Here is a 44,552-nt window from a genome sequence, read left to right as displayed (position 1 = left end):
TTAGCTAGTTGGTAGGGTAAAGGCCTACCAAGGCGACGATCTGTAGCGGGTCTGAGAGGATGATCCGCCACACTGGGACTGAGACACGGCCCAGACTCCTACGGGAGGCAGCAGTGGGGAATATTGGACAATGGGGGGAACCCTGATCCAGCCATGCCGCGTGTGTGAAGAAGGCCTTTTGGTTGTAAAGCACTTTAAGCGAGGAGGAGGCGCTCTAGGATAATACCCTAGATGCGTGGACGTTACTCGCAGAATAAGCACCGGCTAACTCTGTGCCAGCAGCCGCGGTAATACAGAGGGTGCGAGCGTTAATCGGATTTACTGGGCGTAAAGCGCGCGTAGGTGGCTAATTAAGTCAAATGTGAAATCCCCGAGCTTAACTTGGGAATTGCATTCGATACTGGTTAGCTAGAGTATGGGAGAGGATGGTAGAATTCCAGGTGTAGCGGTGAAATGCGTAGAGATCTGGAGGAATACCGATGGCGAAGGCAGCCATCTGGCCTAATACTGACACTGAGGTGCGAAAGCATGGGGAGCAAACAGGATTAGATACCCTGGTAGTCCATGCCGTAAACGATGTCTACTAGCCGTTGGGGCCTTTGAGGCTTTAGTGGCGCAGCTAACGCGATAAGTAGACCGCCTGGGGAGTACGGTCGCAAGACTAAAACTCAAATGAATTGACGGGGGCCCGCACAAGCGGTGGAGCATGTGGTTTAATTCGATGCAACGCGAAGAACCTTACCTGGCCTTGACATACAGAGAACTTTCCAGAGATGGATTGGTGCCTTCGGGAACTCTGATACAGGTGCTGCATGGCTGTCGTCAGCTCGTGTCGTGAGATGTTGGGTTAAGTCCCGCAACGAGCGCAACCCTTTTCCTTACTTGCCAGCATTTCGGATGGGAACTTTAAGGATACTGCCAGTGACAAACTGGAGGAAGGCGGGGACGACGTCAAGTCATCATGGCCCTTACGGCCAGGGCTACACACGTGCTACAATGGTCGGTACAAAGGGTTGCTACACAGCGATGTGATGCTAATCTCAAAAAGCCGATCGTAGTCCGGATTGGAGTCTGCAACTCGACTCCATGAAGTCGGAATCGCTAGTAATCGCGGATCAGAATGCCGCGGTGAATACGTTCCCGGGCCTTGTACACACCGCCCGTCACACCATGGGAGTTTGTTGCACCAGAAGTAGGTAGTCTAACCTTAGGGAGGACGCTTACCACGGTGTGGCCGATGACTGGGGTGAAGTCGTAACAAGGTAGCCGTAGGGGAACCTGCGGCTGGATCACCTCCTTAACGAAAGATTGACGATTAGTAAGAATCCACAACAAGTTGTTCTTCATGACGATGTATCTGAGGGTCTGTAGCTCAGTTGGTTAGAGCACACGCTTGATAAGCGTGGGGTCACAAGTTCAAGTCTTGTCAGACCCACCACTAACGACAAGCAAGCAATTGCAGAGCGAATAGAAATCAGAACATTGACTTAAATGATAAGCTGGGGACTTAGCTTAGTTGGTAGAGCGCCTGCTTTGCACGCAGGAGGTCAGGAGTTCGACTCTCCTAGTCTCCACCATAGATTATAGAGCTTAGTAAGTTTATGCTTATTAATCTCTGTGATTTATCACAGTTGACTGCAGTCCGACGAGGATGCAGTGAATCATTAACAGATTGGCAAAATTGAGTCTGAAATAAATTGTTCACTCAATCAATATACGTTAACGCGTTGTTATGACGGGTTGATGAACGTAGATTGAATTGAGAACTAGCAAATTAACTGAATCAAGCGTTTTGGTATATGAATTTAGATTGAAGCTGTACGGTGCTTAAGTGCACGTGACTTCGAACTGTAGATTAAATAGATAATTGATTATTTATTTAATTGTCTTAATCCTACTTGTAGGGATTAACGACTGTTTGGGGTTGTATAGTCAAGTAATTAAGTGCATGTGGTGGATGCCTTGGCAGTCAGAGGCGAAGAAAGACGTGATAGCCTGCGAAAAGCTCCGGGGAGGCGGCAAATATCCTTTGATCCGGAGATGTCTGAATGGGGAAACCCACTTACCATAAGGTAGGTATTGCAACATGAATACATAGTGTTGCAAGGCGAACGAGGGGAAGTGAAACATCTCAGTACCCTTAGGAAAAGAAATCAATTGAGATTCCCTCAGTAGCGGCGAGCGAAAGGGGAACAGCCCATTAAGTTATGTGTGTTTTAGTGGAATGCTCTGGGAAGTGCAACCATAGTGGGTGATAGTCCTGTACACGAAAGGGCACACATAATGATGACGAGTAGGGCGAGGCACGTGAAACCTTGTCTGAATATGGGGGGACCATCCTCCAAGGCTAAATACTCCTGACTGACCGATAGTGAACCAGTACCGTGAGGGAAAGGCGAAAAGAACCCCTGTGAGGGGAGTGAAATAGATCCTGAAACCGCATGCATACAAGCAGTGGGAGCATCTTTGTGATGTGACTGCGTACCTTTTGTATAATGGGTCAGCGACTTACATTCAGTAGCAAGGTTAACCGCATAGGGGAGCCGTAGGGAAACCGAGTCTTAATAGGGCGTATAGTTGCTGGGTGTAGACCCGAAACCAGGCGATCTATCCATGAGCAGGTTGAAGGTTGGGTAACACTAACTGGAGGACCGAACCCACTGTCGTTGAAAAGCCAGGGGATGACTTGTGGATAGGGGTGAAAGGCTAATCAAGCCTGGTGATAGCTGGTTCTCCCCGAAAGCTATTTAGGTAGCGCCTCGGACGAATACCATTGGGGGTAGAGCACTGTTTCGGCTAGGGGGTCATCCCGACTTACCAAACCGATGCAAACTCCGAATACCGATGAGTACTATCCGGGAGACAGACTGCGGGTGCTAACGTCCGTAGTCAAGAGGAAAACAATCCAGACCGCCAGCTAAGGCCCCAAAATCATAGTTAAGTGGGAAACGATGTGGGAAGGCATAGACAGCTAGGAGGTTGGCTTAGAAGCAGCCACCCTTTAAAGAAAGCGTAATAGCTCACTAGTCGAGTCGGCCTGCGCGGAAGATGTAACGGGGCTAAAACTATGTGCCGAAGCTGCGGATTTGACATAAGTCAAGTGGTAGGGGAGCGTTCTGTAAGCCGATGAAGGTGGATTGAGAAGTCTGCTGGAGGTATCAGAAGTGCGAATGCTGACGTGAGTAACGACAAAACGGGTGAAAAACCCGTTCGCTGAAAGACCAAGGGTTCCAGTCCAACGTTAATCGGGGCTGGGTGAGTCGACCCCTAAGGCGAGGCCGAGAGGCGTAGTCGATGGGAAATTGGTTAATATTCCAATACTTCAGTGTAATGCGATGAGAGGACGGAGAAGGTTAAGTCAGCCTGGCGTTGGTTGTCCAGGTGGAAGGCTGTAGGCATGCATCTTAGGCAAATCCGGGGTGCTCTATGCTGAGAGCTGATAGCAAGCTAGTTTACTAGCGAAGTGGCTGATACCATGCTTCCAGGAAAAGTCTCTAAGCTTCAGTTACACTGGAATCGTACCCGAAACCGACACAGGTGGTCAGGTCGAGTAGACCAAAGCGCTTGAGAGAACTCTGCTGAAGGAACTAGGCAAAATGGTACCGTAACTTCGGGAGAAGGTACGCTGTTGACGGTGATGGGACTTGCTCCCTGAGCGGTTGACAGCCGCAGAAACCAGGCCGCTGCAACTGTTTATTAAAAACATAGCACTCTGCAAACACGAAAGTGGACGTATAGGGTGTGATGCCTGCCCGGTGCTGGAAGGTTAATTGATGGGGTTAGCGTAAGCGAAGCTCTTGATCGAAGCCCCAGTAAACGGCGGCCGTAACTATAACGGTCCTAAGGTAGCGAAATTCCTTGTCGGGTAAGTTCCGACCTGCACGAATGGCATAATGATGGCGGCGCTGTCTCCAGCAGAGGCTCAGTGAAATCGAAATCGCTGTGAAGATGCAGTGTACCCGCGGCTAGACGGAAAGACCCCGTGAACCTTTACTGCAGCTTGACATTGAACTTTGACCTTACTTGTGTAGGATAGGTGGGAGGCTTTGAAGTTGGAACGCCAGTTCCAATGGAGCCGTCCTTGAAATACCACCCTGGTAATGTTGAGGTTCTAACTCTGTCCCGTGATCCGGGACGAGGACCATGTCTGGTGGGTAGTTTGACTGGGGCGGTCTCCTCCTAAAGAGTAACGGAGGAGTACGAAGGTGCGCTCAGCGTGGTCGGAAATCACGCGTAGAGTATAAAGGCAAAAGCGCGCTTAACTGCGAGACCCACAAGTCGAGCAGGTACGAAAGTAGGTCTTAGTGATCCGGTGGTTCTGTATGGAAGGGCCATCGCTCAACGGATAAAAGGTACTCTGGGGATAACAGGCTGATACCGCCCAAGAGTTCATATCGACGGCGGTGTTTGGCACCTCGATGTCGGCTCATCTCATCCTGGGGCTGAAGCAGGTCCCAAGGGTATGGCTGTTCGCCATTTAAAGAGGTACGCGAGCTGGGTTTAGAACGTCGTGAGACAGTTCGGTCCCTATCTACCGTGGGCGCTGGAAATTTGAGAGGATCTGCTCCTAGTACGAGAGGACCAGAGTGGACGAACCTCTGGTGTACCGGTTGTGACGCCAGTCGCATCGCCGGGTAGCTATGTTCGGAAAGGATAACCGCTGAAAGCATCTAAGCGGGAAGCCTACCTCAAGATAAGATTTCCCTAGGAATTTATTCCTCTAAAGAGCCGTTCGAGACTAGGACGTTGATAGGTTGGGTGTGGAAGCATAGCGATATGTGAAGCTGACCAATACTAATTGCTCGTGAGGCTTGACTATACAACACCCAAACAGTTGTTGTATCAAGCTGAATTCTAAACTAATCCTTGATTTAGTTAATGCGACACAATAAAATTTAGACCCAATAGCCAATCCGTTAATAACTCATTTGGAACAAAGTAAGGCATTACATGCAAAAGCATCAAGCTTAAGCAAAGTAACTAAGACCCGAACAAGTCCATAACAGTTGTGCTGGCGACAATAGCAAGAGTGAACCACCTGATCCCTTCCCGAACTCAGAAGTGAAACCTCTTAGCGCTGATGGTAGTGTGGGGTTACCCATGTGAGAGTAAGTCATCGCCAGCTCATTAATTCAAAATCCCCCTAGCTTAAACAGCAGGGGGATTTTTTTATGGGCATAATTTCTAGTTTCTACATCTACGACTTAGATAGTGCTTTTTAGGTTTTATGACACAATTTTTACATTTATTTGCAAATTTGTGTGGTAGAAGTTGTCATTTAAGCCTGTCTTAAAAATTGCAATGATAAAGCTTTTATTTCACTGTTTTGTAATATAAAAATTTTAAAAAATAGAATAAGTTTCCACTAATTGTAAGATTTATAACTAAATTTTCTGCTCTGAAATTGAGCTTTATTGCTAAATCAAATCTGATTTTTAAGAAAAATTTATCATTTAGACTTTTTATCCATAGACAAAAAATGAATAATCATTCATTTTATAGACAAAAGTGAATGATTGTTCATTTTTTCATATTAAGAATAAAATCTCACAATTGGAGGTGAGGATTAATGACAGCAACAACAATGAATGTGAATGCTGTAGTGGACAAGGCGAAGTTCAAACCTTTTCATTTAAACGTCGTACTCTGGTGTTTATTTGTAGTCATCTTTGACGGTTATGACCTGGCGATTAATGGCGTAGCCCTACCACTACTGATGCAAGAATGGAATATGACTGCTGTGCAAGCAGGCATGTTGGCCAGTACTGCCCTGGCCGGAATGATGTTCGGTGCCATGTTTTTTGGCATGCTGGCCGATAAGATTGGCCGTAAAAATGTCATTTTAATTTGTGTGACCTTATTTAGCGGTTTTACCTTCTGGGGCGGTTTCGCATCTAACCCGACTGAATTCGGAATTTTGCGCTTTATTGCAGGTTTAGGAATTGGCGGAGTATTACCGAATCTAGTGGCCTTAACCTCTGAATATGCACCACAAAAACTGCGCAGTACCTTGGTGACGACTATGTTTAGTGGTTATGCGGTCGGCGGTATTATGGCTGCATTACTGGGTGCCTGGTTAACTCCAAGTTTTGGCTGGGAAGTGATGTTTTATATCGCGGGTATTCCACTGTTACTGTTACCGATCTTGTGGAAGTTTTTACCTGAATCATTGACCTTTTTAGTGAAAAAACAGCAGGATGAAAAAGCGCGCCAGATTATCCAGAAAATCACGCCAGAAGAAAAAGTCAGTGCGCAGACCCAGCTGGTCTTAAATGAAGTACAGGTGCCGGATGCCTCTATTGCAGCCTTATTTAAGCAAAACCGTGGCATGAGTACCTTATTGTTCTGGTGCTGCTTCTTTATGTGTTTATTGATGGTCTATGCACTGGGCAGCTGGTTACCAAAACTAATGATGGCCGCTGGTTACTCGCTGGGTAGCAGCCTGATGTTCCTGATGTCGATGAATATTGGCGCAGTAATTGGCACCATTGGCGGCGGGATTCTGGCAGACCGTTTCCATTTAAAACCGGTGATTATTGGCATGTTCCTGATGGGGGCTGTGGCGTTGGTTGGATTAGGCTTTAACTCGCCACAACCGGTGATTTACCTACTGGTGGCGCTGGCTGGAGCTTCCGCAATTGGTAGTAGTATTCTGCTATACAGCTTTGTGGCGCAGTATTATCCACTAGCGGTGCGTTCAACCGGAATTGGTTGTGCCTCTGCGGTCGGTCGTGTGGGTGCAATTGTCGGCCCGATTATTATCGGGGTGCTATTGGGTATGGAATTACCGCATAAACTGAATTTCTTGGCGGTGGCAATTCCAGCGGTGATTGGTGCAATTGCAGTCGCCCTGATTCGTATCCAGAAAGCCTCTGAGCCGGTTACTGAAACGCCACCGGTGGTGTCTAAGGCCAGTCGCTCTTATAGCTAAACTGATGTAATTCATCTAAACCAACAAAAAGCCTCAGTAGAGGCTTTTTGTTTAAAGGGAAAAAGATGATTTGCCTGGCTTAGAAATGTGCTTCCAGCCCAAGATAAGGACCTTTAAAATCCAGCTGGAGATTACGCTCATCACCTTCGTTCAGTTCCACATCTAAAATGCGGTAACCGGCCTTTAGCCCGACATCGACCAGTAAATTATCAATAAAATTATATTTCAGTTCTGCCTGTGCATCGCTAATGACAGTATCATCAAACTTGGCATAGCTGGCTTCGGCTTTGGCACTTAAACCGGTAGAAGGCAGTTTCACCCCGGCTTCGGCATACAGCATTGGCAAGGTTTCACTGACCTGTTCCACTTCGGTTAAATTCTGCTGCACGGTACCGTCCAGCACCTTGGCACCCACACCAATATCGGCACTGACAATATTGTCCAGAATTTCGTAATAGACAATGAAGTCGGAATAATCGAGGTCGATCCGCTCCATCTTTTCATTCAGAACTTCACGTTCTGATTCTGCCTCAAGTGTGCTGTGCTTGATTTTGACATTCGGCAATAACGGTACTGGATGTTCAACCGCCAAGGCAAAAGACAAACTGGAGTCATCTTTCATCTCGGGCTGGCCCAAGGCACTCGATAAGTCACTGTCATAATGCCAGTAATCGACGCTACCTTTAACACCAATAATATCGGCCTGCGCGGCGCTAAAACAGCCAAGACCGAGGATGAAACACAATGCTGGACGTGTACGCATAAAAATCCCTGTAGAGCTTGTATATTCTCAGAATAAATTTATTGTGGAGGATGGAACCGGGAAACATCTCGGCGCATCATATCGGGAATTGGTATAAATTGTATTGACGCATCATGCAAAAAATAGAGGACCTGCACATGGCTACGCACACTGATCATCCGCACGATTATCCTTTATATCTGGCTGGACAGCCGCATGTGACCGGCCAGTGGCTAGAGGTCGAACATAAGTATCTGCAGCGCTGTTATGCACGTGTGGCGCTGGCCGATGCAGAGACGCTGGAGCAGGCGATTCAGGCCGCAGTCCAGGCGGAAGCGGCGATGGCGGCATTAAAACCGTTTCAGAAACAGAAAATCCTGCTGCATTGTGTGCAGCGTTTTCAGGAATGCCGGGCCGAGCTCACCGAACTGCTGATTATTGAAGGCGGTAAACCGAAAAGGGCTGCCGCTGCTGAAGTAGAGCGCTTAATCAATACCTTTCAACTGGCTGCGGATGCAGTCACCCAGATGGATCAGGGCCGGATGATGCCATTGGCAGTAACTGCCGCGGCTTGCAGTTATCAGGGCATCAGTAAACAGGTACCGATTGGCGCGGTATCGCTGATCAGTCCATTTAATTTTCCTCTGAATTTAACTGCCCATAAAATTGCACCCGCGATTGCTGCCGGCTGTCCCTTTGTTTTAAAACCGGCCAGTCTAACCCCGATTTCTGCCTTAAAAATTGCCGAAATTCTGGCGGAAACCGATTTGCCGGCTGGGGCCTTTTCGGTATTGCCCTGTCCGCGTGAGCAGGCCGATGTGCTGGTCACCGATGACCGCTTTAAACTGCTGAGCTTTACCGGTTCCGATGTGGTGGGCTGGGACATGAAAGCGCGTGCCGGACGTAAAAAGGTCACGCTGGAGCTGGGCGGCAATGCTGCCGTGATGATTGAGGCCGATACCGAGGTCAATGATGCGCTGGTTGACCGGTTAATTGGCGGTGCCTATAACCATGCCGGACAGGTGTGTATTAGTGTGCAGCGTATTCTGGTGCATCGCGCGATTTACACACAGCTTAAAGATAAACTGGTCAGCCGTTTGCAGTCATTACGGGCAGCTGATCCGCGTCTGGACAGCGCTTTGGTTGGGCCGATGATTAAAGAGAACGAAGCCGTGCGCCTGAAAAAATGGCTGGATCAGGCCGTAGCAGAAGGCGCGACGGTACTGGTGGGCGGTGAACAGCAGGGGGTGATGTTCGAGCCGACATTGCTGGAGCAGGTTTCGCCTCAGTCAGAAATTTACCAGAATGAGGCTTTTGGTCCGGTGGCTATTCTGGAGCCGTATGAACAGTTTGAGCAGGGCATTGAACGGATTAACCAGAGCCGCTTTGGTTTGCAGGCCGGGGTCTATACCCAGAATCTGCAGCAGATGCTATATGCCTGGGACCAGCTGCATGTTGGCGGGGTGATTATTAACGATATTCCATCATTCCGGGTCGATAACATGCCGTATGGCGGAGTCAAGGATTCAGGTCTGGGCCGCGAGGGAATTCAATCGGCAATTCGTGATATGCAGGAAGAACGTTTACTGGTGATCCATCAACCGGGTTGACGGCTTGGGGTGCATCAACAGCAAGCTTGATGCATCCTCATCTATAGATCATGCAATCTAGTTAAATACAGCATCTGAAGAAAGCGCTGCGGGTAGGCGATAGGCATTTTATATCATCGGGTATAAATGACCGTTTAAAGGATGGCAATTGAGTTTTCAGTTTTACTTCATAATATATTCCAAAAAGTTTGGTAATTCATAACCAAAATTGCACAATAAATAAGCTGATTAATTGAACGGTTGAATCAGGATAGATTATAAAAACCCAAGATTTAGAGCAGAAATTACAGAATAATTTTTTAAAAGTGAGTATTGTTGAACCATATAAAAGGGAGTCTTCACGATGCACTTTAAGCAAGTTTTCGTCATCCACTCCCTGTTTGTCATTTAGAAACCAGTACCCAAAAGGTCAAGGCTAAATCAAACACTCAAGATTAATATTGCATGGTGCTTTTTTGCTTGCGAGAAAACCACATAAAAAGCAGTGAAAAAAGCATCTAGGTTTAGGTGTTTTATGTCAGGAAATCGTGAAAACTGGTCCGCGCGATCAGGCTTTATTATTGCAGCGATTGGTTCAGCTGTAGGCTTGGGGAATATTTGGCGTTTTCCCTATGTGGCTTACGAAAATGGTGGTGGTGCCTTCCTGGTGCCGTATCTGGTGGCAATTTTTGCTGCTGGTTTGCCGTTATTATATTTAGATTACGCGGTCGGACATAAGTTCCGTAAAGCGCCGCCACTGGCGTATAAAAAGCTCATGAACAGCGAGTCCTTGGGCTGGTGGCAGGTGATGGTGACTTTGGTCATCGGGATTTACTATGCCAGCGTTCTGTCCTGGGCCGGTAGTTATATGTACTACGCGATTGGCCAGAAATGGGGGGCAGATACCCAGGCCTTCTTCTTTAATTCCTATTTGCAAAATGGCGAAGGGCTGGCCTTGGGCTTTGTACCGACCTTATTTTTCGGTCTGGTGATTGTCTGGGCGGTGGTGATGTTCATTCTTTACGGTGGCGTACGTCGTGGTGTGGAACTGGCCAATAAAATCTTTATGCCGTTACTGGTGGTACTGTTCACAATTCTGGTGATTCAGGCGATCCGTTTACCGGGCGCAACCGCAGGTTTAAATGCCTTCTTTACCCCGAACTGGGAAGCGATGGGCAACTATAAAGTCTGGCTGGCCGCATTTGGTCATATCTTCTTCTCGCTGTCTGTGGGCTTCGGGATCATGCTGACCTATGCCTCGTATTTAAAGCGTAAAACCAATATGACCGGCTCCGGTGCGGTGGTTGCGCTGGCCAACTCGTCTTTTGAAATTCTGGCTGGTATCGGGGTATTTGCCGCTTTGGGCTTTATGGCCTTCAGCTCAGGCTCAACCGTGGAAGAAGTGGTATCTGGCGGTATTGGTCTGGCCTTTATTGCCTTCCCGAAAATTATTTCCAGCATGGGCGCAGGCGGCGACTTATTTGGCTTCCTGTTCTTCGCCTCATTGACCGTTGCCGGGATTACCTCGATGGTCAGTATTCTGGAAGTGCCGATTTCAGCTTTCCAGGACAAGTTAGGCTGGTCACGTAAAAAATCGGTCAGCATTATTGCCGGTGGTTCTGCCATTGTTTCGACCCTGATTTTCTCGACCCATAGTGCGATTACCTTTGTCGACATCATTGACTACTTTGCCAATAATATTGGTATTGTTGGCGGTGGTTTACTGTCGATTATTCTGGTGTCGTGGTTCCGTCGTCCGTTATTGTCGCAGTTACAGGCGCATATCAACCAGTACTCTAGTATTAAACTGGGTGCCGGCTGGAACTTCCTGTTAACCGTGATTACTCCATTATCATTACTGGTGGCTTTAGGCCTAACCATCAAGTCGATTGTTGCAGAAGGTTATGGCGGTTATCCAGCTGAAATCTTATGGCTGGTGGGTGGCGGTACGCTGGCCCTGTTTATTGTGGGTGCCATTGTACTAAGCTGTCTGAAAGACAAAGTACCGGAAGAGGAGAACTAAGATGAATACTGAAGCGATTATCATGATGATCATCTCGACTGTCCTGCTCTGGGGCGGTTTAATCCTGGCCATGATTCATCTGAGCAAACATCCAGATGAACCAGAGGATTAAGTCTGTGATACATGCATGTGCAGACTAAGCCGCTGTAGAATAAAAAAGGAACCACCTGAGGGTTCCTTTTTTTATCGTCTAGATTTTTTCGATCCGGCAATAATAGAAGCCATCGCCGCGTCCGGCTTCCGGTAACAGCTGGCGGCCATACTGCTGTTCGACACCATAGTCTGTGGCAATTTTAATTTCTTTAGCATCGGCATGATGGGTAAAGAACTGCTGCATTTGCTGTTCATTTTCTGCTTTTAAAATGGAACAGGTGATATACAGCAAGGTGCCACCAACTTTTAGCTGGGTCCACATCTGTTCCAAAATCTGCTGCTGCAGCTCGACGGTTTGCTGGATGTCAGCGGATTGACGTAACAGGCGAATATCCGGATGACGACGCATCACCCCAATGGCAGAGCAGGGTGCATCCAGCACAATACAATCGACCGGTTCAGTTGCGGTCCAGCGCGTAGCATCTGCCGCCAGAATTTCGACCTGCTGTGTATCGGTCAGTTGCAGGCGCTCCAGATTTTCCCTGACCCGTAACAGCCGTTTCGGGTCCTGATCCAGTGCCACCAGAGTGGCCGGACTAAATTTTTCCAGAATATGTGCGGTTTTTCCGCCCGGGGCTGCACAGGCATCAATCACCACTTTGCCATTTAAATCTGGCAGTAACTGCGCACAAAGCTGGGCATGTTCATCCTGTACCGAGAACCAGCCGGCATCAAAGCCCGGCAGCTCCGGAATCTGCACCGCCTGCTCCAGAATAATTGCCACATCGGAACGTTCACCTGGACGAGCCTGAATACCGGCGCCCAGCAGTTTATTCAGATAGGCTTCACGGCTGATCTTGCGCTGGTTGACCCTTAAGGTCAGTGGCGCTGTCTGTTTCAGGTCCTGGGTCAGCTGCTCCAGCTGTTCCGGCCAGTCTTTTTTCAGACGTTTAAACAGCCAGCTAGGTAAACCATGCGCCGCTTGCAGGGCCTGCTCAAAGACCGATGTTTCACGTGAAACACGTCGCAGGATGGCATTGACCACACCACTGAGTGCCTGAAAGCCTAACTGCTTGGTGGCAGTCACGGTTTCTGAAATGGCTGCATGGTCGGCAATACGGGTACATAAAATCTGATATAGCCCGACATAGAGACAGGTTTCGACGGTTTCATTGTTCAGCGGTTTGACCAGCAAAGGCAGGGTAATGCTTTTCAGGCCATACCATTGACGTAAGGTGCCCAAGACCAGTTCATGATACAGCGCCCGGTCACGCTCGGCGACCTTGGTCAGATGCAGCGGTAAAATACTGGCCAGAGATTGGCCCTGCTGGACGGCCAATAAAGTACGAATGACTTGGGCGCGTAAGTTCAGATGTGACTGACCGGATGGATGTTGATTCATGCCAGCACCTGCCCAATACTTAATTTCTGGGTTTGTGCAATCTGGACCGGATTCAGCGCTTTACCACCCGGCCATTGCAGGCTGGTCAGACAGATGGCTTTGCCATCGCCACAGGCCACATGCACGCCCTGTTTATCTAGTGCCAGAATGGTCCCCGCCGACTGGCCATTGACCGCTTCATTCGACAGCACAGATCCCCAGACCCGTAAATTACTTTGCTCATCCAGCGGAATAAACGCCACCGGCCATGGGTTAAAGGCGCGAATATTGCGGTCAATTGTCACAGCATCCTGAGACCAGTCAATTTTCGCTTCGGCTTTAGACAGCTTGTGGGCATATACCGTTAAAGCTTCATCCTGTACTTCGCGTTGTTCCAGATACTGTTGTAAAGTCTGCTCCGAAGCCAGTACCGCCACAATCGCCTCCGCACCCTGAATGGCCAGTTTGTCATGCAGGCTGGCAGAGGTATCTTCAGCTGTAATCGGGCACAGGGTTTTATACATCATATCGCCGGTATCCAGCCCGGCCGCCATCTTCATAATGGTCACGCCGGTTTCAGCATCACCGGTGGCAATGGCGCGTTGAATGGGCGCCGCTCCTCGCCAGCGTGGCAGCAGCGAACCATGAATATTCAGGCAGCCATATTTGGGTGTATCCAGCACCACTTGCGGCAAAATCAGGCCATAGGCTGCCACCACCATTACATCGGCATTCAGGGCTTTCAGTTCTGCCTGCGCAGCCAGACCTTCTTCTGTGGATGATTTAAAATGTAGTGGTTGATACACCGGAAGATCATGCGCCAGCGCCAGTTGTTTCACGGCAGAGGCCGTGAGTTTTTGTCCGCGGCCTGCTTTGCGGTCAGGTTGAGTATAGACCGCCACAATTTCATGCTCGGTTTTTAATAAGGCATCGAGCGCTACAGCTGCAAATTCTGGTGTTCCCGCAAAGATAATTTTCACACATGAGATTCCATATAAACTTGCCCCACATTATATGCGAAAAGCCTTTTTAAGCCTAAATTGTCATGTAAATAGAGGTTGCATCTTCATGAGGTCGGCTGGGTACTGTTCTTTGCAAACAAAATTTTATTTAAAAAATTAATATCAATAAATTTTGTTTATATAAAAGGTAAAAATTATTCATGAAAATGCCGGAGCTAATGCTTTATGATCAAATCATATCGGCTCCGTAGGCGAGTCTCCCCAGTTTTCATCAGTTGAAAGATCGCAGAATAAAAGGTTCAAAAGACCCGATCACCCAGCACGCTGACAGATTGAGCTGTAGTATGATGTGACGAAATTTCAACTGATAACCTGAAGATCAGTACATTTTAGCCAGAGATGGGGATTCACCCTCTCAAGCACAACTCGTTGGAAATACACATGCCTGACTATCGTTCAAAAACATCGACACACGGAAGAAATATGGCGGGCGCACGTGGCTTATGGCGTGCGACCGGGATGAAAGATGAAGATTTTGGCAAGCCGATTATTGCGGTGGTCAACTCTTTTACCCAGTTTGTACCGGGTCACGTGCATTTAAAAGACCTGGGTCAGCTGGTGGCACGTCAAATTGAAGCGTCAGGTGGTGTAGCCAAAGAATTCAATACCATTGCGGTCGATGATGGTATCGCCATGGGTCATGACGGTATGCTGTATTCCTTGCCATCACGTGACCTGATTGCCGACTCGGTGGAATATATGGTCAGCGCACACTGTGCTGATGCCATGGTGTGTATTTCAAACTGTGACAAAATCACCCCGGGCATGTTAATGGCCGCCATGCGTCTGAATATTCCGGTGGTGTTCGTGTCCGGCGGTCCAATGGAAGCGGGTAAAGTCAAAATCCGTGGTAATGAAAAAGCCATCGACCTGATTGATGCCATGATTGTCGCCGCAGATGACAACTTCACCGATGAAGAAGTGGCGGAATATGAACGTTCAGCCTGTCCAACCTGTGGTTCATGTTCAGGCATGTTCACTGCCAACTCAATGAACTGCTTGACCGAAGCGCTCGGTTTATCTCTTCCAGGTAACGGTTCTACACTGGCGACGCACGCCAACCGTAAAAAACTGTTCGAACGTGCCGGTTCTTTAATTGTGGAACTGGCCAAACGTCACTATGAACAGGACGACTACAGCGTTCTGCCACGTTCAATTGCCACCAAAGCCTCGTATGAAAATGCCATGACGCTGGACATTGCCATGGGCGGTTCAACCAATACCGTATTGCACCTGCTGGCTGCGGCTAATGAAGCCGGTGTTGATTTCACCATGGATGACATCGACCGTTTATCGCGTAAAGTGCCGGTCCTGTGTAAAGTGGCTCCAGCGAAAAATGATGTACATATGGAAGATGTTCACCGTGCCGGCGGGATCATGGCTATACTAGGCGAGCTGGATCGTGCCGGTTTGCTGGATACTTCTGTACCGACCGTACATGAAGCAACTTTAAAAGATGCCTTAGATAAATGGGACATCATCCGTACTGAAAACGAAGAGGTGTACACTTTCTTCAAATCGGCGCCAGGTGGCGTTCCGACCCAGACTGCATTCTCACAAGACCGTTATTATTCACGCCTTGATGGCGACCGTGAAAATGGTGTGATCCGTAATGCTGAACATGCCTTCTCTAAAGATGGTGGTCTGGCCGTGCTGTACGGCAACATCGCGCTGGATGGCTGTATCGTAAAAACTGCGGGTGTAGATGAATCCATCCTGAAATTTAATGGTACAGCTCGCGTATTTGAAAGCCAGGATGCCGCGGTGGAGGCAATTCTGGGCGGTAAAATCAGCGCCGGTGATGTGGTGGTGATTCGTTATGAAGGTCCACGTGGTGGTCCGGGCATGCAGGAAATGCTGTACCCAACCAGCTACCTGAAATCCAAAGGTCTGGGTAAAGACTGTGCCTTGCTGACCGATGGCCGTTTCTCGGGCGGTTCATCTGGCTTGTCGATTGGTCACGTCTCTCCGGAAGCGGCAGAAGGTGGCGCGATTGGTCTGGTCGAAGATGGCGACCGTATTGAAATTGATATTCCAAACCGTAGCATTCACTTGGCGGTTGATGATGCAACCATGGCAGCGCGCCGTGAAGCACAGGAAGCCAAAGGCTGGCAGCCGGCTGAGGAACGTCCACGCAAGATTTCTAAAGCGCTGAAAGCCTATGCCATGCATACCACCAGTGCGGCCAAAGGTGCGGTACGTGAAATCTAAGCGCTAAGTTTTTAGAGCTACAAAAGCACTCCTGATGGGGTGCTTTTTTATGTGAGAAGCTAAGTTTGAAAGGGATCGCTTCAGCACAACACGGTCTTAAAAAGAAGGATTTGATAATGGTTGATTAGCTTTGGTTCGACCGACCTTGCGAAATATATTGCTCATTGGGCAAAAGGAGGTAAAACCATTCAATATGAATTGTAGTCCTGCCTTGGACCGTTGCAGATGACTTGGGTATAGATCAAATGTTCGAGAAACCGCTGAAAGCTATATTGTGCGGATTTAATTCTATACAATAATCGTAGAATAAATTGCCAAACACTGTGACTTCAATACAGTGATCGCCAAGGAAGAAACCAATGAGTAAAGATAATATCCGCGAACATTCTGCCCCGGTCTATGAGGGCATTGAAAATGCACCGGCACGTTCCATGATGCGCGCCACCGGCTTTCAGGATGAGGATTTTACGCGTCCTTTTATCGGGATTGCCTCAACCTGGGCCAATGTTACGCCGTGTAATATGCATATTGATGGGCTGGCGCGTGAAGCCGAAGCCGGGGTCAATGCTGCTGGTGGTAAGGGGATTATCTTTAACACCATCACCATTTCTGACGGGATTTCAAATGGCACCGAGGGCATGAAATATTCGCTGCTAACCCGCGAAATTATTGCCGATTCGATTGAAGCCGTGGTCGGCTGTCAGGCCTATGATGGGGTGATTGCCATTGGCGGCTGCGATAAAAACATGCCAGGCTGTATTATGGGGCTGGCGCGCCTCAACCGTCCGGGGCTGTTTGTCTATGGCGGCACCATCAAGCCGGGCGCAGGCCATACCGACATGATTTCGGTATTTGAGGCCGTGGGGCAGCATGCCAAAGGCGAAATTAACGAAATTCAGGTCAAACAGATTGAAGAAGTGGCTTTGCCGGGACCGGGTTCCTGTGGTGGCATGTACACCGCTAACTCGATGGCCTCGGCGATTGAAGCCTTGGGTATGAGTTTACCGGGTTCATCGGCGCAGGAAGCGGTGTCTGAAGACAAAAAAATTGACTGTCAGCGTGCCGGTGAAGCGGTAATGAACCTGCTGCGTCTGGACATTAAACCGCGCGACATTATGACCAAAGCCGCGTTTGAAAATTCCATTAAAGTGCTGATTGCCCTGGGTGGTTCCACCAATGGCGTGCTGCATTTACTGGCGATGGCGCATACGGCCGGGGTCGAGCTGAGCCTGGATGATTTTGTCCGCATTGGTCAGGATATTCCGGTGGTGGCCGATGTACGTCCATCCGGTCAATACCTGATGTCTGAACTGATTGCGATTGGCGGGATTCAGCCGCTGATGAAACGGATGCTGGATGCCGGTATGCTCGATGGGTCCTGCCTGACCGTGACCGGTAAAACACTGGCCGAAAATCTGGCGGATGTTGAAGACTATCCGGAAGGCCAGCAGATTATCCTGCCATTTGATGCACCGGTGAAAAAAGATTCGCATCTGGTGATTTTAAAAGGCAACCTGTCGCCAACCGGTGCGGTGGCAAAAATTACCGGTAAAGAAGGGCTGTATTTTGAAGGCCCGGCACGGGTGTTTGAAGGTGAAATTGGCGCCATGCGCGGTATTCTTGACGGTCAGGTGCAGCCGGGCGAAGTGGTGGTAATTCGCGGTGTTGGTCCAAAAGGCGGACCGGGCATGCCTGAAATGCTAAAACCAACCTCAGCCATTATTGGCAAAGGCCTGGGCGATGCTGTGGCCCTGATTACCGATGGCCGTTTCTCCGGCGGCAGTCATGGCTTTGTGATTGGCCATGTGACCCCGGAAGCCTATGAAGGTGGGCCAATTGGTTTGGTGAAAAATGGCGATAAAATCTCCATCAATGCCGAAACCCGTGAAATGACCTGGCATGTGTCTGAACAGGAAATTGCCGCGCGTCAGGCGGACTGGGTCAAGCCAAAACCAAATTATACTCATGGTGCCCTGGCCAAATTTGCCCGACTGACCTCAGGGGCAGAGACTGGCGCTGTGACCGATTTAAATTTGGATGTGTAATTGATCATTTAAGATCAAATTGTTATAAACCGGTGTAGTATCTTTTATTCCGCCGTTTAATCCTTTAGAGGCTCAGCTCATGTCACTGTTACGCCGTTGGTTTGATCCAATCCGATCGAGTTGGTTTTATCAAAAACCGTCTCGTCAAGCGGTGTTACCGATTGAGCAGGGCCTCAGTATTCATCTGCGTTTAGATGATGTGTATAGCTATCTGGCGGTGCAGGAACTGCCACAGCTTGAAGAAATCCTCTCCGATGCTTTAAAGCCGTTAAAGGTGATTATTTCCAGTGGCAGTGCAGAGCCGCCGAACCAGATGTCGGCGCTGGAATGGCAGAACTATTGCCTGAATGATGCACAGATTCTGTCCAAGCAGCACCGTTTCAGTTTTCATGACACCCCGGAACAGCCAACCCCGGAAGCCTTGGCGCAAGCTGAGACTATCTTGCGGCATACGCCTTTGCGCGGTCAGGATTTTCTGTATTTGCTGGAAGATGTATTCCATATGCTTTGGCAAAAGCAGTATGGCAAATTACGCACCTTATATGCCATGGCCAGCCGCCATCATCAGGAACAGCATTTTCCGGAACGGATTTTTAATCAGGACGCCATTCTTGCCAGCTATTTCGAGTTTGGCGGCCGTCAGTATCATGCGGTAGATGATTTGTTGCGCCTGACCCGGCGCCTAAAACAGCAGAAGCTGCTGACCGGTAATCCGATTTTCCTGATTAATCATATTGAATGGCGTGAGCATTTAATTAATGATGCCGAAGCCTTAAATGAAATTCAGCGTATGGACCCCGAGCTGGATTTATATATTGCGCTGGAAGATCCGATTTCCTGGCTGCTGCTGGCCTATATTCAGGAAGAGCTGGCCAATTATTATAATATTCATTTGAATGTCTATCCGCTCAGTTATCAGGGCCGTGACCTGTTTGACTGGAGTCTGGCCACCCGTTTATCCAAACGCACCGAAGTCGCGTTTACCCCGTTTTGCCGGCCGACCCAGGATGCCACCTATCAGATGGCGCGACTGTTTTATAGCGTGCCGGAAGAACAGCGTATGCAGGCCATTCACCGAATTTTGCAGGCGGTGTGGACCCAGGGCAAAGACCTGTCTTTTAAAGCCCATTTCGAGCAGTTACGCCGTGAGCTGAACATTGTTGAACTGAGCAGCGCCGATATTGAACAGTATCTAAAAGACAATGACATGCTCTGTGAAATGAAGTCTCAGCCGAATTTACCGGTGCTGGAGCTGCGGATTGACGGGCAAAGTTATGTGTTTAATAGCCTTTATCGCGTCTGGATGATTGAAAGTATTTTCAGTAATGTGTTAGAAGAAAAGTACAAAAGTGAAAACGAAGCTGAAAATGACATCTTACAACATGAAAAAAGAGAAAGTTGAGTCGCTGGAACAGGCTCGCGCACAGATTGATGTGATTGATAGTGCTTTGGTGGAGCTGATTGCAGCGCGTCAATACTATGTTGATCAGACCACCCGTTTTAAAAAATCAGAAACCGATATGCAGACCCCGGAACGCCAGACCCAGATTCTGGAGCGTTTGCGTAGCCAAGCCACCACTCTAGGGCTCGATGCCCAGCTGATTGAACAGCTGTACCAGACCATGTTCCAGCATTTTATTCAGCGTGAACTGAAACAGTTTAGACCTTAAAACCGATAACAATTAAAAACGCGCTGGCGCTCTGTTTTTCATCATAGCAGGCCGGGATGATCTTCCTGATTCCGGCGGCGCGGATTATTTTTGCTCGTCTTTAGTCGTCAGCCAGAACCATAAAAATCCGCACTCGGCAGGTGAGATGAATCTGAGCTGCTCTTTCGCTTCAAGAGCAGGGTTGGTTGAAAAACAAACGAATTATCTAGCTTTAATTTAAAAAAAAACCGATGGCGGCGTTCTGCGCAAAGCTAGAGCCCGGCAGGCTTTGCGCGCGTCTATAGTTTTTTGGTAAACTAAATTTATTGATTTTATTACATATTTTAACACGATAGATTTGACTTAATTGAAAATGTATATATATTGTATATACATCTTTTTGTTAAAGCGTCTTTATTTTGGAGTGAAGCAATGAGCGAGCAAATCAAAAAAATAAAGACAGGCAAAAAAGATGGACAACTTTTAATTCGTATTAATAGTGCTGAACGCGATGAATTTATTCATCTGTGTGAAGAACTGGATACTAGTGCTGCTCGTGAATTAAGAAAATTTATTCGTAGCTTTGTGAAACAGCACAAGCGCGAATAGCCTTACTAGGGAGTAATACCATGGCGAAGCAAGTTAAATCGTTAAAGCAAAAAATCAAAGCACGTTTGAAAAAGATTTCAAAACATCAGGGCAAATTGAAACAGCTGCAAAAAGCCCTGAAAAAGCAAAAATAATTTAATTTTGCCTTGAAACCTGACTGCTAGCGTTTAGGTTTTAGATAAAAAAACCGAAGCCGGTACTGATCATACCGGCTTCGGTTTTTTTGTATATTAGTCAGGGCAGTTATACTTTTTCTGATTTTTCGCCCAGGCTAAAGAACAGGTTCAATAACAGTGCGGCAAAGGTCGCTGTCCCAATACCCCCCAGGTTAAAGCTGCCGAATTGCAGGGCAAAGTCACCGGTACCTAAAATAATGGTCACTGCCGCCACCATCAGGTTTTTGTTTTTCGAGAAGTCGACTTTGTTTTCAATCCAGATTTTTGCTCCGGCAATGGTAATCAGACCAAACACCACAATTGAAGCACCGGTTAAAATCGCGCTTGGAATGGTATGAATAATGGCACCAAACTTAGGCGATAAACCAAGGAAAATGGCAAACACACCGGCAACTGCAAAAATAATGGTCGAGTAGACACGTGTTACCGCCATCACGCCAATATTTTCACCATAGGTGGTCATGCCCGGCGCACCGACACCACCGGCTAAAGTCGTGGCTACACCATCGGCAACAAAGGCTTTACCAATATGCGGGTCCAGGTTTTCACCGGTCATGGCACTCACCGCTTTAATATGACCGAGGTTTTCTGCCACCAGAATCAGCGCTACCGGGGCAATGATCAGCATGGCATTGACTTCAAATTCCGGACCATGGAAGGTTGGCAGGCCAAACCATGCTGCCTGCTGGATTGGGGCAAAGTTAATTGGCGTGCCATAACCCATGACATTACTGACAATAAAGTAAACCAGATAGGCCAGCAGCAGACCCACCAGGAGCAACAGGCGCTGTAACAGTCCTTTGGTAAATACCGCAATTGAACCCATACACAGCACTGTAACCAGCGCCATCCACATATTAAATGGATTACCGGCTACACCTTTGACGGTGACTGGGGCCAGGTTCAGACCAATGATCATCACCACTGCACCAGTGACCACAGGTGGCATTAATTTTTCAATCCAGCGCGTACCGGTGGCCATGACCAGAAAGCCGAGCAGGGCATATAAAATACCGCAGGCAATAATCCCGCCGGCTGCCACCGCAATATTCGGGTTGGGTCCACCCGTGCCGGATGCAGCATAACCGGTCGCAGCAATCACCACCCCAATAAAGGCAAAGCTGGAACCTAAATAACTTGGAACGCGACCACCGGTCATAATAAAGAACAGGATGGTACAGATCCCGGACATCAGAATGGCCAGGTTCGGGTCAAAGCCCATCAGGAAAGGCGCAAGTACCGTCGCACCAAACATGGCAAACGCGTGCTGAACCCCCAGAACCACAGTTTGCGCAGGTGGAAGATACTCATTGGTACCTACAGGACGTGCATCGATATTGCCTTGATACGGGCGCCATTTGGGAAACCAATTGGACATATTTTGAGCACTCTAAAGACAAATTGTGCCAATCATACTCCTGTTTTTTAAAAGATTTAATCGGAGATACAAAATTTTTGTTCAAATTAATTCTATGACTTTGCTTTGTTTTTTACCGCAGGGTAAAAATTTTTTAATATAAAAATAGTATGAAATCAGTAGATTAATTCATCGACTTTGGCTGGACGGAATGTATAAATAATAATTATTTTATTCATAAAAAAAGAAATGACAGCTTTATGACTGCTTAAAAATACAGCACATGCAGAACATGTGCTGTATGTTTTTGCCAATTTGACTTAGCCGGTGTTGCGTAATCCGGCAGCAATACCGGCAATGGTGACCATTAAGGCATGATCTACCGGACTATGCTCGGCCTGCTGGCTGTTGAGATACTGGCGACGACGTTTCATCAATTCGGCCTGCAGCAGATGCAGCGGCAGTAAATACGGTTTACGTACTTTCATCGACTGATCCAGTACATCATTGCTGCTGAGTAGCTGTGACTCACCTTTTAGCGCCAGCAAGGTCTGGACCGCATCTTTCAGGCGTTGACGCAGCTCGGCGCCCAAGGCTTTCAGTTCTTCATCTTCAGTCAGATGTGCCTCATAGTAGAGTGCAATATGCCCATCGGCCTTGGACAGAACCATCTCCAGCATATCCACCAAGGTCTGGAAATAGGGCCATTCGCGCAGCATTTCTTCCAGCAGTGCCTGCTGGTCCTGGGCAATCACCTGGTTAATGGCCGCACCGGTGCCCAGCCAGGCCGGTAGCATCAGACGGATCTGGGTCCAGGCAAACACCCAGGGAATGGCACGTAGCGATTCAATGCCGCCGCTGACTTTACGCTTGGCCGGACGTGAACCAAGCGGCAGCATTTGCAGCTCCAGTTCCGGGGTCACGGTACGCAGATATTTCACAAAATGCGGATTTTCCCGTACAGTCTGGCGATAGACCTGCACCGACAGGTCAGTCATGCTGTGCATTAACTGGCGCCATTCCTGTTTGGGTACCGGCGGTGGCAGCAAGGTCGCTTCCAGCGTCGCGGCGGTATAGATTTCCAGATTCTGTAAGGCAATTTCTTCCAGACCAAACTTGAAGCGGATCATTTCGCCCTGTTCGGTGACGCGAATCGCCCCAGAAATTGAACCTGGTGGTTGTGAGAACAGGGCTTGCTGGGTCGGTGCGCCGCCACGGCTGATAGAACCGCCACGGCCATGGAACAGGGTTAGCTGAACCCCGTGCTGCTGCGCCACAGCAGTCAGTTCTTCCTGGGCACGATACTGGGCCCAGTTGGCCGACATAAAGCCGGCATCTTTGGCCGAGTCGGAATAGCCAATCATCACCTCATGTTTGCCCTGAATATGCTGCTTGTACCAGTGCATACTAAACAGGGTGTGCATGGTGTCGGCTGCGCCGTCCAGATCTTTCAGGGTTTCAAACAGCGGCACCACGCGTAGCGGCGTTTGAATACCGGCTTCTTTTTGCAGCAATAACACCGCTAGCACATCACTTGGATATTCGGCCATGGAAATAATATAGGCACCCAGTGATTCCGATGGCTGTTCGGCCAGAGTCCGCATGGTGGCAAATACTTCCTGCACATCCGGATGTTCAATCAGGCTCTGTTTTGGTTCCTGTAGGTATTTAGGCAACAGCGGACGTTTGCTTTGCAGTTCCTGTAGCAGGAAATTCTGCCGCGCCTGTTCGGTCCAGGTTTCAAAATTGCCCAGACCAAGATATTCGGTAATTGCCGAAATGGCCTGACGATGGCGACCAGATTCCTGACGGATGTCCAGCTTGAGCAGTTCAATCCCGAAACAGTTGACCCGGCGGATGAAATCCAGCAGCTTGCCATTGGCAATTTCCGGCATGTTGCAGGCCATTAACGAGCGGTGACACAGCAATAGCGGAGTCAGCAGTTCCTGTTTGCTTTTGATCACCTGGCTGTCATCGGCATCAAGTCCTTGCAGCTTTTGCGCCAGCCAGTCACGGGTGGCGGTCAAACGCTGGCGCGTCTCACGTAAATATTCACGATACGGTTCAGGATGCGGCGTACCAATGGCAGCCAGCAGCTCCGGACTGCATTGCTGGATCGACAGTTCCCAGCGCAAATCTTCAATATCGCGCAGGTACAAATCGGCGGCTTTCCAGCGCGAGAGCCACAGCACTTCCTGGGTCACCTGATGGGTCACATTCGGGTTGCCATCGCGGTCACCGCCCATCCAGGAGGCAAAGCGCAGCGGTGCAATTTCCAGCGGCAGCTGCTGGCCACACTGGGCCTGCACCATACTGTCCAGTTCCCGGATAAATTTAGGCACAGCATTCCACAGCGTCTGTTCAATGGTGGTAAAGCCCCATTTGGCTTCATCAATCGGCGTTGGACGATGCTGACGAATTTCATCGGTCTGCCAGGCCGAGCTGATCAGCTGTTTCAGCTCTTCCAGTACCGCTTGACGTTCACGCGGGGTCAGTTTCTGCTGGTCAAAAGCCGACAGGCAGGCATTGATGCCATCATATTTCTGAATGAGGGTGCGGCGGCTGACTTCGGTCGGATGTGCGGTTAAGACCAGTTCAATATTCAGTTCACAAATTTGCTGGAACAAGGTCTCGGCAGAAATATCGTGCTGCTGGAATTTTTGAAACAGATGATCGAGTGGATTCGGGGAGGGCGCGCTATCATCAAATTCGCTCTGGCGGCGGCTACGCACCACATGATATTGCTCGGCAATATTGGCAAAATTTAAAAAGTGGGTAAAGGCACGGGTCAGTGGCAGAATTTCTTCATCTTCCAGACTGGACAGTAGTTGTTCGAGTTGTTTTTCTGCTTCAATCTGGCCATCACGGGCGCCTTTGGCCAGCGCACGAATTTGTTCGACCTGATTAAACAAATCTTGTCCGGCGTGCTGTTTCAGGGTATCGCCCAGTAAATTTCCCAGCAGACGCACATCTTCGCGTAATGGAGCAGCAATTTGTTGAATCATTTTTTTCCCTCTCCAGAGTTCCTGTTTTGACTATACCCGGAATTCGTGACAATCCAAGCCAGGATAAGGCGAAAGTTGGATAATTTTTATCCGGAAGCGCTGCAAAAAAGCCGGTTTTGTTCAAGGCTTAGGCAGCCGGTCACTCGGAGATGACCTGCAGGAACAGCTGGATACTGGACTGGATCAGCTGCTGCTGTTCCTCGGCGGTCGGAATCGGGCGGATGCCGAGCAAAATTTCATGATGGCGCTGACCGAGCAACAACGACAGCATCAACTGGATTAACTGTTCTAGCGGTCTGTTGGGGATGAAATCTAACGCAATGGCCTGCTGGAAAAAATGCTGCCAGACCTGGTTCAGCTTTTGATGCGAGGCCTGATAAAACTGCTGTAACAGCGGACTTTGCTGTGAGGCCAAATCGAGCAGCAGATATTCCAGCTTGATGGCTTCCGGTAAATAGACAATTTCCAGAGACAGCGCACATAGCTGCGCCAGCGCCTGCTGGAAATTGCTGTCGGCACATAGTTGCGGCGGACGCGCCATGATCAGGGCTTCACAGGTATCTTCAATGGCACAGGTGAACAAGGTGGCCTTGTCCTGAAAATGGTTATAGACCGTCAGTTTGGTCACGCCGGCATCGCGGGCAATTTCATTCATGCTCGAACCATGATAGCCCTGCTTTAAAAACAAGGATTTAGCCGATTCCAGAATGCGCTGGCGTTTTTCGAGATCTTTGGGACGTCCGACGTTCATTTGCTGAAAATATCCTAAATAAAATAAAAACAGTCATTGTATTTTGCTGTTTCTTGCAATTAATGTACTGATCGGTATATTAATTAAAAATTGATCATTTTTAATATATTGCTATTTTGCCTGAAAAACATCTGACAAATAAGAGTCAACCGCATGAGCACGATTAACACGGTAGTTCTCAGCCTGATCCTGGTGTGTAGCACCCTGGTCGGTTGCAGCAAGGACAGCGCCAGCACTGAACAGAATATTCCCTATGTGATGGTGGCCCAGCCCACCTCCAGTCATCAGGCACAAAAAAGCTATGCCGGAGAGGTGCAGGCGCGTCAGCAGACCGCGTTGGCCTTTCGGGTGGGCGGTCAGGTGGTGGAACGCTATGTTGATGTGGGCGATCAGGTCAAGGTCGGGCAGGTGCTGGCACGTTTAGATGTTAAAGATGCCCAGTTACAGCTGAATGCAGCGCGCGCCCAGCTCGACAGTGCCCAGTCGGCCGCCAAAATTGCCCAAGATGAATTGCAACGTTTTCAGCAGCTGTTGCCAATGAATGCGGTTAGCCGCTCGCAATACGATGCCATCGATAATCAGTACAAATCTGCTGTGGCAGCACTGAAACAGGCGCAGTCCAATTATGCGGTGGCGCAGAACCAGACCGTCTATAACCGGCTGGTGGCCAATAAAAACGGGGTGATTACCGCACGCAATATTGAAGTGGGGCAGGTGGTGGCAGCCGGTCAGGCGGCGTATCAGCTGGCAATTTCCGGTGAACGTGAAGTGGTGATTGGCGTGCCGGAGCAGGCCATGAGCCAGATTAAAGTCGGTCAGCCGGCCACAGTCACCTTGTGGTCACAGCCGGATCAGCGCTTTGAAGCCTATGTGCGGGAGATTTCACCGGCGGCCGATCAGTCACGTACTTTTAGTGTCAAGGTGGCGCTACGTGCTGCCAATCCGGCGATTCAGCTGGGACAAAGTGCGCGGGTGTTTTTAAATGGCAATGCACAGCAGCAGTTGACCGTGCCACTGTCCAGCATCTCGGCCAATGGCCAGCAGGCCTATGTCCTGGTGGTAGGCGCCAATCATCAGCTACGTAAAGTAGATGTGCAGCTGGGCGCCTATGGCCGTGACAGCGTACCGGTGCTGAGTGGTCTAAAGCCAACGGACTATGTGGTGGTGGGTGGGGTGCATCTGCTGCGCGACCAGCAAAAAATTCATCCGATTGACCGGGAAAACCGTGCCGTCAAGATTCAGGCAGGGGGTTAAGCATGAGCGCACCGCTAAACTTTAACCTGTCGGAATGGGCCTTAAAAAACAAGGGCCTGATTCTGTATTTCATGTTGCTGCTCGGCATTATCGGCATGTATTCCTATTCCAAGCTGTCGCAGAGTGAAGACCCGCCGTTTACCTTTAAGGTAATGGTGGTGCAGACCTATTGGCCTGGTGCCACCGCCAAGGAAGTCTCCTTGCAGGTCACCGACCGGATTGAAAAAGAGCTGATGACTACCGGGCAGTACGAGCGGATTCTGGCTTATTCGCGTCCGGGGGAATCAATGGTGACCTTTATTGCCAAAGATTCGCTGCGTTCCGGGCAAATTCCGGATATCTGGTATACGGTACGCAAGAAAATCAATGATATCCGGCATGAACTGCCCCAAGGCGTGCAGGGGCCGTTTTTTAACGATGAATTTGGCGATACCTTCGGCAATATTTATGTGCTGACCGGCGAAGATTTTGACTATGCCACCTTAAAAGAATATGCCGACCGCCTGCAGCTACAATTGCAACGGGTCAAGGATGTCAGCAAGGTCGAACTGATTGGCCTGCAAGACCAGAAAATCTGGATTGAACTGTCCAATACCAAAGCGGCCCAGCTCGGTATTCCAGTTACCGCCATCCAGCAGGCGTTGCAGCAGCAGAACAGCATGGCCAGTGCCGGTTTTTTTGAAACCGAAACCGACCGGATTCAGGTCCGGGTTAGCGGCCAGCTGAACAGTGTTGAAGCCTTGCAGCAGATGCCGCTACTGGTCAATGGCACCACCATTCAGCTGGGTGATGTCGCGGAGATTTACCGTGGTTTTAGCGATCCGGCCCAGCCACGAATGCGTTTTATGGGCGAAAACGGGATTGGCATTGCCGTGTCTATGCGTAAAGGCGGTGACATTCTGGCGCTGGGTGAAAATCTGGCCAGCGAATTCCAGCGCCTACAGCAGACCTTGCCACTGGGCATGCAGCTGCAAAAAGTCTCGGATCAGCCGGTGGCGGTCAAGCACAGTGTTAATGAATTTATGAAGGTACTGGCCGAGGCGGTGATTATTGTGCTGTTGGTCAGCTTTTTCTCGCTCGGGTTTCGTACCGGTCTGGTGGTGGCTTTTTCGATTCCGCTGGTGCTGGCAATGACCTTTGCCGGCATGAACCTGTTTGATGTCGGCCTGCACAAGATTTCCCTCGGTGCCCTGATTCTGGCGCTGGGCCTGCTGGTGGATGATGCCATTATTGCGGTAGAAATGATGGCCATTAAAATGGAGCAGGGCTATAGCCGGCTTCAGGCGGCTGGTTTTACCTGGAAAACCACGGCTTTTCCAATGCTGACCGGCACCCTGATTACCGCGGCCGGCTTTTTACCGATTGCCACGGCCGCGTCCAGTACCGGCGAATACACCCGCTCCATCTTCCAGGTGGTGACGATTGCCTTGGTGGTGTCCTGGTTTGCCGCGGTGCTGTTTGTGCCGTATCTGGGTGATAAACTGCTGCCCGATTTTAATCAGCAGCCACAACAGGCCAGCTGGTATCAGCGGCTTTGGGCACGCTTACGCAAGCAGCCCGCTCCAGCGCCTGTGGTACATCATGCCGGTGAGCAGCATGATCCGTATCAGACCCGTTTTTATCAGGGCTTTCGCCGCTGGGTCGATACTTGTGTGACCTATCGCAAAACCGTGATTGCCGCTACGGTAGGCATCTTTGTACTGTCGATTTTGATGTTCAAGCTGGTACCGCAGCAGTTTTTCCCACCCTCAAACCGGGCCGAAATTCTGGTCGATCTGAAACTTGAAGAAGGCGCTTCGTTAACAGCCACTGAAGCCGCAGTACAAAAGGTCGAGCAGTTCCTGGCCAAGCAGGAGGGGATTGATAACTATGTGGCCTATGTCGGCACTGGCTCGCCGCGTTTTTATTTGCCGCTCGATCAGCAGTTACCGCAAACCAGTTTTGCCCAGTTTGTGGTGCTGGCTTCATCGCTAGAAGACCGGGATGAAATTCGCCGTTCGCTGGATGAGCAGATTCGTAAATTATTGCCGGAAGCGCGTACCCGGGTGTCGCTGCTGGAAAATGGTCCGCCGGTTGGCTATCCACTCCAGTTCAGGGTCTCCGGTGAAGATCTGGCTCAGGTACGGCAATGGGCGCAGCAGGTCGCAGCTCAGGTCGATGACAATCCAAACACCACCAATGTGCATCTGGACTGGGGTGAGCCAAGCAAGGTGATTCATCTACAGATTGATCAGGACCGGGCGCGACAAATGGGCGTCAGCAGTGTTGATCTGGCTAATTTCCTCAACAGTTCCATTCTCGGCAGCGCAATTGACCAGTACCGGGAAAAACGTGAACTGATTGAAATCCGCCTGCGCGGTGATGCAGCCGAGCGGGTCGATGTTGGTTCGCTCAGCAGCCTGGCAGTGCCAACCGCACAGGGCAGCAGTGTACCGCTGGCCCAGATTGCCCAGATTGAATACCGTTTTGAAGAAGGCCTGATCTGGCACCGTAACCGTTTACCGACCATTACCGTACGGGCTGACATCAGCAGCGGTTTACAACCGGCCACGGTGGTGGGGGAGCTAAGCGAACCCTTACAGCAGATTCGCAGCCAGTTGCCAAATGGCTATCTGTTAGAAGTCGGCGGGACGGTAGAAGAATCGGCGCGTGGGCAAAGCTCAGTCAATGCCGGTATGCCGCTGTTTTTGGCGGTGGTGTTTACCCTGTTGATGCTGCAGCTAAAAAGTATGTCACGGGCCTGTATCGTGTTTTTAACCGCGCCGCTTGGCATTATTGGAGTGGTGCTGTTCCTGCTACTGTTCAATAAACCTTTTGGTTTTGTGGCCATGCTCGGCACCATTGCGCTGTCGGGGATGATCATGCGTAACTCGCTGATTCTGATTGACCAGATCGAGCAAGATATTCAGGCTGGTGAAGCGCCATGGGATGCGATTATCAATGCCACGGTGCGCCGCTGCCGTCCAATTGTGCTGACTGCACTGGCCGCCGTGCTGGCCATGATTCCGCTGTCGCGCAGTATTTTCTTTGGCCCGATGGCGGTGGCCATCATGGGTGGATTGATTATTGCGACCCTGCTCACTTTATTCTTTTTGCCGGCCCTGTATGCGCAGTGGTTTAAAGTGAAAAAAAATCAGAATATGGCCTGATTTTGTGTCAATATAAGGTGCGAAAGCTTGAAAATTTCAATATAGTAGCACCTTCATTTTTACAATTTTCAATAGGTAAATTTACTGCATATTATAAAACCAAACATGCAGTAAATGGGGTTGAAGCACACATGCAGCAAGATAGCTTAGCCAAGTTACGTCGTTCGATTGCTCTTTCTTACGTCTTCATGTTTTTCGCCCTGTTTACCTTAATTAGCGCCATTTTTGCCTACTGGCTGGCCCGTAAAGTGGTGATGGTCGATCAGACCGAAGTCTGGTTACAGGCCCAGGCACTCTGGGTCATGCGCAATGTCATGATCTACTCCATTTTGGCGGTATTTGCTGCCCTGTGGTTTATTCCGTTATTTTTCTATGCCTGGAATGATGCCACCTGGGTCACTGCGACCACCATTGCCGGTGTGGTGTTTAGCGCCATTGCCTTCTTATATTTACTCAATGCCTGGATCAAAGGCTTAAGTAAATTCATGAAAAACAAGGCGGTGTTTTAAGCAGCCTAAATTTTTTTCGCTGCCTGCCCTTGTAAATCTGGGATAAACCCCAATTTCAGACCTCAGTTGAGTCTTAAATAAAATTCCGTGAGGAGCATCGCCAGACATGGCTAAACGTGATTATTATGAGGTTTTGGGTGTTGCTAAAACCGCTAGTGATGATGAAATTAAAAAAGCCTACCGTAAGTTGGCGATGAAATATCATCCGGACCGTAACCCAGATAACCCGGAAGCTGAAGAAAAATTTAAAGAAGCTTCAGAAGCCTATGAGGTGCTGTCGGACAGCGAAAAACGCAGCATGTACGACCGTATGGGCCATCAGGCCTTTGAAGGCGGCATGGGCGGTGGCGGCTTCGGCGGCGGCTTTAGTGCTGAAGATATCTTTAGCCAGTTCGGCGATATTTTTGGGGGTGCCTTTGGGGGCGGTGGCCGTCAGCAACGTGCGCGCCGTGGTTCGGACCTGCGCTATGTGATGGAACTGACCCTGGAAGAAGCGGTTAAAGGGGTGAAAAAAACCATCAGCTTTACCGCACCTGCACCGTGTGATGCCTGTGATGGTAAAGGTTCACAAAATCCAAATGATGTCGAAACCTGTAAAACCTGTCATGGTGCCGGTCAGGTGCGCATGCAGCAAGGTTTCTTCTCGGTGCAGCAGACCTGTAGCACCTGTCGTGGCCAGGGCAAAATCATCAAGAACCCATGTAACAAATGTCATGGTTCAGGTGTGTCTGACCGTCAGCAGACTCTGGAAGTTACCATTCCAGCCGGTGTCGACACTGGCGACCGGGTACGTTTAACCGGTAAAGGTGAAGCGATCCGTGATGGCCAGGCCGGTGACCTGTACGTAGAAGTGGTGGTGCGCGAGCATGAAATCTTCCAGCGTGATGGTGCCGATCTGTATATGGATGTGCCGGTTTCAATTGCTGATGCTGCCCTCGGTAAAGAAATTGAAATTCCGACGCTGGATGGCCGGGTGAGCCTGAAAATTCCGGAAGGCACCCAAACCGGTAAACTGTTCCGTCTGCGCGGTAAAGGCGTAAAACCGGTACGTACCAGCATGGTCGGCGATCTGCTGTGCCGTATTGTGGTAGAAACCCCGGTGAACCTGACTTCGCGTCAGCGTGAATTACTGAAAGAACTGCAAGCGACGCTGGATGGCGATAACAACAATTCGTCACCAAAGAAAAAATCATTCTTTGACCGCCTGTTTGACTAATTCAGTTTAACTAAGCCAGTTTAAACAGCGCGCTCAAACACAAAGGGAGGTGAACATCATCTCCCTTTTTTATGGCGAATAAAAATTAAACCCCTTCCACCGGGTCAATTTCTGCCACCAGCGCATCGTCCTGAGATACAGCCATCTCGGTGCTCTGTTCGCTTTGTTCTTCTTCAATTGCATCAATTAACGCCACTTGTGCTGCTTCTTCTGCCGATACTGCTGGCTGTAAAGTGGTGGTAATGCGGACCTGAGACAGGCTTTCCAAGGTATCACCCGGTTGTAATGGTGGTTCTGCCCAAGCCGAGCTCATCAGTAGCCCCATACACACTGCCATCCCCAGTTGTTTCGAATGCATGCTTGATCTCCTTATAATCTCTATTCTATTCATTCGTGACGGCTAGTCTGCTGTAGCAATTTTGCACTTTTGTGAAAAAACGCGAGAAATCAGAACTTTCTTTTCAATTTCTATTTTTAAATTACCGGGTTTACAAGTTACGGTTGAGCCATTTTAGTTTTTTTTGGCTTTTTTAGACTGCCGGCTTAGTCTGGGCAGGGAGTTTTGATATAGTAAGGACAATTTCGAATCAACATCAGGAATATGTTATGTCAGCAACTCCACGCATTGGTGTACTAGGTGCCGGTGGCCGTATGGGACGCATCCTTATTCAAGCCGTTGAGCAGGCCGGTTATCAACTTGCAGCTGCGGTGGAACGTCCGGAAAGTAGCTTAATCGGTGCAGATGCAGGCGAGCTTGCGGGCATTGGTAGCCTGGGTGTAAAAGTGGTCGGCAGTCTGGAAGAGGTGGTAAAGCAGTGTGACGTGGTCATCGACTTTACTGCACCGGCAGCTACTGTAAACCATCTGAAAATCTGTCGTGAAGCAGGCGTGGCAATTGTGATTGGCACCACCGGCATGAATGATGAACAAAAAGCCTATCTGGATGAATCGGCAACACAAACTCCGGTGGTGTATGCAGCCAACTATTCAGTGGGTGTGAATGTTTCAATTAAGCTTTTAGAACTTGCTTCTAAAGTATTTGGCGATACGGTAGATATTGAAGTGATTGAAGCGCACCATCGTCATAAAGTCGATGCGCCATCAGGTACTGCTTTAATGATGGGTGAAGCAATTGCAGAAACCCTGGGCCGTGACCTGAAAAAAGATGCGGTCTATCATCGTGAAGGACATACCGGTCCGCGTGAGCGTCAAAGCATTGGTTTCCAGACCATTCGTGGCGGCGATATTGTCGGTGAACACACCGCCATGTTTATTGGTGAAGGCGAGCGCGTAGAAATTACCCACAAAGCCACCAACCGGATGAACTTTGCTGCCGGTGCCGTGCGTGCTGCTGCCTGGGTCGTCGGTCGTGATGCGCGTAAATATGACATGAAAGATGTCTTGGGTTTTAACGATATTCAAGTTTAAAACCGCTGTAAAATCCGTTATAACAACACTAAAACTAAAATAAGATGAACAATGGAATGAAAAAATGGATTGTATTGGCCGGTGCGCTCGCCATGGCGGCGAGTGTACCCGCCCAGAATTTGCAGAATGCCAAACTCAATATTCATAAAAATAATATTAAGGTCTGGACCTATCAGCATCCGCAAAACCCGGTATTTTTGTACAAGGCAGAAACCACTTTTCCGGTCTCGATTGAAAAAGCCGCTGGCCTGATTCTGGATGTGGAGCATGCCATCAGCTGGGTGCCGTATATGGGCAGCGTTAAGGTACTGTCGCGTGATGATCAGAAAGGCGAGTTCCTGCTGTATATGGTGCTGGACTTTCCTTTTCCGTTAAAAGACCGTGATCTGGTGGTCAAAGGCAGAATGTTTAAAGATGCCCAAGGCGTGATTCATATTCAGAACAAGGCGGTCAGTCAGGGCTATCCCTTAAACCCGAGCTATGTACGTTTAACCCATTATGAAGGCGACTGGACCTTTCAAAAACTGGGCGCTAACCGGGTTAAGGTGTCTACCTATGGTTATGCCGATCCGGCCGGTTCGATTCCAACCAGTTTTGTGAATATGTTTGTGCAGCAGCAGCCTTATCAGATGCTGCAGAAAATGAAATTGGAACTGAGTCTGCCGGGGCGCGAGCGGCCCTTACCAGCGATTTTAAGATAAACAAACCCGTCTGGTGCTAGACGGGTCCGGTATCAGCAGACTCAGAAAGCGTATTCAGATAATGCTGATCTGAGTCTTTAAAACGAGATTTAACTGCCTTAGTAGCTAAACAGTCCTTTTTCCAGCGGGAATTCAATCCCGATTGAGGCACCACCATCTTTACCGTGCAGGTCTGAATCCCCCAGCCAGCCATTCAGTTTAAGTGGAATATCCGGACGTAGGTAATGCGTCCAGGTGATATCTAAAGCTTTTAGCTCATCTTGCTCAGGGAACGCAGCATTGGTGATTCGACCCGACCCATTCAGTTTGGCAAACAGCACCCGGCCATGCAGACGGTTTAAAGGATCAAAACGGATATCACCACCCACTGAGATCATCTGGCCATCGCCGCCCATCGCATGCGCTAATGGGTAACCATGTTGATAGAAGCCATCGGTATAAACACTATGATTATAGGAGATTCCTTGTGCCTTGCCATTGGTACGCGTATCAGCCCATTCGCTATACAGCTGGTAGGGCATATTCTGGTAACTGGATGAATAATCCACCCCGGCCAGATACATTTTTTTCGCGGGCAGGCCACCGGCTTCATCTTCACCGACATACTGGGCATAGATACCCAGCGGCATTTGCACTAAAGGTTGCAGGTTTAAACGCGCATCAAAACCGGCAATCTGATTCGATGGATCTGGTTCACCCGTGCCACCATTGTCTTTGTTGCCAACAAACGCATCCCAGAGTGAGCTCAAGCTTTCCGGACGTCCTTCACCGCCCCACTGAATAGCACGTGAAGCACCCAGTTCCAGATAGGGGAGCGGCTGAGCAGTAACACGTAGCCCAATCAGCTTGGCATCCGGGACTGCATCATAATTGTCCAGCTGACCGGCAAAGGCCTGATATTGCCATGGCCCAATCCAGGACAGCCATTTACTGCTAAAAGCAGTCTGTTCTGCCCGCTGTGCAGTAATACCATAGACTGGGCGGCTGGCATCGCCACGAATCAGACTCCCCTCATGACCTGGTCCCCAATAGGTCGGAATCTGGCCGGCAATTAGCCACTGATTCCAGAGTTTCCCGGCAATATAAGAGCCTTCAACATTCACATCCTGATCATGATCAATCTGCGGGTCTTTTTCGGCATTGACCTGTAACCGGGCATCCCATTGGCTGCCGCCAGCATTCAGTTCCAGACCGGCCTGATATTGTGATTTTTCCTGATCACCAAAGGCCTGAGGCAGATACTTGTGATCAGTTTCTGCAAACAGCGCAGCTTTCAGAAGCTGATTATCTGTATTTAAATGGGTGAGGACAGCATCCAGCACTTTTTGCTGGACAGGGGTGCTGATTTTCGCCTGAGACAGGGCGTGCTGAATTTCATCGCCACTCATGGGCCAGGTGGAGGTGCTGATCTGAATCACCCCTTGCTGATTCAGCCAATTCAGGTCGGTACGCAGGTTCTGGTCATTCAGCACAATCCCTTGAGCAAAGCTCAGGGGTGAGCTGAGGGCAAGGGTCGCAAGCAATATTTTTGATAGACGCATTTTTGATTCTCAGGAGTTTTTGCTCTCCACACCATAGGCGGACGAGTTTATTTTTTCAATGCAAACTGTTGAGTAGAGTTGTAATCTGGGAAGATTAAAAATCCCGCCGTAGCAAGATTTTTAAAGCAATCGGTCACTGCAAAATTAGTCATTATCCTTATTGGCTTTATAGGCATAAGCATAGTTATAACCATAGCCATAACCGCCCGCTTCACGTTGAATATCATTCAGAATAAAGCCATTTACTTTTACGCCAGCTTGTTCAAAGCGGTTGACAGTCATTTCAAGCTCTTTCATTTGCGTCTTGGCATAACGTGCCACTACCAAATTCACACCCGCATATTGTGAAATAATAATCCCATCGGTGACCGCTAAAACTGGCGGGGTATCAATCAGAATATGGTCAAACTGGCTCGACAAGTGCGTGAGCATCTCTGCAAATTTTTGAGTACTTAACAACTCTGACGGATTGGCAGGACTTTTACCACGACTAATGACGCTTAAATTTTCAACTTCAGTACTGCGTACAATATTGCCTAACTCGTGTTGACCATTTAAATATTCAGCCAAACCAGGTTGCACATCATAGTTAAAATATTTGTGCATATAACCGCGACGTAAATCGGCATCAATCAATAATACGCGCTTATCACTTTGCGCCAAAATGGTGGCTAGGTTGGTTGAAATAAACGATTTACCCAATTCTGGTGCAGGGCCAGAAATCATGATGATATTGTTTTTGGCACTGCTTAAGGCAAAGTGAATGGCAGTACGCATGCTGCGCAAGCTTTCAATGGCAATATCATCACTATGTTTCACCGCAAGAATAGGAATATTCTTTTTCTTTTTCAGAATTTTAATACGGCTTTCTTGCACAGGTGATCGTGGTACAGTGGCATAAACAGGTAAATCAAGTTCATTTTCAATTTGATTCGAGTCTTTAATACCTGAGCGCAACATATTACGCAGTAAGGCTAATAATGTGCCCAAGAAGCCACCTACAAAAATAGCAAGTACTAATGTGATGAGCTTTTTAGGTTTAATTGGTTTTACAGGTTCAATTGCAGTATCAATAATGCGGACATTACCAATTTCACCTGCTTTGGCAATTTTGAGTTGTTGGTAGCTATTCAATAACGCGGTGTATAACTCAGTATTTACCTTAACATCGCGGTACAGTTGTAAGTACAGTCGCTGGGTTTCAGGTAAACGCTTAATGGATTGAGTCATTTCCGAAGTTTTTTTGTTAATTTCAGAAAGTTGAGCGTTAATTGCTGACATTAATGGGTGGTCAGGCGTATATTTTGAAGAGAGTTCTGCTTGTTGCTGTTGTAGTTGGATTTTTAATTTTTCCAGCTCAACATTCTGCTTTAGCATTAACTCCGCTTCTTGTGTTACATCAATTGTGTTGTATTGTTCTCGGAAACGGTTAAATTTAATTTCAGAGTCTTCGAGTTGTTGTTTTAACTCAGGCAGTTGCTTTTCAAGGAAGCTCAATGTTTGAGCCGATTCCAGTGATTTACGTTCAATATTTTGTGCTTGGTAAATATTTAAGATGTGGTTAAGTACTTGTGTGATATGTTCTTTATCTTCACCATTGTAGTTAAGACCTATCACACCAGAGTTTTTACCTCTTTCCGCTACGCCGTAATCTTTTTTAATCCATTGTACGGCTGAAGGCATAGATAATTTAGTGACTGAAAAATCATGTGATATAGGGTTTTTCGCATAAATTTGAATTTTCCATAAACCTTTCTGATCTAGGCTTTGATTGATCACATTTAACTTGCCTTTAAACACTACATCTTTTTTATAAGACAGACTAAACTCTTGTCCATTGATAAAGTTTAGTGTGAGTTTTTTATCTAAATAAAAATTAGGCACATCAAAAGATTGAATAACAAATACATTTTTTTTATCTTGCCAAGTCACAACATTATTTTTATAAATAACTTTGCTTTGAACTGTGTTGAGCAAACGATACGTCAGGCTACTTTGTTCATCGGTGATACGAATATCAAGCTTTAAGTCTTGTATAGTTTGCCCGAGCACTTTGCGCGAGTTTAAGATTTCAATTTCCGCATCTGCAGCTGACTTTCCACCCAATCCTCCAGGCATTGCGCTTCCTAAATCCCCTAAAAGAGCTGCGGCACCTGCACCTTTAGCGTCCTCAACCTGAATCATAGCATCCGTTGAGTAGACATTTGGCGTTACTTTTAAGTAAAGGAGAGCAAAAACGAGGCTAAGGAGTGTACATAGAGCAATGAGCTTCCATTGCGACAGCAAAGAAAAGAATAATTCTTTTAAGTCAATGGTATCGTCTTGAGGTGTGCTATTCGAATTCATGAAATAAAACTGCTAAAAATTAAAAATGGGATTGCCAGTCAGAAACGTATTTTTGAATGTTGCGACAAGTTTCATCAAAAAAAGCTTGATCATGTTGATAAGGATCGGGCACATTTTGATTTTGCCAATGCCCCAAACGAAAAACCTTTCCTTTGGCAAAAGACCAAGTTTGCTCAAGATGTTTTTTTTGATTATTACTCATGACTAAAATTAAATCTGATTTTTTAATCATTTCGGCAGTAATTTGTCTGGCAATGTGTGGACGCATATCAATATTCAGTTGATCCATACAGTGTATAGCTTTTGCATCTGCCGAATGTCCAGACATTGCAGAGAGACCTGCAGACTCAATATTTAAATTGGGATGATTGTTTTTTAGAAAATATTCAGCCATTGGACTACGACATATATTTCCAATGCATACAACCAAAACATTTTGAATTTGCATGCTATTTACCTAACTGGTCAAATGTGTAAAGTGCACTCGAGAAAGGCACAATTTGATTCATGATACGTTGCCAGCGTGTAAGCCCCGTTGCATCGATATATACAATATCATTTTTTTGCATCTGAAATTGATTGGCTAAAGCCAAATTGCCTAGGCTGCTTAAGTTCAAATGATAAATTGTAGAGGTTTTAGTGCTTAAATCTGTGCGCATCACAAAAATACGTGCAGCACTTGCAGAATAAGGGTTAACACCTTCACTTTCACCCAATACATCACTTAAGGTCATGCCCTGATCACGTAAAGTAAGTGCCTGGCTTTTATTTGATTCACCCATAACATACAGCTTTTGATTTTGTTTTGCATTTACAAAAATTGTGTCATTGGGCTGAATAAGTAAGTTGTGCAAAGACAACCCTTGCTTTTCTAGTTCTACAGCATTTAAGTGATAGGTTTGCCCTTGTCGGATCAGTTGAATATTGGTGTTATCACCTGTTTCAGTATTTACGCCACCTGCTTGTCCCAAAGCTGTATAAACACTGATAGGTTGGTCATTTAATGTGTACTGACCACTACGCATGACTTGACCATTTACAAAATAGCGGCGTCCTTCATAAGAAAGAACGCGCACAACTACATCTGGGTGTTTTAAATAGCGCGAAAATTGTGAGCGTAAATATTGATTGGTTTCAGCCAGTGTTTTGCCAGCAACTTTGACTTGTCCAAGTAGAGGTAAGTATACATTGCCATTTGGGTCAATCGGATAGCCAGCCGCTTTGATATTACTAATATCTTGGATAGGTGGTGTAATCTCAGGATAAGCCCAAAGCTGAATTGAAAGTACATCACCTGCAGTTAAACGGTAAATGTGTTGCTTATTGTTAAATAAATGATAGGTAGAATTTGCACTCTGAATATTATTGAGCAAGTGGCTAGGTAAATTGTCCTGTGTTAGCTGAACGACCGTTAGTTGGGCGCCTTGGTCTGTTTGATACGCACCTTGTGTAGGTAGGTCATAGGTTTGTAAGCCAGAGGTCACAGCACAGCCAGTGGCGGCAATGCCACATGCCATTAAAACAGCCAGTTGAAAGTGTCGCACGCGAGATTCCATTTTTAATTTATTAAAATATTTAAATCAATTGCCGCCATTTTACCGAACTTGTCAAATAGGTACATAGCAATTTGTAATCATTTTGCAGATTCTGTTAAATTCTTTGCGAATAGTGATAGAAATCGAAAATTGTGAATTTACTCTAAATTTAAAAAGTTGAATATTCATAAAAACTATACACTGATGCATCATTCAACTAATTTGAGCACAAATCATAATAGAAATTTCATAAATTTCTGCTAGTATTCCTGCCGAAAGATTCTTTCTTCGTAAAATACAGATATAAATTTAAAGGCGCTCAAATGCTACAGCTTTCAGACCTAAAAATTGCCATTATTGGTTTAGGCTATGTCGGGTTACCTCTAGCGGTTGAATTCGGTAAGCAGTTGCCTGTGGTGGGTTTTGATATTCAGCAAAAACGCATACAAGAATTACAAAGTGGGCATGATCATACCTTAGAAGTGTCGTCAGAAGAACTTAAACAAGCGACGCAATTGACTTATTCTGCTCATTTAGATGATCTACGCAGCTGCAATTTTTTTATTGTGACTGTCCCAACCCCAATTGATGAGTTTAAACAACCCGATTTAACCCCGCTCATTAAAGCCTCTACCAGTATTGCGAAAGTACTTAAAAAAGGCGATGTGGTGGTGTATGAGTCTACCGTATACCCCGGTGCTACCGAAGAAGCTTGTATTCCAGTTTTGGAACAAGTGTCTGGATTAAAATTCAATCAGGATTTTTTTGCAGGCTATAGCCCAGAACGGATTAACCCAGGCGATAAGCTACACCGTGTGACCAATATTTTAAAAGTGACTTCGGGTTCTACCCCAGAAGTTGCAGACTTTGTCGATGCAGTCTATCAACTGATTGTGACTGCAGGTACACATAAAGCACCGAGTATAAAAGTGGCTGAAGCCGCCAAGGTCATTGAAAATACCCAACGTGATGTGAACATTGCTTTAATTAATGAATTAGCCGTGATCTTTAATAAGTTGGGTATAGATACTGAAGCGGTTTTACAGGCTGCGGGAACCAAGTGGAATTTTCTAACTTTCCGTCCAGGTTTAGTCGGTGGGCACTGTATTGGGGTAGACCCGTATTATTTAACCCATAAAGCCCAATCTTTAGGCCTGCATCCAGAAATTATTTTGGCGGCACGTCGTTTAAATGACCGTATGGGTGAATATGTTGCAACACAATTGATTAAAGAGATGGTGAAGCAGCGTATACAAGTGGTTGGCTCAAAAATTTTAGTGATGGGCTTAAGTTTTAAAGAGAACTGTCCAGATATTCGCAATACTAAAATTGTAGATATGGTCAAAGCTTTAAAAGAATATGATTTAGATTTAGATATTTATGACCCGTGGGTGGATCCGTTAGACGCAGCAAAGGAATATGGTATAGACCCTGTTTCTAGTTTGGCGAACGCTAAATATGATGCCATTGTTTTAGCAGTTGCGCATGATCAATTTAAACAGATGTCTATAGATGAATTTAAAGCATTGGCTAAAGAAAAATATGTTTTATACGATTTAAAATACATTCTAAATCAGTTAGATGTGGATATTCGACTGTAAGTATGTATAAGTTAATTGTAAGATCAGCTAAAGATCCTAGAATAAAAAATTCTATTTGGATGATGTCTGAAAAGCTCATTGCTATATTTGGATTAATTTTCGTAACTTCATTCGTAGCAAAATATATTGGTCCTGAGAACTTTGGTAAATTGACTTTCGTTGGCTCCATATTTGCGATTTTACAAACGTTATCCTTGATGGGAACAGAGAACATTATTTTTCAAAAAACAGCCAAGAATCGTAAAATTGGAGAAAATATAATTTATGCCTCCAAAAGGTTAAGAGATTATATTTATGGTTCACTTTCAATAATTACTTTAGGTGGATTGTATTTTTATACAGATCGTTTAACCTTTATTTTTGGTATATCAACTTGTATTGCAATTTATTTTGCTGTACATGATGTTTATAGTATTTATTTTAATGCAATTCTCGAATCAAAGATAAATGCATATTGTAATATCACAGCGCTAATCATTTCATTAAGTGTGCGCTATTTAATTGTTTTATTTCAACTTCCGATTGAAACACTCGGTATTCCCATCATTTTACTTACACTAATACCATTTTTATTAAGAAAATATCTTTATACGAAAAAAAAGCTGTCTGTTGGCATCATGCTGCCATATGCTATAAAAAGATATAGAAAGTATACTTTTGCGGTCGGTCAAAAGCTCTTATTGTATTCACTTTCGGTTGCAATTTTTACTAAAACGGCGCAGCTCTTCCTAGGTTTAGAGTCACAATTTGATCTTGGTATTTATACTGTAGCTATGACATTAGGTAACAGTTTTTACTTTGTTCTTCTCGCAATTATTTCATCTTATTTTACTGGAATCTATCAAGAGGAGAGCTTAGAAAAAAGTCAAAATAATGTTGCGCAACTTTATATGGTAGTGGTGGTTATTTCTTTGTTTGTCACACTAGGGTTATATCTTTTTGGACCTTGGGTTGTAAGCGTACTTTATGGCGTTGAATTTATTCGGGTTACTGAGATTTTGTGGCTAGCAGGTTTGGTAACCTTGTTCTCAGGACTGTCTACAATTGCAGAAAAATATTTGATTAAGTTCAATGCATATGAATATTTGAAACGGAAGACATTTATACTTGTGTTCTTTAATGTAATATTGACTTTTTTAATGGTTAAGTTGTATGGGTTATACGGTGGTATCTATGCCATTTTAACGACAGAAATCTTATCTCTGACTTTATTTAATTATTTTTTTAGAAATGGACTTATTTGGGATACTCAAAAAAGAATGTTTCTACCCTCTACTTATTTCAAGCGGTAACGAGATGCTTTTAAGCTTAATTATTCCAGTCTATAAAGTCGAACAGTACATAGCAGAATGTATTGAGAGTGTAATAAATCAAGTTACCTCCGACATAGAAGTAATTATCGTCAATGACGGTACTCCTGATGACTCAATGTTAGTGATTGAAAAAATTCTTAGTAAGCAAACAGCCATTATTAGAGATTGTTTTATAATATTACATCAAGAAAATCAGGGGCAGAGTAGTGCTCGAAACTTAGGTTTAAAGTATGCGAAAGGAGAGTACATTTCCTTTTTAGATTCTGATGATGTACTGAGTGAAAATTATTTAAGTGACTTTAAAAATACAATCAAAAAAAATAATGTTGATATTGTTCAATTTAAAAGCTCAAGATTTGAAGAAGATACCAATAAACTGAAGGCATTTAATGTTGGATTACAAAGGAATGGGTTACTTCAGTTAGACCAAAATTTAATGATAGAAATCTTTAATCAAAGTGCATGGTTTCCATGGTTAAATATTTATAGAAGAGAATTATTTAATGGTTTAGAGTTTCCAGTCGGTATTTATTACGAAGATGCTGCACTTATTCCTGAGGTTTTTCTTAGAGCCAAAAACATATATTTTTTAGAAAGTGTACTTTACTTCTATCGACTTAATTTAAATGGAAGCTTATTAAATACATCATCTGAAAATAAAAGAAAGCATGTGGATAGCTTTAAATCTATCTTAGAACTATATGCTTTAAGAATGAAAGAAAATCCCATATATTCAATATCATTTGTTTCAATGAGCCAAGCTTTTGTCAATTATATGTATCAAAATTTTGGTTGGAAAGTTGCTTATAAATGTCAAGCTACGTTTCAAGTGAATAAAAAAGATGTTGATGTTAGAAAGTTGAGTAAAAGAGGAAATCGGCTGTACTACTATTTTGGTTTCTATTTTATTGCTTTACTAAGTTTAAGAGGTTGATTTTAGTGAAAAAAATTTGTTTTCTTATTGGTAATTTAAACAACTCTGGCGGTACCGAAAGAGTAACGACACTTATTGCCAATGCATTAGCTCAAAAAAACTTCCAAGTATCTATTTTAAGTCTTGCTGATGGAAAACAGTCTTTTTTTGAGTTAGTGCCTAGTATCAAAACATATTCACTTTATCCTGAAAAAATTTCATTCAAAAAAAACTTTTTTGGCGCTGTATGGCGCATTCGAAAGTTTGTTACACAGTATCAGATAGATACTTTGGTAGTGGTAGATAGTATTTCCTGTGTGTTTACTATACCTGCATTATTTGGATTGAGAGTTAAACATATTTGTTGGGAGCATTTTAATTTTAAGGTTAATCTCGGGGTAAAGTATCGCGATATTGGGCGTAAATGGGCAGCAAAATATTGTGACTATATTGTTACTTTGACTCATAGAGATCAGGAATTGTGGAAGAATAACTTATCTAATATAAGATCTAAAATTATAACAATTGTAAACCCTAGTACATTTGAAGGTATTGAACATATTCCTGATTTAGATTGTAAGGTTGTATTGGCAGTTGGGCGATATAGGCATCAAAAAGGATATGATTTGCTATTACAGGCCTGGAGTAGCGTAACTAATAAAGAAGGATGGAAATTAGTTATTGTTGGAGAGGGGGAGGATAAACAAAAAATTATTGATCTTAGTGAGTTTTTGAAGATAAATGACACTGTAGAGATAAATTCATCAACGCATAATATTGCTCAATACTTTAAGAGTGCTTCATTTTATTGTATGAGTTCGAGATTTGAAGGTTTACCGATGGTATTATTAGAGGCTCAAAGTTTTGGTTTGCCTATAGTGTCTTTTGATTGTGATACGGGACCAGCAGAGTTGATTGATAATGAGGTTTCTGGATATTTAGTTGAGCCTGAAAATATTGAAAAGCTAAGTGAAGCGATTACTAAGATGATAAATTTGGATAAGGATTCTTATTTGAGAATGTGTATAAATGCTAAAGAAAATGTTAATAATTTTAAAGTTGATGAGATTGTTAAAAAATGGTTAGCGATTCTTTGAGTTGGGGTTTGGTGTGAATATAGGCATACCTTTGTCAAAGTTTGCATATACTCCAGAAGCTTATGCATACGAAAAATATCTAAAAAAACTCGGGCATCAGATTCAGCTAGACTACGAGCTCGATCCTGATAATGATATTAATATATATTTTATGGGTACGCGCCCTTTTTGGAAAAAAAAGGAGGGTCGAGCTATAGAGATTCATGAATATCAAAGTTTATCTACACCTCCCCACGCTCACTTAAAAAATTTTGCAAAAAAAATTGTGAACAAAAAGCCTAGTGGGCGAATTTTTTTAAATAACTTTGTACATCATGATTTAAATTTTACTGATGATGTGCCATATATTTATAGAGATATGGGTG

Annotated in this window: 31 protein-coding genes, 2 tRNA genes and 3 rRNA genes (1 of these 36 only partly in view); 25 read left to right on the top strand and 11 right to left on the bottom strand. The window is 46.4% G+C overall.

All coding sequences use genetic code 11. From position 1 onward, the window contains the following. The 6 genes from P253_RS13740 to P253_RS13715 form a co-directional block, all read left to right on the top strand. Positions 1-1,300, top strand: a 16S ribosomal RNA gene (locus tag P253_RS13740); the annotation flags it as partial. A 61-nt stretch (positions 1,301-1,361) separates the two neighbouring features. After that, positions 1,362-1,438: transfer RNA gene (locus tag P253_RS13735), tRNA-Ile, on the top strand. 63 nt (positions 1,439-1,501) lie between these two features. After that, positions 1,502-1,577 (top strand) — tRNA-Ala (locus P253_RS13730). Between the two features lie 353 nt (positions 1,578-1,930). Continuing rightward, positions 1,931-4,819 (top strand): 23S ribosomal RNA (locus P253_RS13725). A gap of 191 nt (positions 4,820-5,010) precedes the next feature. Continuing rightward, positions 5,011-5,125, top strand: a 5S ribosomal RNA gene (gene rrf / locus P253_RS13720). 444 nt (positions 5,126-5,569) lie between these two features. Then, positions 5,570-6,931, top strand: coding sequence for an aromatic acid/H+ symport family MFS transporter (locus P253_RS13715; RefSeq protein ID WP_005181158.1), 1,362 nt, complete (start codon positions 5,570-5,572; stop codon positions 6,929-6,931). Between the two features lie 79 nt (positions 6,932-7,010). Here the strand turns inward: P253_RS13715 and P253_RS13710 are convergent, their stop codons facing one another. Further along, positions 7,011-7,694: a TIGR04219 family outer membrane beta-barrel protein gene (locus P253_RS13710; RefSeq protein WP_016658907.1), complete on the bottom strand. Its 684-nt coding sequence runs from the start codon at positions 7,692-7,694 to the stop codon at positions 7,011-7,013. 137 nt (positions 7,695-7,831) lie between these two features. On the opposite strand from P253_RS13710, the gene P253_RS13705 reads away from it, so the two are divergent. The 3 genes from P253_RS13705 to P253_RS15630 all read left to right on the top strand — a co-directional run bounded on the left by P253_RS13705 (position 7,832) and on the right by P253_RS15630 (position 11,397). Continuing rightward, on the top strand, positions 7,832-9,283 hold the full coding sequence (locus P253_RS13705; protein ID WP_016658906.1) for an aldehyde dehydrogenase family protein: 1,452 nt from the start codon (positions 7,832-7,834) through the stop codon (positions 9,281-9,283). Between the two features lie 514 nt (positions 9,284-9,797). Then, positions 9,798-11,285: a sodium-dependent transporter gene (locus tag P253_RS13700; RefSeq protein WP_016658905.1), complete on the top strand. Its 1,488-nt coding sequence runs from the start codon at positions 9,798-9,800 to the stop codon at positions 11,283-11,285. 1 nt (position 11,286) lies between these two features. Further along, complete coding sequence (locus P253_RS15630; protein ID WP_005181164.1) at positions 11,287-11,397, top strand: methionine/alanine import family NSS transporter small subunit; 111 nt, start codon at positions 11,287-11,289, stop codon at positions 11,395-11,397. A 78-nt stretch (positions 11,398-11,475) separates the two neighbouring features. Here P253_RS15630 and rsmB read toward each other — a convergent pair whose 3' ends face one another. Together rsmB and fmt are read right to left on the bottom strand one after the other, a co-directional pair. Further along, the gene (gene rsmB, locus P253_RS13695) at positions 11,476-12,780 is read right to left on the bottom strand and encodes a 16S rRNA (cytosine(967)-C(5))-methyltransferase RsmB (protein ID WP_016658904.1); all 1,305 of its coding nucleotides are present in this window, start codon (positions 12,778-12,780) and stop codon (positions 11,476-11,478) included. Next, the gene (gene fmt / locus P253_RS13690; RefSeq protein ID WP_016658903.1) at positions 12,777-13,739 is read right to left on the bottom strand and encodes a methionyl-tRNA formyltransferase; all 963 of its coding nucleotides are present in this window, start codon (positions 13,737-13,739) and stop codon (positions 12,777-12,779) included. The genes rsmB and fmt overlap by 4 nt, the downstream gene beginning before the upstream one ends. Positions 13,740-14,162: 423 nt before the next feature. On the opposite strand from fmt, the gene ilvD (P253_RS13685) reads away from it, so the two are divergent. From ilvD (P253_RS13685) to P253_RS15920, 5 genes are all read left to right on the top strand, one after another. Then, a complete protein-coding gene (gene ilvD / locus P253_RS13685; protein ID WP_081402522.1) occupies positions 14,163-15,992 on the top strand; it encodes a dihydroxy-acid dehydratase in 1,830 nt (609 codons plus the stop codon). A gap of 359 nt (positions 15,993-16,351) precedes the next feature. Then, complete coding sequence (ilvD, locus tag P253_RS13680; RefSeq protein ID WP_016658901.1) at positions 16,352-18,037, top strand: dihydroxy-acid dehydratase; 1,686 nt, start codon at positions 16,352-16,354, stop codon at positions 18,035-18,037. A gap of 79 nt (positions 18,038-18,116) precedes the next feature. Further along, the gene (locus P253_RS13675; RefSeq protein WP_005181177.1) at positions 18,117-19,439 is read left to right on the top strand and encodes a hypothetical protein; all 1,323 of its coding nucleotides are present in this window, start codon (positions 18,117-18,119) and stop codon (positions 19,437-19,439) included. After that, positions 19,420-19,707 (top strand): chorismate mutase, encoded by a 288-nt coding sequence (locus tag P253_RS13670; RefSeq protein ID WP_016658900.1) that lies wholly within the window; start codon positions 19,420-19,422, stop codon positions 19,705-19,707. Before P253_RS13675 ends, P253_RS13670 begins: the two co-directional genes overlap by 20 nt. Positions 19,708-20,118: 411 nt before the next feature. Beyond that, positions 20,119-20,295: a hypothetical protein gene (locus P253_RS15920; protein WP_005181183.1), complete on the top strand. Its 177-nt coding sequence runs from the start codon at positions 20,119-20,121 to the stop codon at positions 20,293-20,295. Positions 20,296-20,538: 243 nt separating this feature from the next. On the opposite strand, the gene P253_RS13665 is transcribed toward P253_RS15920, so the two are convergent. The 3 genes from P253_RS13665 to P253_RS13655 all read right to left on the bottom strand — a co-directional run bounded on the left by P253_RS13665 (position 20,539) and on the right by P253_RS13655 (position 25,584). Then, entirely contained in the window at positions 20,539-21,849 is a 1,311-nt protein-coding gene (locus P253_RS13665; protein WP_016658899.1) for a solute carrier family 23 protein, read from the bottom strand. 299 nt (positions 21,850-22,148) lie between these two features. After that, positions 22,149-24,833, bottom strand: coding sequence for a phosphoenolpyruvate carboxylase (ppc, locus tag P253_RS13660; RefSeq protein ID WP_016658898.1), 2,685 nt, complete (start codon positions 24,831-24,833; stop codon positions 22,149-22,151). Between the two features lie 139 nt (positions 24,834-24,972). Beyond that, entirely contained in the window at positions 24,973-25,584 is a 612-nt protein-coding gene (locus P253_RS13655; RefSeq protein WP_016658897.1) for a TetR/AcrR family transcriptional regulator, read from the bottom strand. 153 nt (positions 25,585-25,737) lie between these two features. Between P253_RS13655 and P253_RS13650 the strand changes: the two genes are divergently transcribed. From P253_RS13650 to dnaJ, 4 genes are all read left to right on the top strand, one after another. Beyond that, positions 25,738-26,838 carry an efflux RND transporter periplasmic adaptor subunit gene (locus P253_RS13650; protein ID WP_016658896.1) on the top strand — a complete coding sequence of 367 codons (1,101 nt, stop codon included), beginning with the start codon at positions 25,738-25,740 and terminating at the stop codon, positions 26,836-26,838. A gap of 2 nt (positions 26,839-26,840) precedes the next feature. Next, the gene (locus P253_RS13645; RefSeq protein ID WP_016658895.1) at positions 26,841-29,987 is read left to right on the top strand and encodes an efflux RND transporter permease subunit; all 3,147 of its coding nucleotides are present in this window, start codon (positions 26,841-26,843) and stop codon (positions 29,985-29,987) included. Positions 29,988-30,118: 131 nt separating this feature from the next. Continuing rightward, positions 30,119-30,496: a hypothetical protein gene (locus P253_RS13640; protein ID WP_005181203.1), complete on the top strand. Its 378-nt coding sequence runs from the start codon at positions 30,119-30,121 to the stop codon at positions 30,494-30,496. A 106-nt stretch (positions 30,497-30,602) separates the two neighbouring features. After that, the gene (gene dnaJ, locus P253_RS13635) at positions 30,603-31,712 is read left to right on the top strand and encodes a molecular chaperone DnaJ (RefSeq protein WP_016658894.1); all 1,110 of its coding nucleotides are present in this window, start codon (positions 30,603-30,605) and stop codon (positions 31,710-31,712) included. 85 nt (positions 31,713-31,797) lie between these two features. Here the strand turns inward: dnaJ and P253_RS13630 are convergent, their stop codons facing one another. After that, positions 31,798-32,070 (bottom strand): hypothetical protein, encoded by a 273-nt coding sequence (locus P253_RS13630; RefSeq protein ID WP_016658893.1) that lies wholly within the window; start codon positions 32,068-32,070, stop codon positions 31,798-31,800. 248 nt (positions 32,071-32,318) lie between these two features. Between P253_RS13630 and dapB the strand changes: the two genes are divergently transcribed. Further along, a complete protein-coding gene (gene dapB, locus P253_RS13625) occupies positions 32,319-33,140 on the top strand; it encodes a 4-hydroxy-tetrahydrodipicolinate reductase (protein WP_016658892.1) in 822 nt (273 codons plus the stop codon). Positions 33,141-33,196: 56 nt separating this feature from the next. Next, entirely contained in the window at positions 33,197-33,841 is a 645-nt protein-coding gene (locus tag P253_RS13620; RefSeq protein ID WP_016658891.1) for an START domain-containing protein, read from the top strand. A gap of 98 nt (positions 33,842-33,939) precedes the next feature. Here P253_RS13620 and P253_RS13615 read toward each other — a convergent pair whose 3' ends face one another. From P253_RS13615 to P253_RS13600, 4 genes are all read right to left on the bottom strand, one after another. Continuing rightward, positions 33,940-35,382 carry a capsule assembly Wzi family protein gene (locus P253_RS13615; RefSeq protein ID WP_016658890.1) on the bottom strand — a complete coding sequence of 481 codons (1,443 nt, stop codon included), beginning with the start codon at positions 35,380-35,382 and terminating at the stop codon, positions 33,940-33,942. Positions 35,383-35,526: 144 nt separating this feature from the next. Next, complete coding sequence (locus P253_RS13610; RefSeq protein ID WP_016658889.1) at positions 35,527-37,728, bottom strand: polysaccharide biosynthesis tyrosine autokinase; 2,202 nt, start codon at positions 37,726-37,728, stop codon at positions 35,527-35,529. 19 nt (positions 37,729-37,747) lie between these two features. Continuing rightward, a complete protein-coding gene (locus P253_RS13605) occupies positions 37,748-38,176 on the bottom strand; it encodes a low molecular weight protein-tyrosine-phosphatase (protein WP_004680161.1) in 429 nt (142 codons plus the stop codon). A 1-nt stretch (position 38,177) separates the two neighbouring features. Continuing rightward, the gene (locus tag P253_RS13600) at positions 38,178-39,245 is read right to left on the bottom strand and encodes a polysaccharide biosynthesis/export family protein (protein ID WP_035363606.1); all 1,068 of its coding nucleotides are present in this window, start codon (positions 39,243-39,245) and stop codon (positions 38,178-38,180) included. 341 nt (positions 39,246-39,586) lie between these two features. Between P253_RS13600 and tviB the strand changes: the two genes are divergently transcribed. The 5 genes in view from tviB to P253_RS13575 are tightly spaced (at most 13 nt apart) and all read left to right on the top strand, a layout consistent with a single transcriptional unit that may run on beyond the window. Next, positions 39,587-40,864 (top strand): Vi polysaccharide biosynthesis UDP-N-acetylglucosamine C-6 dehydrogenase TviB, encoded by a 1,278-nt coding sequence (gene tviB, locus P253_RS13595; RefSeq protein WP_016658887.1) that lies wholly within the window; start codon positions 39,587-39,589, stop codon positions 40,862-40,864. Positions 40,865-40,866: 2 nt separating this feature from the next. Continuing rightward, positions 40,867-42,156, top strand: coding sequence for an MATE family efflux transporter (locus P253_RS13590; RefSeq protein ID WP_016658886.1), 1,290 nt, complete (start codon positions 40,867-40,869; stop codon positions 42,154-42,156). Between the two features lie 4 nt (positions 42,157-42,160). After that, positions 42,161-43,111 (top strand): glycosyltransferase family 2 protein, encoded by a 951-nt coding sequence (locus P253_RS13585; RefSeq protein WP_228128868.1) that lies wholly within the window; start codon positions 42,161-42,163, stop codon positions 43,109-43,111. Between the two features lie 5 nt (positions 43,112-43,116). Continuing rightward, positions 43,117-44,187, top strand: coding sequence for a glycosyltransferase family 4 protein (locus tag P253_RS13580; RefSeq protein ID WP_016658885.1), 1,071 nt, complete (start codon positions 43,117-43,119; stop codon positions 44,185-44,187). Between the two features lie 13 nt (positions 44,188-44,200). Beyond that, positions 44,201-44,552: the beginning of a glycosyltransferase family protein gene (locus P253_RS13575; RefSeq protein WP_016658884.1), read on the top strand. It continues 542 nt past the right edge of the window; only the first 352 of its 894 coding nucleotides appear in the window; its start codon is at positions 44,201-44,203; its stop codon lies off the right edge, out of view.

The sequence above is a fragment of the Acinetobacter indicus CIP 110367 genome (genome assembly GCF_000488255.1).
In the GTDB taxonomy this organism is placed as follows: Bacteria; Pseudomonadota; Gammaproteobacteria; order Pseudomonadales; family Moraxellaceae; genus Acinetobacter; species Acinetobacter indicus.
This window is presented reverse-complemented; position numbering and strand designations above follow the sequence as displayed.

What these genes read in the sequence shown, in the direction of transcription:
- dapB (WP_016658892.1), top strand. Translation starts at nt 32,319, where the DNA reads ATGTCAGCAACTCCACGCATTGGTGTACTAGGTGCCGGTGGCCGTATG.
- P253_RS13655 (WP_016658897.1), bottom strand. Translation starts at nt 25,584, where the DNA reads ATGAACGTCGGACGTCCCAAAGATCTCGAAAAACGCCAGCGCATTCTG.
- tviB (WP_016658887.1), top strand. Translation starts at nt 39,587, where the DNA reads ATGCTACAGCTTTCAGACCTAAAAATTGCCATTATTGGTTTAGGCTAT.
- P253_RS13590 (WP_016658886.1), top strand. Translation starts at nt 40,867, where the DNA reads ATGTATAAGTTAATTGTAAGATCAGCTAAAGATCCTAGAATAAAAAAT.
- P253_RS13645 (WP_016658895.1), top strand. Translation starts at nt 26,841, where the DNA reads ATGAGCGCACCGCTAAACTTTAACCTGTCGGAATGGGCCTTAAAAAAC.
- dnaJ (WP_016658894.1), top strand. Translation starts at nt 30,603, where the DNA reads ATGGCTAAACGTGATTATTATGAGGTTTTGGGTGTTGCTAAAACCGCT.
- ilvD (WP_016658901.1), top strand. Translation starts at nt 16,352, where the DNA reads ATGAGTAAAGATAATATCCGCGAACATTCTGCCCCGGTCTATGAGGGC.
- P253_RS13665 (WP_016658899.1), bottom strand. Translation starts at nt 21,849, where the DNA reads ATGTCCAATTGGTTTCCCAAATGGCGCCCGTATCAAGGCAATATCGAT.
- P253_RS13600 (WP_035363606.1), bottom strand. Translation starts at nt 39,245, where the DNA reads ATGGCATGTGGCATTGCCGCCACTGGCTGTGCTGTGACCTCTGGCTTA.
- P253_RS13710 (WP_016658907.1), bottom strand. Translation starts at nt 7,694, where the DNA reads ATGCGTACACGTCCAGCATTGTGTTTCATCCTCGGTCTTGGCTGTTTT.
- P253_RS13670 (WP_016658900.1), top strand. Translation starts at nt 19,420, where the DNA reads ATGAAAAAAGAGAAAGTTGAGTCGCTGGAACAGGCTCGCGCACAGATT.
- rsmB (WP_016658904.1), bottom strand. Translation starts at nt 12,780, where the DNA reads ATGAATCAACATCCATCCGGTCAGTCACATCTGAACTTACGCGCCCAA.
- P253_RS13610 (WP_016658889.1), bottom strand. Translation starts at nt 37,728, where the DNA reads ATGAATTCGAATAGCACACCTCAAGACGATACCATTGACTTAAAAGAA.
- P253_RS13630 (WP_016658893.1), bottom strand. Translation starts at nt 32,070, where the DNA reads ATGCATTCGAAACAACTGGGGATGGCAGTGTGTATGGGGCTACTGATG.
- P253_RS13585 (WP_228128868.1), top strand. Translation starts at nt 42,161, where the DNA reads ATGCTTTTAAGCTTAATTATTCCAGTCTATAAAGTCGAACAGTACATA.
- P253_RS13700 (WP_016658905.1), top strand. Translation starts at nt 9,798, where the DNA reads ATGTCAGGAAATCGTGAAAACTGGTCCGCGCGATCAGGCTTTATTATT.
- P253_RS13605 (WP_004680161.1), bottom strand. Translation starts at nt 38,176, where the DNA reads ATGCAAATTCAAAATGTTTTGGTTGTATGCATTGGAAATATATGTCGT.
- ppc (WP_016658898.1), bottom strand. Translation starts at nt 24,833, where the DNA reads ATGATTCAACAAATTGCTGCTCCATTACGCGAAGATGTGCGTCTGCTG.
- P253_RS15920 (WP_005181183.1), top strand. Translation starts at nt 20,119, where the DNA reads ATGAGCGAGCAAATCAAAAAAATAAAGACAGGCAAAAAAGATGGACAA.
- P253_RS13715 (WP_005181158.1), top strand. Translation starts at nt 5,570, where the DNA reads ATGACAGCAACAACAATGAATGTGAATGCTGTAGTGGACAAGGCGAAG.
- P253_RS13675 (WP_005181177.1), top strand. Translation starts at nt 18,117, where the DNA reads ATGTCACTGTTACGCCGTTGGTTTGATCCAATCCGATCGAGTTGGTTT.
- P253_RS13650 (WP_016658896.1), top strand. Translation starts at nt 25,738, where the DNA reads ATGAGCACGATTAACACGGTAGTTCTCAGCCTGATCCTGGTGTGTAGC.
- P253_RS15630 (WP_005181164.1), top strand. Translation starts at nt 11,287, where the DNA reads ATGAATACTGAAGCGATTATCATGATGATCATCTCGACTGTCCTGCTC.
- P253_RS13620 (WP_016658891.1), top strand. Translation starts at nt 33,197, where the DNA reads ATGAAAAAATGGATTGTATTGGCCGGTGCGCTCGCCATGGCGGCGAGT.
- P253_RS13640 (WP_005181203.1), top strand. Translation starts at nt 30,119, where the DNA reads ATGCAGCAAGATAGCTTAGCCAAGTTACGTCGTTCGATTGCTCTTTCT.
- ilvD (WP_081402522.1), top strand. Translation starts at nt 14,163, where the DNA reads ATGCCTGACTATCGTTCAAAAACATCGACACACGGAAGAAATATGGCG.
- P253_RS13615 (WP_016658890.1), bottom strand. Translation starts at nt 35,382, where the DNA reads ATGCGTCTATCAAAAATATTGCTTGCGACCCTTGCCCTCAGCTCACCC.
- P253_RS13705 (WP_016658906.1), top strand. Translation starts at nt 7,832, where the DNA reads ATGGCTACGCACACTGATCATCCGCACGATTATCCTTTATATCTGGCT.